General features: G+C 39.1%; 47 protein-coding genes and 1 pseudogene. 14 read left to right on the forward strand and 34 right to left on the reverse strand.

The annotated features are described in order from the left end of the window. Window positions 1–88 precede the first annotated feature (88 nt). From E0H94_RS12045 to E0H94_RS12065, 5 genes are all read right to left on the reverse strand, one after another. Window positions 89–1,042, reverse strand: coding sequence for a hypothetical protein (locus tag E0H94_RS12045; protein WP_131326743.1), 954 nt, complete (start codon window positions 1,040–1,042; stop codon window positions 89–91). Next, window positions 1,035–2,864, reverse strand: a complete 1,830-nt coding sequence (locus E0H94_RS12050; RefSeq protein WP_131326744.1) for a hypothetical protein — start codon at window positions 2,862–2,864, stop codon at window positions 1,035–1,037. Before E0H94_RS12050 ends, E0H94_RS12045 begins: the two co-directional genes overlap by 8 nt. Beyond that, window positions 2,857–3,924, reverse strand: coding sequence for a hypothetical protein (locus tag E0H94_RS12055; RefSeq protein WP_131326745.1), 1,068 nt, complete (start codon window positions 3,922–3,924; stop codon window positions 2,857–2,859). Before E0H94_RS12055 ends, E0H94_RS12050 begins: the two co-directional genes overlap by 8 nt. Next, window positions 3,924–4,988, reverse strand: a complete 1,065-nt coding sequence (locus E0H94_RS12060) for a DNA cytosine methyltransferase (RefSeq protein WP_131326746.1) — start codon at window positions 4,986–4,988, stop codon at window positions 3,924–3,926. The genes E0H94_RS12055 and E0H94_RS12060 overlap by 1 nt, the downstream gene beginning before the upstream one ends. A gap of 186 nt (window positions 4,989–5,174) precedes the next feature. Further along, window positions 5,175–5,399: a helix-turn-helix domain-containing protein gene (locus E0H94_RS12065; protein WP_131326747.1), complete on the reverse strand. Its 225-nt coding sequence runs from the start codon at window positions 5,397–5,399 to the stop codon at window positions 5,175–5,177. Between the two features lie 117 nt (window positions 5,400–5,516). Between E0H94_RS12065 and E0H94_RS12070 the strand changes: the two genes are divergently transcribed. Further along, window positions 5,517–5,759 carry a transposase gene (locus E0H94_RS12070; RefSeq protein ID WP_131326748.1) on the forward strand — a complete coding sequence of 81 codons (243 nt, stop codon included), beginning with the start codon at window positions 5,517–5,519 and terminating at the stop codon, window positions 5,757–5,759. Between the two features lie 54 nt (window positions 5,760–5,813). Here the strand turns inward: E0H94_RS12070 and E0H94_RS12075 are convergent, their stop codons facing one another. Then, window positions 5,814–6,671, reverse strand: coding sequence for a hypothetical protein (locus E0H94_RS12075; RefSeq protein WP_227548607.1), 858 nt, complete (start codon window positions 6,669–6,671; stop codon window positions 5,814–5,816). Between the two features lie 147 nt (window positions 6,672–6,818). Here E0H94_RS12075 and E0H94_RS12080 point away from each other — a divergent pair, with 147 nt between their 5' ends. From E0H94_RS12080 to E0H94_RS12100, 5 genes are all read left to right on the forward strand, one after another. Then, window positions 6,819–7,085 carry a hypothetical protein gene (locus E0H94_RS12080; protein WP_131326750.1) on the forward strand — a complete coding sequence of 89 codons (267 nt, stop codon included), beginning with the start codon at window positions 6,819–6,821 and terminating at the stop codon, window positions 7,083–7,085. Between the two features lie 237 nt (window positions 7,086–7,322). Beyond that, a complete protein-coding gene (locus tag E0H94_RS12085; protein WP_131326751.1) occupies window positions 7,323–8,027 on the forward strand; it encodes a hypothetical protein in 705 nt (234 codons plus the stop codon). A gap of 1 nt (window position 8,028) precedes the next feature. Beyond that, window positions 8,029–9,909 carry a Mu transposase C-terminal domain-containing protein gene (locus tag E0H94_RS12090; RefSeq protein WP_131326752.1) on the forward strand — a complete coding sequence of 627 codons (1,881 nt, stop codon included), beginning with the start codon at window positions 8,029–8,031 and terminating at the stop codon, window positions 9,907–9,909. Further along, window positions 9,896–10,840 (forward strand): TniB family NTP-binding protein, encoded by a 945-nt coding sequence (locus E0H94_RS12095; protein ID WP_131326753.1) that lies wholly within the window; start codon window positions 9,896–9,898, stop codon window positions 10,838–10,840. The genes E0H94_RS12090 and E0H94_RS12095 overlap by 14 nt, the downstream gene beginning before the upstream one ends. 8 nt (window positions 10,841–10,848) lie before the next feature. Beyond that, window positions 10,849–12,807: a TniQ family protein gene (locus E0H94_RS12100; RefSeq protein ID WP_131326754.1), complete on the forward strand. Its 1,959-nt coding sequence runs from the start codon at window positions 10,849–10,851 to the stop codon at window positions 12,805–12,807. A gap of 25 nt (window positions 12,808–12,832) precedes the next feature. On the opposite strand, the gene E0H94_RS12105 is transcribed toward E0H94_RS12100, so the two are convergent. The 15 genes from E0H94_RS12105 to E0H94_RS12175 form a co-directional block, all read right to left on the reverse strand. Beyond that, entirely contained in the window at window positions 12,833–13,726 is an 894-nt protein-coding gene (locus E0H94_RS12105) for a hypothetical protein (protein WP_227548608.1), read from the reverse strand. Between the two features lie 77 nt (window positions 13,727–13,803). Further along, window positions 13,804–14,466 carry a His-Xaa-Ser repeat protein HxsA gene (hxsA, locus tag E0H94_RS12110; RefSeq protein ID WP_131326756.1) on the reverse strand — a complete coding sequence of 221 codons (663 nt, stop codon included), beginning with the start codon at window positions 14,464–14,466 and terminating at the stop codon, window positions 13,804–13,806. Window positions 14,467–14,511: 45 nt separating this feature from the next. Beyond that, on the reverse strand, window positions 14,512–15,708 hold the full coding sequence (gene hxsC, locus E0H94_RS12115) for a His-Xaa-Ser system radical SAM maturase HxsC (protein WP_131326757.1): 1,197 nt from the start codon (window positions 15,706–15,708) through the stop codon (window positions 14,512–14,514). 5 nt (window positions 15,709–15,713) lie between these two features. Continuing rightward, entirely contained in the window at window positions 15,714–17,135 is a 1,422-nt protein-coding gene (gene hxsB, locus E0H94_RS12120; RefSeq protein ID WP_104489961.1) for a His-Xaa-Ser system radical SAM maturase HxsB, read from the reverse strand. 1 nt (window position 17,136) lies between these two features. Next, the gene (locus E0H94_RS12125) at window positions 17,137–17,409 is read right to left on the reverse strand and encodes a hypothetical protein (protein ID WP_131326758.1); all 273 of its coding nucleotides are present in this window, start codon (window positions 17,407–17,409) and stop codon (window positions 17,137–17,139) included. A gap of 413 nt (window positions 17,410–17,822) precedes the next feature. Then, window positions 17,823–24,950 (reverse strand): Ig-like domain-containing protein, encoded by a 7,128-nt coding sequence (locus E0H94_RS12130; RefSeq protein WP_131326759.1) that lies wholly within the window; start codon window positions 24,948–24,950, stop codon window positions 17,823–17,825. A 59-nt stretch (window positions 24,951–25,009) separates the two neighbouring features. Further along, entirely contained in the window at window positions 25,010–25,957 is a 948-nt protein-coding gene (locus E0H94_RS12135; protein ID WP_131326760.1) for an OmpA family protein, read from the reverse strand. A gap of 420 nt (window positions 25,958–26,377) precedes the next feature. Continuing rightward, the gene (locus E0H94_RS12140; RefSeq protein ID WP_131326761.1) at window positions 26,378–27,616 is read right to left on the reverse strand and encodes an HlyD family type I secretion periplasmic adaptor subunit; all 1,239 of its coding nucleotides are present in this window, start codon (window positions 27,614–27,616) and stop codon (window positions 26,378–26,380) included. Window positions 27,617–27,654: 38 nt separating this feature from the next. Then, the gene (locus E0H94_RS12145; RefSeq protein ID WP_131326762.1) at window positions 27,655–29,940 is read right to left on the reverse strand and encodes a type I secretion system permease/ATPase; all 2,286 of its coding nucleotides are present in this window, start codon (window positions 29,938–29,940) and stop codon (window positions 27,655–27,657) included. Window positions 29,941–30,027: 87 nt separating this feature from the next. Next, the gene (locus E0H94_RS12150) at window positions 30,028–31,290 is read right to left on the reverse strand and encodes a TolC family protein (protein WP_131326763.1); all 1,263 of its coding nucleotides are present in this window, start codon (window positions 31,288–31,290) and stop codon (window positions 30,028–30,030) included. A 623-nt stretch (window positions 31,291–31,913) separates the two neighbouring features. Then, window positions 31,914–32,150: an acyl carrier protein gene (gene acpP, locus E0H94_RS12155; RefSeq protein ID WP_016166057.1), complete on the reverse strand. Its 237-nt coding sequence runs from the start codon at window positions 32,148–32,150 to the stop codon at window positions 31,914–31,916. Window positions 32,151–32,237: 87 nt separating this feature from the next. Then, complete coding sequence (gene fabG / locus E0H94_RS12160) at window positions 32,238–32,972, reverse strand: 3-oxoacyl-ACP reductase FabG (RefSeq protein WP_131326764.1); 735 nt, start codon at window positions 32,970–32,972, stop codon at window positions 32,238–32,240. Further along, window positions 32,969–33,955, reverse strand: a complete 987-nt coding sequence (gene fabD / locus E0H94_RS12165; protein ID WP_131326765.1) for an ACP S-malonyltransferase — start codon at window positions 33,953–33,955, stop codon at window positions 32,969–32,971. Before fabD ends, fabG begins: the two co-directional genes overlap by 4 nt. A 161-nt stretch (window positions 33,956–34,116) precedes the next feature. Then, the gene (rpmF, locus tag E0H94_RS12170) at window positions 34,117–34,299 is read right to left on the reverse strand and encodes a 50S ribosomal protein L32 (protein WP_004279227.1); all 183 of its coding nucleotides are present in this window, start codon (window positions 34,297–34,299) and stop codon (window positions 34,117–34,119) included. A gap of 76 nt (window positions 34,300–34,375) precedes the next feature. Further along, a complete protein-coding gene (locus E0H94_RS12175; RefSeq protein ID WP_131326766.1) occupies window positions 34,376–34,933 on the reverse strand; it encodes a YceD family protein in 558 nt (185 codons plus the stop codon). A 97-nt stretch (window positions 34,934–35,030) separates the two neighbouring features. Here E0H94_RS12175 and E0H94_RS12180 point away from each other — a divergent pair, with 97 nt between their 5' ends. The 5 genes from E0H94_RS12180 (at window position 35,031) to rluB (ending at window position 39,239) form a co-directional block, all read left to right on the forward strand. Continuing rightward, complete coding sequence (locus tag E0H94_RS12180; RefSeq protein WP_131326767.1) at window positions 35,031–35,693, forward strand: elongation factor P hydroxylase; 663 nt, start codon at window positions 35,031–35,033, stop codon at window positions 35,691–35,693. Window positions 35,694–35,771: 78 nt separating this feature from the next. Further along, window positions 35,772–36,389, forward strand: a complete 618-nt coding sequence (locus E0H94_RS12185; protein ID WP_131326768.1) for an L-threonylcarbamoyladenylate synthase — start codon at window positions 35,772–35,774, stop codon at window positions 36,387–36,389. A gap of 329 nt (window positions 36,390–36,718) precedes the next feature. Then, window positions 36,719–37,510, forward strand: a complete 792-nt coding sequence (locus tag E0H94_RS12190) for a segregation and condensation protein A (RefSeq protein WP_131326769.1) — start codon at window positions 36,719–36,721, stop codon at window positions 37,508–37,510. Continuing rightward, a complete protein-coding gene (gene scpB / locus E0H94_RS12195) occupies window positions 37,507–38,091 on the forward strand; it encodes an SMC-Scp complex subunit ScpB (protein WP_131326770.1) in 585 nt (194 codons plus the stop codon). The genes E0H94_RS12190 and scpB overlap by 4 nt, the downstream gene beginning before the upstream one ends. A gap of 41 nt (window positions 38,092–38,132) precedes the next feature. Next, on the forward strand, window positions 38,133–39,239 hold the full coding sequence (gene rluB / locus E0H94_RS12200) for a 23S rRNA pseudouridine(2605) synthase RluB (protein WP_131326771.1): 1,107 nt from the start codon (window positions 38,133–38,135) through the stop codon (window positions 39,237–39,239). 161 nt (window positions 39,240–39,400) lie between these two features. On the opposite strand, the gene E0H94_RS12205 is transcribed toward rluB, so the two are convergent. The 7 genes and pseudogenes from E0H94_RS12205 to E0H94_RS18570 form a co-directional block, all read right to left on the reverse strand. Then, window positions 39,401–41,119 carry an ABC transporter ATP-binding protein gene (locus E0H94_RS12205; protein WP_131326772.1) on the reverse strand — a complete coding sequence of 573 codons (1,719 nt, stop codon included), beginning with the start codon at window positions 41,117–41,119 and terminating at the stop codon, window positions 39,401–39,403. 12 nt (window positions 41,120–41,131) lie between these two features. Further along, complete coding sequence (locus E0H94_RS12210) at window positions 41,132–42,274, reverse strand: ABC transporter permease (protein ID WP_131326773.1); 1,143 nt, start codon at window positions 42,272–42,274, stop codon at window positions 41,132–41,134. Window positions 42,275–42,281: 7 nt separating this feature from the next. Further along, complete coding sequence (locus E0H94_RS12215; protein WP_131326774.1) at window positions 42,282–43,220, reverse strand: ABC transporter permease; 939 nt, start codon at window positions 43,218–43,220, stop codon at window positions 42,282–42,284. Window positions 43,221–43,231: 11 nt separating this feature from the next. Continuing rightward, complete coding sequence (locus tag E0H94_RS12220; RefSeq protein WP_131326775.1) at window positions 43,232–45,247, reverse strand: M3 family metallopeptidase; 2,016 nt, start codon at window positions 45,245–45,247, stop codon at window positions 43,232–43,234. A 24-nt stretch (window positions 45,248–45,271) separates the two neighbouring features. Further along, entirely contained in the window at window positions 45,272–47,080 is a 1,809-nt protein-coding gene (locus E0H94_RS12225) for an ABC transporter substrate-binding protein (protein WP_131326776.1), read from the reverse strand. 13 nt (window positions 47,081–47,093) lie between these two features. After that, window positions 47,094–48,848, reverse strand: coding sequence for an ABC transporter substrate-binding protein (locus E0H94_RS12230; protein ID WP_131326777.1), 1,755 nt, complete (start codon window positions 48,846–48,848; stop codon window positions 47,094–47,096). Between the two features lie 161 nt (window positions 48,849–49,009). Next, window positions 49,010–49,389 (reverse strand): annotated as a pseudogene (locus tag E0H94_RS18570) (transposase); the annotation flags it as partial. Window positions 49,390–49,460: 71 nt separating this feature from the next. On the opposite strand from E0H94_RS18570, the gene E0H94_RS12240 reads away from it, so the two are divergent. Beyond that, window positions 49,461–49,688, forward strand: coding sequence for an ExbD/TolR family protein (locus E0H94_RS12240; protein WP_131326778.1), 228 nt, complete (start codon window positions 49,461–49,463; stop codon window positions 49,686–49,688). 192 nt (window positions 49,689–49,880) lie between these two features. Here E0H94_RS12240 and bioD read toward each other — a convergent pair whose 3' ends face one another. The 5 genes from bioD to E0H94_RS12265 form a co-directional block, all read right to left on the reverse strand. After that, a complete protein-coding gene (bioD, locus tag E0H94_RS12245; protein WP_131326779.1) occupies window positions 49,881–50,522 on the reverse strand; it encodes a dethiobiotin synthase in 642 nt (213 codons plus the stop codon). Beyond that, window positions 50,519–51,298, reverse strand: coding sequence for a malonyl-ACP O-methyltransferase BioC (gene bioC, locus E0H94_RS12250; protein ID WP_131326877.1), 780 nt, complete (start codon window positions 51,296–51,298; stop codon window positions 50,519–50,521). Before bioC ends, bioD begins: the two co-directional genes overlap by 4 nt. Before the next feature lie 9 nt (window positions 51,299–51,307). Beyond that, the gene (locus E0H94_RS12255; protein WP_131326780.1) at window positions 51,308–52,465 is read right to left on the reverse strand and encodes an 8-amino-7-oxononanoate synthase; all 1,158 of its coding nucleotides are present in this window, start codon (window positions 52,463–52,465) and stop codon (window positions 51,308–51,310) included. Then, entirely contained in the window at window positions 52,462–53,745 is a 1,284-nt protein-coding gene (gene bioA, locus E0H94_RS12260; RefSeq protein WP_131326781.1) for an adenosylmethionine--8-amino-7-oxononanoate transaminase, read from the reverse strand. The genes E0H94_RS12255 and bioA overlap by 4 nt, the downstream gene beginning before the upstream one ends. A 95-nt stretch (window positions 53,746–53,840) precedes the next feature. Beyond that, complete coding sequence (locus E0H94_RS12265; protein ID WP_131326782.1) at window positions 53,841–54,563, reverse strand: thioesterase domain-containing protein; 723 nt, start codon at window positions 54,561–54,563, stop codon at window positions 53,841–53,843. Window positions 54,564–54,846: 283 nt separating this feature from the next. Here E0H94_RS12265 and E0H94_RS12270 point away from each other — a divergent pair, with 283 nt between their 5' ends. Then, entirely contained in the window at window positions 54,847–55,380 is a 534-nt protein-coding gene (locus E0H94_RS12270; RefSeq protein WP_413773016.1) for a peroxiredoxin, read from the forward strand. 69 nt (window positions 55,381–55,449) lie between these two features. On the opposite strand, the gene ftn is transcribed toward E0H94_RS12270, so the two are convergent. Then, on the reverse strand, window positions 55,450–55,914 hold the full coding sequence (gene ftn, locus E0H94_RS12275) for a heteropolymeric bacterioferritin subunit Ftn (RefSeq protein WP_131323211.1): 465 nt from the start codon (window positions 55,912–55,914) through the stop codon (window positions 55,450–55,452). A 572-nt stretch (window positions 55,915–56,486) separates the two neighbouring features. On the opposite strand from ftn, the gene E0H94_RS12280 reads away from it, so the two are divergent. Continuing rightward, window positions 56,487–57,554, forward strand: a complete 1,068-nt coding sequence (locus tag E0H94_RS12280) for an SDR family oxidoreductase (protein ID WP_131326784.1) — start codon at window positions 56,487–56,489, stop codon at window positions 57,552–57,554. The last annotated feature ends 117 nt before the right edge of the window (window positions 57,555–57,671 follow it).

Consider the following 57,671-nt stretch of genomic DNA (forward strand, 5'->3'; position numbering starts at 1 on the left):
ATAAGTTGTCATTGAAAAACCGCCATTAATGGCGGTTTTTCATTTAGTCAATTAGCTTTAGATTCAAAAATATATAATTAGTATATTTTTAAATCAATTTAAAAAAAGAAATCAAATCGTTACTAACAGCATAATTTTCATAGTTATATTCTTCTGCTTCAGCATAAGAAATTTGTAAATCTTGATTTTTCAAACATGCTAAGGCTACACCTAACGTGGATATTTTATTATTTAAAGGTACAATAACAATATTATATTCATCACGATTATCTAACCTGTTTATATAATTTAGTAATCCATTCTCAGTTAAGTAAGGATCTAGACAAGAAAACTCCATATTATCAATATTTTCAATATCTAAACCTGATGAAAATATTAAATCTTCAATCTTATTCTTAGTTTTATTATTTATATTAAAAATCTCATTTGAAACAGATTGATCTTTTTTACCAATTCCTAAAGTTAATCTAGCAGGTTCGAAAGATTTAATTACTGATTCAGCTCTCTCCAACTCAAATCCAAGTAAGATAATTAAATGTAACTTTTTAGAAGGATACATTAAACCTGAAAATCCTAAAATGGACCGAATTTCGTTTACACCTTTACTAAGCCACTCTCCATATTGGTTGGCTTGGGTATAGAGAAAATTGGTATTTTTTAATAAATCCAATTCATTTAATAAACCAACTACTACGACTAAAATTTCATGTGAAAGAGAAGTAATATCAAAAAATATTTCCTTATCACTTAGATCTATTTGAGAAAATTGATCTGACAAATTATCAACTATATCAATTACATTTCTACTATTTTCACCGACTATTAGGGCTTTCTTGCCGGCAAGTTCCAAAAACTTAGATTCATGCTCTAATTTCTTTGATTTTGAATGTAAATTTTGAATACCAATGACTGTACTAAATTGAGAGATAGTAATATTTTGCAATATTGTGAGACAACGTTTATCGAAACCTATACCTTGTATAAATATGCCTTGATTAGTCTTTAATATATTTTGCAACTCATGCAATGGGATTTTATTCAAGATTATCACCTTCAAAAAAAGAAATTTGACCATTTTCTTCTAGCGCATCTATCCCTATCTTCCTAAGTTTAGATGTATATGTTTTAGGATTAACACATAACTCTAATAACTTATTTGCAGATAAGGACTTATCACCTGAAAATCCTATAGGATCTAGATTAAAAGCCGCTGCTAACCTTCTAGTTAAAACGTACTTAACTTCAGTACCCAAACCATCCCTAGAACCGCGGACGTCAGTATAAAAATATCCATGCTCTATACCTAACTTTAGAATTGGTTTTAAGCTAGTAGAATCCCCACTTATGGTAAAAGAAAATAATCTTCTTTGTGATGCATTAGGATCCATAATATGAGCTTTAAATATTTCTCCCAACCCCCAAATCAGATTTTGAAGTTTTTTCACCTTTACTAAATGATCTTCATTATCTGTTAATGAATGATTATCACTTGCAATCTCATCCATACTATCAAAAGCTAATTTTTTAGCCTCTTTTCTAATAACTTCATCTTGAATAGAAGGCTCAATAAAACTAACAAGTTTATTATCATTATTTTTTTCAATTTGTTCTGCAAACATGTATGCAGCTGGTTCTAGAAAAAATCTTACTATTCCAGATGATATATGTACAAGTTGCTCAAATCCAGAATAACTATATCTATGGCCCTGTTTTGAATTGCCAGATAATTGTCGAATATATTCAGGTCTAGCATATCTGTAAGCATCATCATTTGCCCTAAAACCTCGACCATCTGTAGCCCATTTTTCTTTTAATTCCTCACCAATCTGCTTGATAGCTTTCTCTTGCTTGTCATCAACAGGAAAAAATTCGTCAGCACTAATACTATTTAAGCCATACAAATCTAGTCTCTTTTCAACTATTTTTTTTATTAGATCCGGATAGCGTACTTTTTTCGATCCTGTAAGTATTGATGTAAATTGGATTTTTGAAAAATCATGTGGAGACTGAATAGATATTCCAGACACAGTTTTAAATGTTTTATAATTTAATTGCGTAGATATTTTTAGAGAAATATAGTCTGTTGATCTATAAGAAACCCATGTATTTAAAATTTGTGTCTGCTGTAAAGTTAAATTATCTGCATCATCAATTAGAAAATAAATTTTTTCGTTTGGTAATATATGATAATTTCTCAACAACTTAATTAAGGGAAGTAAAGTATCTTGAAAACCAAATAGAACTCCTGTATATGGAATATCATCTTTTATAAAAGCTCTTCTTTTTATATATTGCATTGTTTTAGCATAGATCAAATCTAAAACGCCAATAGCCTCACCATAAATTTCTTGCACAGATAGGCTATTATTGACTTTTATTTCCCCTTCCCAGCCTGACATAATTAATATTTGATAAAAATCTTTGTTTATAAAATTAATTAAATCTTCTTTTTTATTATCTTTTGAATTTTTTTGAGAAATAAAATTTTTTAAGCTTAAAAACAACTCAGAAATAAAAATTAAACTAAGCAAATGTTCAGATATGACTATTCCACCTAGTTCATTTTCAATTCTTACATATTCAGGATTATTAATATTTGTTTTTTTAATAGAAATATAAACCGAAAAATAAGGAATATTATCTATCCCATTATGAATAATGGCCTGACAATCTGGACACATCATTCGTAACATCATACTTTTTCCACTACCACGATGACCATCGAGGAATTGATGACCACTATTTTGTAATGTTTCGAACTCTGGATAAGCAACAAATAATCTTACAATTTCTTGAGCCGATAAATTTTCTGGAGTTGAAACTGAAAATGGATTTTTCTCAATTTCTGATATTTTCTTATTCATCTTTAATTAGTAACTCCTGAGAAATAGTTTGACCATTAAATCGTTCTCGGTAAGACTTTAATATTGCCTTTTCATCCGGATAACCCTGTTCTGTCAATTCAATAGGATTTAAAGTTTTAATAATATCTAAATGCTTATCTACTATTACAATTTTTGCCCTAATACCTTCAATATATACAACTTCTTTCATAAAACGATTACAGTATTTTCTTTCTCTATCCATTTTTTCCAATCTATCGAAAATTATATCCAATAAATACACTTCAATTATTTCTTCTTCTTTAATCTCGTTGCCTTCAGCATCTTTGATAATTTTAAATGAATATGAGTTTAAAGTTTCGGTTGCAAGTTTTTGTGGAATCATAAATTCAAGATTTACCCACTTTCCATCAAAACTATTTGCTGTAATTGTCCCAGCATATGCATGATAAATTTTACTTTGGTCTGGTATAGCACTTAGATCTGTGGCTCTACCGCTATTCTCACATATTTCATCAGCGAATCGGACTAAAGCAGCAAGTAAACGAGGCCTAATAGTGATAGTTCCTATAGAATTTTTTTCGTCCAATGCTCCAATAGTATCTTTATCACCTACTGCACTTCTACCACCATGAGCCTGTGCGATACTAGCAATTTTCTTCTTTTCAACATTATCGCTTCCTCCAGCATTACAATTTATTAAGACTTGAAAACATTTTTTTTCATGCTCTTCTCTCCCAAAAATATTACCTGCATCGTGTACTCTTATTGCAACTAATAACGCATATATTTCATAAGGCCGTAACTTAAAATCTTCAGGGGTATTACTTTTATATACAAGTTCACCAGCATATCTAACAACTTCATCAAAATGCTCAGAATTATGTGCAGTATAAAAACTATGATCTGGAGAATTTGCAGATAATCCTGCATCAATTTTAGGGTAATAGTTTAATCGTAACTGATTAACAAGTTCATTGTATTGAGTAAAGTAATTCCCAGGCATTCTCGGAAAAGCATCACTTTTGTTAGCTGCTAAATCTTGCAGCTCTTTCTCTAGAGGTAATAGGAAATTTGACATTATTGATACTCAGATTTCATCACTTGTTCAAAGATTGCTTTTGCTAATAAAGGAGGAACGGCATTGCCAACCTGTTGTTGTTGAGAGCCTATAGTTCCACTGAATATAAAATTATCAGGGAAAGATTGTAATCGCGCTGCTTCTCTAACTGATAATCCTCGATCATACCAAGGATGAATTAACATATTTTTTCTAAAATTCCCTATTACCACAGAGGGTTCTGAATCTTTTAGCCTTCTATAAATTCCTGTGTGGCACCGTGAAACATCTTTATAGTTATCCATTAATTTTTTGGGTATATCTTGCCAATTCCCACCTTGAGGAATATGAGTATAACGTTCAATTATATGAGGTGCATTACGGGTAACTAAATTATTGTAGCTTGCTTTACAATTACTTCTCATCAATGCCGCATATTTTGAACAAGGTGAACAAGAATAGTCCATTTGGAATGCTGAATTTCCATTTTCAACGAATGGAAGATCTTTCAATGCTTCCAAAACACTAATTTTTTCTACTCTTTTCTTAGGTATACTAAATTCTTTTCGACCATTTAAAGAAGCAACTACAAATAATCTATTCCTAACTTGAGGAACTCCATAATCTGCTGCATTTAGGACAAAAGTATGTGTTACATATCCTATTTTTTTAAAACCATTAGTAATAAAATCTAAAAAAATTCCCTTCTCAGTTTCTAGAATTCCTTTTACATTTTCAAAAATGATCCATTCTGGAAGCAATTCTTCTACTAATCTCAAATATTCTTTAAAAAGCCAATTTTTTCCATTCTCTCTATTTCTATTTCTTTGATTAGAGGTAGAAAAACCTTGGCATGGAGGACCACCAAAAATAATTAAAGGTTGAGTACGATTTGTTAAACCTCCTAAAATTTTAGTATCGACATCACAAATATCTTTAGTTACAACATTTACATTAGGATGATTATTTTGAAAAGTTAAAGCTATTTCTTTATCAATTTCTATAGCGTATTTAACATCAATCCCACACTGAATGGCACCTAGTGACATTCCACCAGCGCCTGAAAATAAGTCAAGCCCAATCATAAAAATTTAAATTTAATCTAGATTTTTCAATTTTAACATTTAACCATTACTTTAAATAGCAAATATAATTTCTCTTGTTCACTTGTAGTTTGAAGTTATATATTTGTTTTAAGATAGTAAAACTGTAATATATATGATTATTTATATTTCAATCATACTTGTTTAACGAAAAAAATTAATGCTTTTTTATAATTTTTCAATAAATTTTAAAAATTCTTGTTCCAGAGCTCTTAACCAATCCATTAACTCAATCACATCAAGTCTTCTTTCCAATATTTCAACTTTAGAAACATACGATTGGGGCTTTTCCAGACGACGAGCAAGCTCAACCTGAGTCACATTTTTAGACTCACGAAGTTCTATAAGTTTCTTAATTAGGTCTTGATACCTAGGATCGTGTATTGAGCGCATGGCTCAATATCAGTTACAATTAAAAATATCCCAAAATAGGATATTTTTAATTTAACCCTATCTGTTTACTGATTTTTTCATTTGGATAATCAATGGACGATAGTTTAGGAATTCACTGTGAAGCAAAAATTTTCTATAGCTCAAATCAACAGTATTGTTAAAAAGAATTTAGCAGGTGCAACTGTTGAACAGATTTGCGAAGAGTACAAAATCAGTGTTGCAACGTTCTATCGTTGGAAAGCAAACTATATGGATATCAATGAGCAAATTCTTATTCGCTTAGATAAATTGGAACAAGAAAATTTGGCTCTCAAACAAATGTATGCTGAAGAAAGATTGTCTAAGCGCCTGGAAATGTAAGGCGATCTCACCCAAATATCGAATGTCTACCAAGTATTTTACATTAGAAGTATCTTAGATAGTATCTGCTCTCATGAGAGTCAATTCTTCAAAAAGATTATGAAACCTGACCTTTTCTAAAAAATCAGATGAGATCCTAACGTCTTTTTTCCAAGTATTAGTAATCAATTTTTCACTGTCCATCTTTGAAAATTGAGTCATTAATATTTGTAGATCCATTAGAAAATCTTCTTTGAAGCTATCGCCTAATATTGATTCCTTAGGGTCCACTAAAGAAAACACTTGGGAATGCATCAATAAAATTAAGCTTTCACTAAAATTTGAATATGATTTTTTCATGCAAATAATAAGTAAGGTTCGATAAATAGCTCGACTGATATCGACAATGCTACTAGTGTCCTCGACTCCCATTCGATAAAAAATTACCAGTGCAGCTAAAGCATCCAAGCTAGCTAATCGCTCCAGCTGCATCAGTTTTTTAGACGATAAACTCTCAACTAACTTTCTATCACAATTATATTTACTGGATTTATAAAGTATCCTTTGAACTTCCCACGACAGTTTTCCAATACCATCTTTTAAAAGTAAATTTAAATTTATTGAATTTTTCATGGCTCGCCAAAGTACATGATTAATTATTAATGAGCTACCTTGTACGACTGCTTCAGCTTTATCTATAAGTTTTGGATGAGGAACATTTAAACCATTCTTATAGTTTCTCCATTTCCGATCATTATCAGTTACACACCCATTCACTACTCTAATTTTATCAGGCTCAATCATTTTTGCTATTTCAGATGGTAGTTGTGCATCTAAACCATGCTGTAAGTGCGAATACCATAGTGCAACCCGTATTTGATCAATTGCATCCCTTTTATTAACTCTAACTTTTCTAATATTTTCGTTTTTCAAAACACAATCCACAAAATTCAAATCAACTTGTTAAATATCAATTATTTAAAAAAATATTTCCGGAAAAAGTTTAGTAATTTATTCAACTTGTACACATATAGACCTAAGTATAAGCTTTTGTTGTGACAACGTACTACCAGGAACTCAATGGAAATCCATCCCATAGTCGATGCATCTACAATTGAAAAAGAGTTATTTGACCGTTACGGCCCTCTAATGAGAGATGATGTACTACGTATCGCATTAGGCTACAAATCTACAGAAGCCTTTCGACAAGCTTTAACACGTAAAACAGTCCCAGTTCCTGTTTTTAGTATCCTCAATCGTCGTGGCAAATATGCCTTAGTAAAGGATGTTGCTACATGGCTAGCAAATCAAAGAAACTCAATTATAGATTCTCAAGATAACCACTAAATTCTTAATACTCAAAATGACCTTGGAGTGATTATGAAAAGTTAGAAAAACTCAATAAAAAACGGACCCTAAATAGGATCCGTTCGTGACTTTATATAGAAGAATATAAAGACCTGAGAATCATAGTATCTTCTCTATATCGTCACCAGTCAAGTAAGTGCTATTCCATCGGAGTAGTACAGATTAACTCATTCTCAAATATTTATTGAGAATAGAATTACTTCTGGATGAACAGATATGTCTTATAAAACAGTTTTTTCAAAAACTGATACTCAAATAAATATCTTGGAACAAATTAGGATTGCCTTTGAATCAACAGCAAATGTAGCAGCTACAATTCATGGACAACGTAAAATCCACCAAGGAGCATTTGGTCGTCGAACCTCCCTATTCCCGAGTGAAAAATGTTGTGGAGCAATACCATTAGAAAGCCGACTTGAACTTGCTCATGCAATTTCATTAGAACAAGATCCAAATATCTTAAATTATCGCTCGCAAGCATTAAAAATTTTGCTGCTCAATGAACAATATTGTTTTCCAGATTTTTTGGTTCAAACGAAACAAGGTAATTATGAGATCCACGAAGTCAAACCATCTGTAGCATCATTATCAATAGATGACTTGAACCGCTTTGCAATACTTTCTGATCTACTGCATTCAATTGATATTATTTTTAAGATAATAGATCACACTGATTTACCCAATGAATCAGAGATTTCTCAGCTGCTTTTTTGGTATCAAAGAGGACATAGATTTAAGTGGAATAACGTTGAAATCAATTACGCAATAGACCAATTAACACTCAAAGAATTTAATAACTCAGCTCAAGTCTATAAAGCACTTGAATCAATAGGTCTCAGACAAGAACTAGCAGATTATTTATTTTTTCATCAAAGAATAAAGATTAGCCCAGTCAAACAAGAAATAAGTGAGGCCTATTAACATGGAAAATGCTCTTTTTATTCCACAGCCAGGTTTTCGTTTTTATTTTAAAGAACATCCCGATTATATTTTTGAAATCGGCTCTGTAACCCATAATGCTATACGATATGCAGCCATTGCAGGAGGAAAATCATTTTCAATACACTCTAACGAGTTTGAAAGCTGCTATATATCAGGTGAAATTCTATGTGTATTCGCACCAGATAAACTAATCATTAATCCCAAACATAGTGCTGAGATTCATCGAAGAGAACGCTATGTAATAAGTGCATTACAACTATTAGAATACCCAACAAGTGACCATTTACTTTCAGATTTAATTCCAAAAATTTCCGCTCAAATTAAAGATCCAAAGCCCCCTTCCAGCCGCACTGTTGCAAGATGGATAACTCAATATAAGTTTTCTTTGGATAATAAACTCAGCTTAAAGCATAAATCTAAAGGCAATTTTAATTTGCGGTTCAGTCCTGAAATTTATCAAATCCTAAATCAAGCTATTGATGAGGTATATCTGAAACCTGAATACAGAAGCAGCAAAGATGTTCAAGCTCATATGCTTGGTCAGTTCATGGAGCAAGGCATCCCATTAGACAATTTACCAACACGCAGGTGCATTCAGCGATATATCAAAAAGTTAGATCCATTTATTGAACTGAAAGTAAAGAAAGGCTCTCGAATAGCAAAGAAAAAATTTCAAGCAGCGGGTAAAAGTATTATTAGTCCTTTTGCTATGTACATGGTCGAAATTGATACGCACTACCTCGACATTATTGTTATCGACCCGAAAACAAAAACAGCTTTAGGGCGACCTTTTCTCGCATGTGCAATTGACGTTTATTCAAGAACAATTGTTGGAACTTATATCAATATGTACCCACCTAGTGCTGCAACAACATTAGAAGTCATAAAAGATATGATTACTCGGCCAAACCAAAAGCTACCAGGAGGAATTCCAAGCATAATCATTCCAGATAATGGTGTGGAGTTTAAAAATAATGCTCTCGAAAGAGTTTGTGAACAACTAAAAATCACTTTAACTCCGTCTCAAGTTGGTACGCCTAACAACAAACCACACATTGAACGTTTTTTTAGCACACTAACACATGGAATTCTTCAAAAACTGCCTGGCACAACCTTCTCAAATCCAACTGAAAGAGGTGAATATAATTCCAGTAAAAGTGCACAATTAACTTTGGAGCAACTAAGAGAATATATAAACAGATGGATTAATGAGGTCTATCACCAATCTATCCACCATACGACAGGACGCTCACCCATCATCATGTGGCAAGATGCTATTGAAGATATTCAGCCTAGTTTTCTAACAGAAATAGATGCCAAAATCCTCTGTCGTAGACCAGTCGAACGAAATATCAATCATGGTCAAGTCCGTGTAGATAATATTAGTTATTTTTCACATGCACTCACAACACTACAGGCACAAGGTATAAAGACTGTCATCGTGCTTATTGATGACTTAAACTTGAATGAAGTTTTTATCATTGATCCCAGCAATAAAGATGTCGTCATTCAAGCAGACTCAACCAATCAAGACTATACATTTGGATTAACCCGTGTAACACATTTAGAGGTTCAAAAACTTAAAAAAAATCAATCACAACTAGATAGAAAAAAAATCGGTCCATTGTCCGATTTATATTATCTATACAAACTTATGCACGAAATTCAAACCAATCTTGTGAGAAAAAAGCCAAGGTTAAAACCACTTACACTAGAACTTCCTAAGCAACTGCAAAGGGTCGAAGAACAACTGTTTTCAAAGGAAAAGGATATTTCTGAACAACCTATTTCCACTATAAATACAGCTACTCCAACTGATCAGTTTGGTTCTTTGGAGATATTTAAACATGGAAAAATTTGAAAATCGATTTGAACGAATCCGATTTATTAACAATATTGTCATTACTTCCAATGAATTTATGACAGCTTTTACGGGTATACAAGATTGTGTCACAAGAAGTATTTCCTATAGTGAACCTGTTGGAAGCATGCTGCTGGCAGAGGGAGGACTAGGAAAAACAACCTTGTGCAAAGCAATCTTAAGCTTGATGCCACGTTCAGAAAAAATAGAAAAGGATCATAAAAAATTTATTATCCCTGTATGTTATGTCGAAGTACCCTCACCTGCCACCGTGAAGTCATTAGCCATAATGATGCTCAAAGAACTGGGAGATATTACTTGTGAAAATGGATACGGCACTACCGAGTATCTAACAAGTAGGCTCATTCATTTACTAGCTCAATGCGAAACTAAGCTCATATTTTTAGATGAGTTCCATCATTTATTTGAGCGTAAACCGACGTCTACAAGAATGAATCGGACTACAGGCAATTGGCTTAAAACCTTAGTGAATAGAACTGGGATCAGTTTTTGTTTAGTAGGTTTACCAGAGTTCGTACCACTACTTCAAATTGATAGCCAAATTGCGCGTAGATTTCCATTCATCTACCAACTAAACCCATTAACTGTTGATCCATCACAGGGTGGAAGTATGTTTGCATTTCTCGCTGAGGTTTCAAGAACTCTCAATAGGCAAAATATCTCCTTCATGCCAGCACTAGATAGCCAACTTGTAGGCATGCAAATTCAATTAGCTACGAAAGGCTATCACTCATACATCATGAGCCTAATTAGAGAAAGTATTACGCATGCTTTAAACGATGGTCGGCAAGTCATTAACTCTAGTGACTTCAGTTATGCCTGGAAATTAGGAATCACTTTATACATAAGCAAGCAAAGTAAAAATCCTTTCGAAATGAATATTTCTCAAATCATATCATTCATGAAATAAACATAATTATGCAAAATTCTCTTTTAATACAAGCAATCCCTTATGAAGATGAATCACCCATCAGCTTCCTACTAAGAACCACTAAACTTAATGCGCATAGCTCAATTTTTAATTTAATCGGCAAAGAAAACTATCACTCCATCATTAAGGAATCACTCAATTATCATCTTGCAGACAAAGTGCGATTTAACTTAATTTTAAGTGCCTTGAATATAGATAGTGATTATGCTTGGCTAGCCTTTGAACGGTCAGGCCCCACAAATAGATCTCCTAGAACAATAGGTGCTATTGAAGTACCTCACGAGTTGTTTGAATTAGAGAGTATACGCTACTGCCCTATTTGTCTTGAAGAAAATGCGTATTTGAAAAAATTATGGATGCTCAAACCAATTTATGCATGCCCGATTCATTCATGCCTTTTAATTGACTCTTGTCCAAATTGTGAGAATTCAATTACATCAAAAACAGGTATTCAAAACTGTGCTTGTTGTGGTTTTAGATTGGATAAGGCACCAGTTAGAGATGCAAAATCTATTGAAACTATTTCTTGGTTTATCGATATTCTAAATTTCAACTCCAACAAATTATTCAAAGAGTTTTCAGCTTGCTGGAATGCTTTTAATGAATTCTTTAAGTTCGATGGATCTAACACTGATTTAAAAGTTTTCCTTTCTGTCTATGAATATTTTCATAATCCGGAACTTTCAGCACTCAAACTCAGTGCTCTTATTAACTCTAGAATCAATTACTCACATCCTAAAATACAGTTAATACCGTTTTTAAAGTATGAAAAATTTTTCAAGAAGCACATTAAAATCGTTGAAAGAAATACTGGTGAATACAAAATTAGCGAAAAAAGTATTTCTAAAAAACTTAAAAATTATCAGATAAAACGTATTTTGAAGGTTTCTCGTTTTGAACTTGAGAAATTGATTGAAAGCGACTATTTAAGGCTTGGGAAAAAAGAGTTTTATCATGGAAATATATCGAGCATAGATATCGAGCGCTTTCTTATGGGCTTAATAAACAAGGATAAACCTACACTAGATTCACCAAATACAATAACTCTCTGTAATGACTACATTGACCTAAAAGAGATTTCTAAAATTTTAGAAATCAATTATGAAACTGCTCGTAAACTTGCAAATTACGGTTGGTTTAATTCAAAAGAAGACTATCCAGATGCATATGATCCTAAAAAATACTCCAAGAAAAGACTTGATGAATTCAATAGAAAATACATGCTAGTTGCACCATTAACTAAACAGTTTAGAGTGAATCCTACAAATTTTGTGGAGAAATTAGAATCAATAGGCATAACTCCCATTCATGGACCTCATATTGATTCGACACCAATTAATATTTTTTTAAAAAAAGATGTTCAAGATATTAATCCAAATGACTTAGAGATGATTCAACACTATCAAACACGCACAGGGAGACGAAAAGATCAGTTAGAATCTAAAACTATCAGTTTGAATTATTACTCTCTAAGAGATGCAGCTACACTTTTAGAAATTAGCCCCAATAAAGTTGCGATACTTGTCCAAAAAGGAATTCTTAGCAAAGATAAGAACAATCCTCTATTAGTCCAAATCAAAGCTAATTCACTGTTAAATATTAAGAATAAACTCAATAGCGAAGATTATCTTCCCTATCTAGATGCAGCAAAGCTGTTAAATTGTCCCATTAACTGGATGAAAAAATATTGGTGTGAAACAGGATTCTTACATATTGAAGATTTAGTTTATTGGAAGCTAATCAGAAAAAATGAACTAGCTGAAGTATTGAAGCTTAAAGAGGATTTCGTTACTGGTGCAGAAGCTAGTGCACTACTAGGTTTACCTCACTCGCATATTACTAATTTACAAAATCAAGGACTTATAAAACCTTATTATTTAGGAGACACTGAAAAGAAAGTAAGGCTTTTCAAGAAAGTTGAAGTCTTAAAGTTTGTAATACAGTAATTTAATGATGTTCTTTAGATCCCATCTAATCCTTATGTTGGGATCTTCTTACAATAAGAAGCGCTTCATTAGGAACCTCAACTTTAACTTTTATTTTAACTTCATTTCCATTTCGATCTTTGATTTTAGTGATATATTGCATTAGGGCATTCTTTCCAACCCCTTTTAAAAGGATTTCACTTCCTTTTATCTCAATATATTCACCCTTTTCCTCACCATGTTTTGATTCAGGAAAAAAGTCTTTAAATCCCTTTTTAATAAAAATCAGGCTATTCTTTTCATCTTCCCTTACTGATTCTAAGGTTTGGCTTATGAAGAAATTTTTATTTTTATCCACATATATCAGGTAAACAATACTAGGTATTATAGCTATATAAAGTAACATAATCAGAAGCCTACGGTTTTTAGCTTCTATTTCATCAGGACTCGCACTCCCAATATTATCTCGATATTCCTTTAAAAACTTATCTATAGAGAACTTAACAATTAAACTCAATAGAATCATTATTAATAAATTTAGAATCTGATTCTTATAGAATGCTATAAGAAATAAAACACCGATCAGTGAAAGAAGAATTTCAAAAAAAAATCTACCTGATTTATTTAAAAAGTCCTTTAACTCAATTTTTTTAAAAAATAAATCAATTATTTTTTGTGAAAAATTTTTTCTTAACAATAAAATAAATCTAAATATTTTTTTTAAAAATCGAAAAACTCCTAACAGAAGACTGCCTAGAGCATAGTGTGAGCTTATGAAAACAAAATAAACAAATAGGAATTTTATAGTTATTAAAAAGAATAAAAGCCCATCGCCTAAAGATAAGTCTGTAGGAAAATACCCTATGTACATAAAGTACATGAGTATTAAAAAAACACCAAAACCTATAATAAATTTGGTTAATAGGCCACTAAACCCCATTAGCCACTCTAATTTCAAGAATAAAAACTTAATGAATTCTGACATTATTTATATTATCTGGACTTAAACTCAGACCCTTAATTTAAATCTTCAACAAAATTAATCGCAGGCATTCCTAGACTATTTAATAATTCTGTAGTCATTCGACCATTAACTGTCAATGCCTTATCAACTTGATAATTTGCAATAGCTTTTCTTGTGTTTTTACCTAAATCACCATCAATTTTTCCAGAATAATAACCGAGTCGTAGTAGAGACATTTGTACACGTTTCACCTGTAGCACACGAGCCAATACTGGGTCTTCAGTTGCTCCAGCATTAACTGAAGCAGAGTTACCATAAAAAGGGTTAGATGTGGTATCTGTTCGCGTAGGAACATTACTATACGTTTTTACCGTTATATTTGAGCTTTTTTTCGCTGTTGAAGTAGTCCCAGCATATGAACTACTTGTACTTGGTGCCTTATAAGTCGGTACCGAATAGGTGGGGAGTTTTGAGCTTGAATAACCCGAATAACCTGAACCAGAATAATGACTCGAATGACTTGAATGGCTACGATGACTGGAATGACTTCGATGGGCAGCAAACAGATTTTCGTACTCATAGTTGAGAGGACGAATTGATACTGGCTCTAAGTTATCATAAGAATCAACAGTCACATTCGCCATTGCTTCTGTTTTGTTATGAATGATAGGAGCTGATACAGCAAAAAGAGCCAGAGACTTTATGAATTTACTCAAGTTATTATCGCCCCAAAAACAATAAATTATTTATTAATAAATATATTATGCATTTTTAGTGTTCATAATTTCAACAAGTTTTATTGGAGATAATGTAGATGGCATCCATCCAGATTTATACCAGTTAAATAGCCCACAACAATCAGCTTTAATTTCACAACTATTACATACATCATCATATGTATTTTTCCAATCAGAGATACTTTTTGCTGCATATGGCCATAAGCTTTGAGGCAAACAACATAGTGGAATATTCATCAAAACCAATCGAGTTTTAGTGCTTAACAACAAATCTACCGCCACATTTAGTTGATCCCACCAATCTTTAATATCAACTTGACTAAGTTCCTTATTAGCAAGTGCAAAACCGATAGGTTCACACCCAATCAGAGCAACCTCATTTACAAACGGGAGATTAGTACGTATGTAGGTGCATAGATCAATTAAATTTTCTAATACAGGCTTAACCAAAACAATCCTTAACTGTATAGGTTGTTCATAATATTGAAGAACATAGAGACCTTCTAATGTTTCTTCAAAAGCTGAATGCTGCTGCACCACAAAATCATGTAAAAGATCTGCATGACCATATAGTGGGACAAGCCAATTCACTTTGGTTTTAAGATTAGATAACACTGATTCCGCTATCTGCGGGGTACTAAATAAACGACCATTCGTTAATACATCAATCTTGGTTGAAGGAAATTTATTATGAATGGTATCGATGATTAGTCTTAACTGTTCATCTAGTAGTAATGGCTCGCCACCCGTTAAACCAATATTCATCGGTTCATAGCTGAGATGATCAATAATTTCTAATGCTTGTTGTACTAACCATGAATCATCATGCTTGGTTGGTGGTTGAGAGCACATGATGCAGTAGTTATTGCATCTGTTGGTTAAGAATAAAGTATGGTGCGTATCACTTGCTCTCAAAAGTACACTTAAATTCTTTTTAAATGGGTCAATAGTAACTACATCATTTGATTTTAGTGCTTGTTGTTCTGGAATAAAAAGATTGTTTACACCAACCCTGTCGAGTAAGTCTGAGCTATAAATTGGGTAAAGATTATCTAGCCCGGCCTGAATATATCGATCAAAGATTTCAACTTCCTGGACATTAGTAACTGGCACTAGAATAGATTGATTAGGTAACCACTCTACATCCAAGTTATCAAGATTAAGTACCCTAAAGATTTGGGGGGTATGTTTTGTGACTGAGTCTAACTTTATTTTTCTCATCTTATCTACTTACTAAAGGCCCACTGGTTTGCTAACTTTCTAAACTTGTCAGAATTTTGGTATTTGTTAAATATCCAATCGAACAAACCCATATAACGCTTACAATGACTGGTTAAATGTGTTGGTGGAGTCATCGTTTTAAACTCGTTATAGGCACTGATAGGATCCGGCCCACAATACGGTAGATAAGCACATTGACTACAACTCGGATCAGCAAAATTTAAACTCGAAGTAATGATATTTCTTTGTAGATCAGAGTTTAACAATTGAGATAAAGGTTCACCAATTTTACCTAAGCGTAAAGAAGTATCCCCTGTTTCTTTTAGCATACGAGATTCATCACTAGGGTATACGTATCCATCATAGTTATAGACAATACACCCTAGTCCAGCACCGGATGGACTTTGGAGATCAATATAACCTTGATCAAATGGAGAAAGGATTTTGTTTAATAAAATTGCTGAATGAACTTCTATTAGTTCATATCCTCTATCATTCCAATGAATGACACGTTCCAATGCTTTCTCATAAAAATCTAAGAACTCAGCGTGAGTTGGGGCAAGTCGCTTTGAGTTCTTCTTAGCAAATCCATAATCACTCAAACCACGAATAAAAATATCCTTAAATCCTAATTGAACATATGCATCTACAATCTCACTAGGATAATTCAAGCTTTTACGTGTAGTCGTCATTAATGCAGAAACTGAGTCTTGGCCTAATTCTTGACGTGCTAGCTCTAAGCCTTCAATAGTTCTTTCATAAGCATCTCGATTAGCAATCGGTCTATTCTTATTATGTAAGTCTTCAAGACCATCAATACTTGTAGACAATACCACTTGATGTTCTTTGAAAAATAAACACATTTCAGAAGTTAACTGGTGCAATGTTGTAGTTACCACAAAACGAATAGATCTATTGTGCTCTTTGTTTTTTTCAGTAATGTATTCAATAGCAAATTTTACTAAATCATATTTGATTAGAGGATCCCCCCCTTGGAACTCAACTGTTAAAGTATCTGATGTACTTTCAAAGATAGTATCGCAGGCCAAGAGTAAATCTTTTCTGGAAATAGTGAACTCATCTCCTGCTTGTTGGCGACTGACTTGGCAGTAAGAACATGAGTGCATACATTGAATCGTCACAACAATAATATGGAGCGAAGTTCCTTCTAAAATTGTTGATTTTTTTGCATGTAACCTTGAAGTTAAAGCTCGCTTTGAACCAATAGCATTTTGACTCATCAGAAAAAATTTGGATTTCAATTTGAGATAGATATCCATATCTAATGATTCATCTTTAGCAATAATTTTTTTTAAATTATCCTGAGAAATAAACTCAAAATCGCCCGTAACACTTGTTATGAGATAATTCTCATCTGCCATTCGTTTAAAGTTAAATGGCATTAATTCCACATTTTTAAAAATCATTTTATTTACTTATACTTGCTAAAATAATTGCATCAACAAAAGACTTTTGTTGAGGACTAACTTGCTTATTTAACTCTTTACGTAATTTAAAATCATTTAAGAAATTAAGAATTAAATTTTTTTGATACGAATCTTCAACTTTAAAAAAGAAATGTTGAGAATCTAATCGTTCTACCTCGTATGTAATTGGGCAAAATCTCAATGCCTGTATGATTTCATCTAATGACATCTCAACATGAATATCAAAACCAAACTGAATTAATTTTTGACTCATTTCTCCCCCCCAAGAATGATAATTCTTATCTAATTTTCTAATAATACCTTATGTATTTGTATTTTGATGCAAGGTATAAAGAACATTTCATTATTGTGTAATTAAGGTCCGAATCAAAAACTGTTTTTTACGTAATGACAGCTTATGTGTCGCGAAATCCTAATAATGACAGCTTATGTGTCGCAAAAGTTGTCATTAAGTTTCACTGATGATGCCTAAGTATATGATTTTCTATTTTACCCAATGACAACTTATGTGTCGCATGACGCCTCAAAAATCCCGCCTTAATGGCGGGATTTTTTACATTAGATAGTTGTAACTTTAATCGTTCAAACTCAATAAAGAAAACCTCCCCGATAAATCGAAGAGGTTCATTATGTAATTTAAGTCAATCTAGATAAATTACTAATTAATTACAGGACGATCACACCCATTCCATTCACAATGTCATTATCCACAAATACTGTGTTTGCACCGAGCGTATATTGCGTCATCGTTACACCATTAATGGTAGATTCTATGCCTTTAATTGCACCGATCATTTGTACCTGATCATGCGAATCTCCAAAAATTTGCAGTGTATTTGATCCAGTAACTTCAAGAACATCAGCGGCAGTCAAGGTTAATTTCGAACCTTCTGCACCATTACCCAAATCGATACGTTCAATGTTGGTAATATTATTCGATGTCGTTAAATCTAAATCTATGCCACCCAATAGCGTTAAAGTATCTGTACCTACACCACCATCAATAGAAACAAAGCCAGTTCCTGAAATAACGATTACGTCATTGCCATTACCTGCATTGAAGGTATCCGCACCATTCCCATCAATCAGTAGGTCATTGCCGTCACCACCATTTAAGGTGTCATTTCCTGCCCCACCACGGATTAAGTCATTTCCAGAACTACCATTTAGCGTATCATCTCCATCGTAACCATAAAGACGCTCATGAATGGTGCCTGATGCACTATTATTTAATGTATCGTTTGCAGAAGTTCCTTGAATAATATCAGGATTACCTCCAGCCCCTAACAAGTTCTGTAGCACCTGAGCATTCAGCAATGACGAGAAACTGTCTGAATCTGTTGCACCGTAACTATCAGTTGCTGTCACAGTAAAACTACCCAAGGCACTCACATTCAAACCTGCAACCAAACTCAGTAAATTTACATCGGAATTGAGCTGAATCGTGGCTAATAATTCATTCACAGCTAAATTATCGATATTTCCACCATCTGCCGCTGTAATGGTTATTGTTGATGTTGCTCCTACAACACCCAATATCCCCGATGTATTGTTAATATGAATTTCGAGTCCCAAATCTGCTGCTAATTGAGCTGAAGCAGAGAAACTAAGACTTCCCAAATTCACTGTAAGTAGACCATTAAATTTTACTTCTACCGAACGCAAGTTTTGGTTTTGATCGACAGCAATAAAAGCCTGTTGATTCAAGTCAATGATGCCAAGCGCATCTACACCAATTAAGCCCAGTAAAGTCGCATCGGTAGCCTGTGCAATCGGTGCTACATTCGGTTGTGTTGAAGTCGATGGTGAAGTTGAGTCAAAGGTGATATTGGTTGAAGCAGTATCACCATCATTATCCACAATCACCACATCAAAAGATGAGGAACCATTTAAGTCCGTGTTCGTGGTTGCCTGATCTACCAAGAGGTTTCCATTTTTAAGTAAATTCGAAATAATCTCTTGTTGAGTGGTATAACTACCCACTAAATCTACATTGCTAAATGTAATGTGCTGATCGGAAGTTGTTGCAGGTGTTGCAGCCGAAAGCGTACCCGCAGTACTGATATAAAGAATTGTATTGGTGCCATCAAAGACAAAGTATAAATAATTTGCCAAGTTTCCAATACTTGTCCCCTTCGCCAATTCACCGACCAATAAGCCACGTAAATCCAGAATATCCCCTCCACCCGCAACAAGTTGCTTAGAAAAGTCAATAATGGTATCTACGGCTGGTGCTACAACAGTCCCCTGATCACCTTTCTCCCAAAGGAAGGTGTCATTGCCTGAGCCACCTGTCAGTGTGTCATTTCCTGTACCACCACTTAAAATATCGTTACCAGCACCGCCACTTAAAGTATCGTTACCAGCCCCACCACGAAGTAAATCATTCCCTTGGTTACCCGTTAAATTATCATTGCCTGCATAGCCGTATAAACGATCATCACCATTGGTGCCGTTGAGCGTATTTGTACCACTCGTACCCTCTACCACGCCTGCAGGGTCGTTACTCGGATCTAATAAACTTACACCAAGCAAATCAGTATAAGAGGTGGTTGATGTCACTGGTTGACTATCTGTTGCAGAAATAGAAATTGTCGGTGCTAGACCTAACGATACTAAATCCACACCATATTGATGAACGTAAACAGTTGCTAAAAACTCATTCAATTTAAAGTTATCAATTGGTCCACCATCTAGCGATGTAATGGTGAGTTTAGAATAGGACTGCGTCGTTACTAGCAGTAAATTGATAATATCATTCTCTTCTACAACCTTTATTCCAAACTCTGCCGCCATCTCAGCAGACCAATCTAATTTATAGTAATTTAAGACCCCAATACTAATGGCAGCACCCGCATTGACTACAACAGATTTAATATCGTTATTCGGATCAACCGCCGTTAAAAGTTGGTTGGTACCAATCCCAATCAAGTCTAAAGCCTCTGCATTTACCAGCCCTAACAGACTGGCTGATTTATTAATGCCCACAATTGGTGCTTGAGCTGCAGTTGTTATCGCTAATGAAGAATAACTGTAATGCCCCGTCAACATATCTACAACCAGAACTTCACCCGTACCTTTATTGATGGTTAACTCATCATTTACAGCATTAAAGCTATAGGTAATTGAACCCGCAGTTCCAGAAGCGGAAATTGAATCGGTTATAGATGAATAGGTTAGTGTATAACCATCAACCGAGATACTTTGTACATGACCATGATCTGCGCCATAACTTACAACTAAATCTCCTTCTATAGCCGCAGGTTGGACATCGACATTATGTATGGTATTAGGTGCGGCAATTGGTGAATCATCTTCAACATTAATGACTAAAGTTGAATTGGTTGTTCCAACAGCATCAGTAGAAGCAATGGTAAAACCAAGACCTAAAATGTTTTCAAGTGAACCGATTGAGTGGTCTAGCGGTTGTTTCAAGGTAAAGGTGTAAGCCCCAGAAGTTGAAAGTGTAAGTACCGCGACCTCTTTTCCTCCTGCTGTTCCTGTTAATGTATAAACGCCAGCCGTAATCGAACCATTCCAAGTCACTGGCTGCCCCTCAGACGTGATACCCGATGGACCAGTTACAGCCACATTAGTCAAATTACCAAGATTTAAAGTTCCAGTAATAGACGCCGAATTGGTTGTATCCACAGGATTACCCACTGCGTCGGCATTTGCACCTGCAAGCCCTTCTTCTGAGACAGTAATAGTGACTACATCTCCTTTGGCAGTATCACTATCGATTGCAAAATTGGAAGAAACATCAAAACCAGACGAAGTAACGATGCTTCCATCTTTAACAGCATCTTGTCCAATGGTAACCACACCAGTAATTGTATTTAAACTTACACCCGTTGGAGCTGGATCATCAAAGTACCATGTACCATCTGGTGCTTGTAATACTGTCACTATTTGTGAATTATTATTTTCATCTGTAAAAGTAATGTCTTGATGGACATTATCTGCGCCTGGAGTCACAGTGACTGAACCATCATCCAATGCAACCACATCGGGCTGATCTGCAGTACTTGGTGTCAAATCATCTGAGTATGCTGTACCACTGTCTTGAGCTGTATTACCCAACGAGTCTGTACCAATAGAAGTGACAAGACTACCATCTTTTACTGCATCACGGCCTAGACTGACGACACCAGTTGTACTGTTGATACTAACATTTGATGGGATTGTATCTAGAGTCCATGTCCCATCAGATGCTTTAGTCGCAGTTAAAGTTATATTGACATCGAGTTCATTGGTGTAAGTGATAACCTGCTGAATATTATCAGTACCAGGTACAATACCGACAGAACCACCCGACACTGCAATCACATCTGGTGCATCAGCTACAGTATCAATAACCACATCTTGATTACTACTAGCAGTATTCCCTGCTGTATCTGTGACCGTAGCCACCACCGCATAGGTCGCATCGGCCAAGGTGGTGCCTGTCAGGTCTAAGGTCCAGTTGCCTGAACCATCAACTGTGAGGCGTGAATCGGCGGTGGTGTAGGTGGTCGCACCTACCGTTACACTAAGGCTGTTGCCATCAGCCAGATCGACCGTGCCTTTAAACAACAAGGTATTGTCATTGGTGATGAAGTCACTGTTGGAACTGCCAGTGTCATTGGTGATTGAGTCGAAAGTAACGGTTTGACCGTCGTTGTCCGTGTCGATCTTGGTATCAATCACCACGTTCTGGCTGGTGCTGCTGGCGGTATTCCCTGCTGTATCTGTGACTGTAGCCACCACTGCATAGGTCGCATCGGCCAAGGTGGTGCCTGTCAGATCTAGCGTCCAGTTGCCTGAACCATCAACTGTGAGGCGTGGATCGGCTGTAGTATAGGTGGTCGCACCTACCGTTACACTAAGGCTGTTGCCATCCCCCAGATCGACCGTGCCTTTAAACAACAGGCTGTTGTCATTGGTGATGAAGTCGTCTGCGGTACCAGTATCATCGGTGATTGAGTCGAAAGTGACGGTTTGACCGTCGTTGTCCGTGTCGATCTGGGTATCAATCACCACGTTCTGGCTGGTGCTGCTGGCGGTATTCCCTGCTGTATCTGTGACCGTAGCCACCACTGCATAGGTCGCATCGGCCAAGGTGGTGCCTGTCAGATCTAGCGTCCAGTTGCCTGAACCATCAACTGTGAGGCGTGGGTCTGTAGCGAGGTAAGTGGTGCTGCCGACTTTTACACTGAGGCTATTACCATCAACCAGATCGACCGTGCCTTTAAACAGCAAGGTATTGTCATTGGTGATGAAGTCACTGTTGGAACTGCCAGTGTCATTGGTGATTGAGTCGAAAGTGACGGTTTGACCGTCGTTGTCCGTGTCGATCTGGGTATCAATCACCACGTTCTGGCTGGTGCTGCTGGCGGTATTCCCTGCTGTATCTGTGACCGTRGCCACCACTGCATAGGTCGCATCGGCCAAGGTCGTGCCTGTCAGGTCTAAGGTCCAGTTGCCTGAACCATCAACTGTGAGGCGTGGGTCTGTAGCGACGTAAGTGGTGCTGCCGACTTTTACACTGAGGCTGTTGCCATCCCCCAGATCGACCGTGCCTTTAAACAGCAGGCTGTTGTCATTGGTGATGAAGTCGTCTGCGGTACCAGTATCATCGGTGATCGAGTCGAAGCTCACGGTTTGACCGTCGTTATCCGTATCGATCTGGGTATCAATCACCAGATTTCTACTAATTGAATTACCAGTATTCCCCATTGTATTGGTCACTGTTGCCACTACCGTATAGCTACCATCGAGTAATGCTGAACCCGTTAAATCCAGCGTCCAGTTGCCTAAACCATCGATTGTGAGGCGTGGATCGGCGGTGGTGTAGGTGGTCGTACCTACCGTTACACTGAGGCTGTTGCCATCATCCAAATCGACCGTGCCTTTAAACAGCAAGGTATTGTCATTGGTGATGAAGTCACTGTTGGAACTGCCAGTGTCATTGGTGATCGAGTCGAAGGTTACAATATCCCCATCACCATCCTTATCCACTTTTGTATCAATCACCACGTTCTGGCTGGTGCTGCTGGCGATATTTCCTGCTGTATCGGTGACCATAGCCACCACTGCATAGGTTCCATCAAGCAAGGTGGTGTCAGTCAGGTCTAGGGTCCAGTTGCCTGAACCATCGATTGTGAGGCGTGGATCGGCAGTGGTGTAGGTGGTCGCACCTACCGTTACACTGAGGCTGTTGCCATCCCCCAGATCGACTGTGCCTTTAAACAGCAGGCTGTTGTCATTGGTGATGAAGTCGTCTGCGGTACCAGTATCATCGGTGATCGAGTCGAAGCTCACGGTTTGACCGTCGTTATCCGTATCGATCTGGGTATCAATCACTACATTCTGGGTGGTAGTACTTTTACTGTTGCCTGCACTATCGGTCACTGTTGCCACAACCGCATAGGTTCCATCAAGCAAGGTCGTGCCAGTCAGGTCTAAAGTCCAGTTGCCTGAACCATCAACCGTTAAACGTGGGTCTGTGGCAAGGTAAGTGCTGCTGCCGACTTTCACGCTTAAAGTATTGCCATCAGACAGATCGATGGTACCTTTAAACAACAAGGTATTGTCATTGGTGATGAAGTCACTGTTGGAGCTGCCAGTATCCGTGGTGATCGAATCAAAGGTCACGGTGTAGCTTGTAACATCTAAACGTGCGGTATCACTATCGCTCGCAGTATTGTCGAATTGATCTGAACCCACAGCAGTAACAACACTACCATCTTTTACAGCTTCTATTCCTATGGTCACAACACCCGTTGCAGGATTAATACTCACGCCAATTGGTGTGCTATCTAAACTCCAAGTTCCGCTTGCACCTTTGCTTGCTGTTAAAGTCACGGCGTTATTAGATTCATCCGTATAGCTAATCACCTCCTTGACATTATCTGCACCAGGCGTGACTGTAACTGCCCCCCCAACCAGCGCCACAACATCAGGTGCATCTGCTGAAGTTGGGGTGCTATCATCTATCTTCGCTGTATCGCTATCAGTAGCCGTATTATTGCTAGAGTTAGTGCCCGTAGAAGTCACTATACTGCCATCTTTCACGGCATCCATCCCGATCGTCACTAAGCCTGTTGATGAATCAATACTTACCCCTGTTGGTGTTGTGTCTAAGCTCCATTTACCATCCGAACCCTTTGATGCCGTTAAGGTCACGGCATTATTAGATTCATCAGTATAAGTAATCACTTGTTTAACATTATTTGAACCTGGTTTAACTGTAACTACACCACCATTTAAAGCCACCACATCTGGTTTATCCGCAGATGGGGAGGGTGTCCCGCCACCGCCACCTCCTCCTCCAGCCGCAGCTAAACCAACCAGAGGAATTAAAGCCAGTAACCAATACGGGTTAAACTCATAGGATGCCGAAGTTAAAGGCTCTCCGCCCAAGGCTTGCCCAACACTCACTTGATCAGCCAGCATACTGACCGCATGCTGCTGTGCACCTGTTTCAGGTACATAAGCGTAATAACTACCATTTTCATGCAGACCAATAAGCAGATTGGTCGTAGTCCCATCAGTTCCGTAATAACCTTGAATAATCAGATCAGGATCAAGTGCGTTAACACCATCATCTTCAAAACCGATATATAGATCATTACCTACACGTTGAATTTTGATATTTTCTGGCGCAAATTGAGTTGCATCATCAATCAACTCGTAATTAATGCCCTTTTGCGCCTGAATCGTCACAGGCTGATCGTGAGTTTTAGTAACTTGCAAAGCCGAAATAATGGTTTTCGCATCATGTAATTTTATAGTGACTGTTTGATTTGGCATTTTATTTGTCCTTTTCTTATAACTTGTTTTTTAAATTGTGAATAAATATAGAACAATGTTTATTCAGCTTTCATTCCATAGGTCACAATTTCTACCCGTCGGTTGGGCAAGTTACATTGCTCACGTGCTGCTTTATCCTTGGCATATTTCTGATCACAATCACTCACCACAAGCTCTTGCTCTCCACGCCCTTCAACCAAAATATTCTTTTTCACTGCTCCATCTTGAACTAACAGTGCTCGTACTGTTTCTGCTCTACGCTGTGCAAGTTGCTGATTTGAATGATCCGACCCAACAGGGTCTGTATATCCAATAACAGCAATATGGCTAATGGTTTCTTGATCCTGCGTAATTTCATTAGCGATTGCTGCAACTTCTTTGCGGCCTTGAGAAGGCAAATCATCTGGACCAGACTTTGCATAATCGAATAAAGTACTGGCTTGTAAGGTGTATTTTTTGAGTACTGGTTTAACAGGCACTTGAACATAAACAGGCTGTGCACATTCCTCAATCTCTTTTACACGAGACACTGTCCCAACCGCCTCTTTCAACTTTGGTAGCAGCGATTGGGCTTGTGCCTCAGTAAGCTCTTGGACTTGTATTGCCTGATTACTACCATCAACCAATCTGAAATATTGTGTCGCACCGTCTGTAAGTGATTGCGTAGAGTTCAATCGACGTGCATTGGTATAGTTCACAGCACTTTGCGTGTAAATTGCACTCATACGAATAGGACGTGCACATAATTGCATTGCTTTAAATGAATCAGGCAATAATGAAGTTAAATAATTCCCTTCAACGAATATATTCGCTGCTGGCCCTTTTAATCCATCTTTATCACGAATAAATACAACTTGCGTATGACCTTCTTTAATCATCTTGGGCTGTAAGTAAGGTTTTGAACCGAATTGATTCCAATGTTCAAAGGGGGGCTTTTTATTTGCAGTTGAACATCCAACCCAAAACAATGAACACCCAACCATTAATATTAATCTTTTAACACTCATAATACCCACCTCTTTTATTTCTATTTCATTTTCCCACCCCTTAAACCAAAGGGATTTATTTTTATTCCAAAAAACCCTTAAAAAAATTAAGAGTTTATGTGATAATTATTTATAATACATATTTAAAAGAATATAAAAAAAAGAAAAAAAAACAAGAGTATTAATTGTATTTTTAAAAATAATGTGAACTGTTTCACATATTTTTCAGATGAATAAATTATATTTTTATACTAATTATTTTTTGAATAAAGATTAGACAGTTTAACATTGTAAATATGATCTAAAAATCAATACCATATAATATATATTGCAAATATATATTAATTCATTAAAACGATAAGTGATTAAACCTATTATGGCCCATTTATTTTAATAACAAAAACCCTATTAAAATATAGAGTTTCTGCCAACAGAATATATTTATCTCTCTTGCAAAGCTTGCTTCATTCGAGTGATTGGTTTTATTAAATATTGAAATATAGTTTTTTCTCCCGTCTTTACATCCACACTGGCAATCATGCCGGGAATAATCGGCATGGTTTTACCATTTTTATCGGTTAGTGAGTTCTGGTTTGTTTCAACCAAAATACGGTAGTACGCCTCATCTGGATTTAAATTCAGTTCACTAGGTCGTGTTTTATCTCTTAATGTATCAGGGCTAATTAAAGTCACTTTGCCCTCTAAGCCACCATATAAGGCATAGTCATAAGCGGTCACTTTTACAATCGCGCCAAGCCCAGGGTGAACAAATGCAACATCTTGAGGGCGGATATAAGCTTCAACCAATAATTTGTCATTGAGCGGTACAATTTCCATAATGTCTTGTCCAGCCTGTACTACACCACCCACTGTATTAATCTTGATATTTTTAACAATCCCTCTTAAGGGTGCGCGAATAAGTGAACGATCTACAGGGTCTGCACGCATTGCCATATTTTCTTTGGCTTGAGCCAATTCGGACTCGACTCGAACCAACTCATTATTGGCATCTGCAGCATATTGATTTCGCTTTTCATTTATTTGCAAAGCCAAATCAGAAGATTGACGTCGCATACGTAGCAGCTCAACTTCGGACATCACACCCTCTGCCACCATGGGTGACGTAATTGAAATTTCACGATCCAACATGGCTTTACTGGTTTGCAACCCAGCAACAGCATCATCGACTGCACGACGACGTGCAACATACGCTGCGCGTTCACGATGTTTTAAAGATTCACGAATTCCATTGGGAAACTGGATTTCCGTTCCATAAGATTCCGCTCTTAAACGGGCAGACATTGCTTCCAGATTGGCAACTTTTGCCTCACTCTCTCTTAAAATGGCAGAACTTCGGGTATCATCGAGACGAAGTAAAATTTGTCCTTTTTCAACAATATCTCCTTCTTTCACCAGCATTTCCTTGATGGTTCCTGGGTCTAAACTTTGCAGAATTTGTTCGCGACTGGTTGGAATAACACTACCTTGACCACGTGTCACCTCTTCTACATGGCTGTGATACGCCCAAAAAACAAACACAATCAAAAACACAAAGAGCAACCCAATTGTCAAAAACAAACCCGTATGCCTTTCCGTTTGTAAGGCAGCATTCAAGTCATTTAACAATTTCAGGTCTTTCGACTGAACCCGATCTGCGGGTGGGTTTCGATATTCTTCCATATGCCTCACTTACGTTGATGCCGCTTTACTACACACGACTACTCAACATTTATTTTTTCTAATTGTGTAGTGTTAGGGTGATTCTGCACTGTCGATACATGATCTGGTTTGATCACAATGGTGCGACCTTCTTTTTGCCCCGCAGCCACAGCAGAACTTGTTTGCCCTGTTGCAACCGTAGAATTCTGTTGTGTTGTCGGTTTGGTCTGCTCATTTAAAGCAAGTTTTTTCAGCACTTCATCTCTGGGGCCATCCATGACCACCTGTCCTTGGTCAATGACAATAACCCGACTCACAATGCTCAGAACTTGGGTCCGATGCGTCACCACCAACAAAGTTTTGTCTTTACACCATTGATGCAATGCCGTTAGGGTTTGTCGTTCAGTTAACTGATCCAAACCATTGGTCGGCTCATCCAATAACACCACACGTGGAGAACGCAATGTTAATCGAGCCAACGCTATAATTTGCTTCTGTCCACCCGAAAGCCCCAAACCATCTTCACCTAAAGGCATGTCTAAACCACGCGGATGATTTTGAATTAAACTGTCCAGACCAAATCGTTTCAATGCCAATAACAACTCTTGATCTGTAGAAAAACCATCTTGTCGTGACAAATCCAAGTTTTCACGTAATGTCCCCAGAAAAAGACGTGGTGCTTGTCCTAATAAAGCAACCTGATTACGTAAATAATTAGGGTCCAACTGACGTAAATCCACACCATCCAGTGTGACATTTCCCTCCAGTGGTTCAAACATGCCACTGGCGAGCTTTAAAGTTGTCGTTTTACCGCTGCCGATTTTCCCGAGTATTCCCACCTTTTCACCGGGTGCGATATTCAAATTTAAGCCCTTAAGTACAGGAGGAATATCTTTTTGATATTTAAAACACACGTTTTGAAATTTAAGCTCGCCATTGACCCGATCTAAGCTGATATATTGCCGATCTGGATGACGTTCAATTTTACGCTCAATAATGCTTTGCAGCCCTTGTAGGCCAATTTTGGCTTGTTGAAAACGAATCGCTAAACTCGAAATTTGCGCCAATGGTGCCAATGCACGCCCAGATAAAATGACCGACGCAATCAAAGCCCCCATGGTAATTTTATGGTTTGGATCTGGACTGTGAATGAGATAAGTTCCAACAATCACCAAAATCACGGTATTTAATTGCTGTATGGCAACAGAAAAATTAACCACAAAGTTACTCAAATCACGAGTTTTGGTACTCGAGGCCGCATTTTTAGCAGTGTAATAATCCCACTTTTGCTGTGCCCAACTGGTTGCATTATTGGCTTTTAATGTTTCAATCCCTTCTATCGCCTCTACCGCCAAACCTTGGCGCTGCGAGGACTCTTTCATTGATTCACTGATATATCGCGCTAAAGGTCTTTGTGAAAGCAGACCAACCAACATCACGATTGGAATTAAAATTAAAGGAACCATTGCCAGCGTCCCGCCAATCATCCAAATTACAGTAATAAAAAGTAAAAGGAATGGTAAATCGACCAACACCAATAAACTGGCACTGGTCATGAACTCCCGCACAGATTCAAATTCACGCAGATTATTGGCATAAGAACCCGATGACACAGGGCGTTCTGCCAAATCCAAACTCATCACCCGACGAAAAATGGCCGAACTAATAATTAAATCGGCCTTTTTACCTGCAATATCAGTTAAATGCCCACGAATCATTTTTGCGGCGAACTCAAAGCTTATTGCCAAAATTACCCCAATACTGAGCACCCAAAGGGTTTCATAAGATTTATTCGGGATAACGCGATCATAGACATTCATGACATAAAGCGAGCTGACCAATGCCAAGAAATTAATGATAAATGTCGCTAAGATGACTTGCGAATAATAAGCCCGAAAACGCCAAATGACCTTCCAGAACCATGCTTTAGGTAAGTGATATTCTGGCAATTCAGAACGTAAGTCACTGGCTAATTTCGGTTTAATAAACCAACAGTATCCCAAGTACAATGCGGATAGTTGCGCATGATCAATTCTTTGCTTTAAACCATCAATTTGTTGCAACTCATAAACTCGATCTGCCCCACTACCATAAATTTGAGTAATGACAGCGGCTTCATTTTGCTGCAAAACAATGACCACAGGTACAGCCAATGCAGGAATTTCATGTAGTGCTTTTTTACTTAAGGTATTTTCAAAACCATGGCTTTTTAAGATTTCAACTAAAGAGGGATAATTGACATTTAAATTTTCGTCATGCGTCACCTGTGCCATCAAGGTCGCGACAGGTAAAGGGCTTCCCAACAGTCGGGTAGCCAAGGCAATATGCTCTATTATGGATTTCATTCTCTTTATGTCATCCTATTCTAATTACTTGACCTTCAAGTCATTACATATGATCCACATCCGCTTTTGGATCAGCAGTCTTTATTGTTACTGCCTCGCCCAATTGCTAATGTTGGCTTGAGCACGCAAATAAGCCAACGCTGCCATTCGATAATCATTCTGTGCCGTCACATAAGCCATTTCGACCCCAGCCAATTCGTTATAGGCATTCAGCACATCAATCAGACTTTTACGTGCAATTTTGAATTGCTTTTCGTTGTCACTGACCACTTTACGGGATGCTAAAATTTGCTCCTGCGAAATATTCATTTTTTGCTGACTTTGAAACATATCAATTTCTGCAGTACGTGCACGCTCCTCAATATCCCGCTGAATTTGATCAAGTCGTGCTTTAGCTGCCACCGCAGATTGCCCACTTTGTTCAACAGAATATTTCGCTCCGCGGTTCAACACATCCCACGACATATTCAAATACACTTCACGGTCTTCTGTGGTCACATTGCCTTCCAAGTTAATACTTGGATAACGCTTTGCTTTACGATATTTCACTTCAGAACGAATACTGTCTAACTCCGCTTCCTGAGCCAAATAAGAAGGATGTTGCTTAACTTCTTCCAGTTGATAACGTGATATAAATTGCGATGGTGCCAGACCGATAAATGGATCTCTTAGCGTGTCTTGATCAATCACTTCCGGTGAATATTTTTTTAGATGACTCAGTGCAAAGCCCAATTCACGCTGCAAACTAGTGATGGTATGCTCGACCTGCATTTGGCGAGCACGTGCTTGTGTAAGCTCTGAACGACGACCTGCATCATATTGCACAATCACACTAATATCTTGCGTAAACTTATTGTGACGCTCCAAACTTCGCATCTGTACAGCCAGTGCTTCATGTGCATTTAGAGCTTTTAAATATTCAGAACCAATGTTGTAACCTAGCTCTTCCGCGGTCTCATCAATTTTTTGTTCAAAATATTGAGATTTTTTTTCATCACGATCTACCTGAGCACTAATTGCACCAAAGGAATATAAATTCAGGCTGCCTCTCACCCCTGGTGTAAAATCTTCACTCGCATAGTCATATCGACTCTCGTGAGATTGATCCAGAATTTGATTAGCCGTCAAAGCTAAGGTTGGATAATGTAGCGATTTTGACTCTTTGACCTTACTTAACGCGGCTTCTTGATTGGCTTGTGCTTCCAACATCATTGGGTCTTGCTCCAAAGCTGTTTTTAACAACGTCTGTAACTGAACCGCATAAACCGAACTACTACATAATAATGTGATCAATAAAGTAATTCTTTTATGCCAAGTCATTTGTTGTACTTGTTTATTTCGTATTCTCATATTTTTACTTTAGATGTTTCTTATACACACAGAACACTGTCACTTGTATTTCAAAGTAATATTAGCAATTAAATTCAATAAGTTAATTAAAGTTTCACAAAGTAACACATGATAAAATTATTAAGTTATTATTAACAATAATAAAAATCAGACAGCTGTATTTCTTATTCGACAAACATATTAAAATAAATTTAATAAATATAGAGGAATTGATTTACACAAAAAATGAGAACCAGTTAGCTAAAAAAATAATATTTATATTTTTTATTCATATAAATATTAATTATACATTAATTAATATATTATTAGTTTTACTTATTTTTTAAACAAAACTTATCAATATGCAAAACCAAGTATCTTGGCACACATTATTTGTTACAAATAAACCAACTAAAACACTCAACTTTAACAATCAAATACATCACTTTTATAGTTTTAAGTCTTTTATTATGCTGCACTGAATACAATAAAATTGAATTTTAAGAAGCACCATCCCCTTTTCTTGGTATATGCACATAATTGAACTGTTCTCATATCAATACACCCAGCAGCTTAGCCCATATAGACATTAAAAAAGCCACCTAAAAGGTGGCTTTTCTTTCAGCAGCGCTGAACATCAACAATTAACCAAGTTTCTTAGAAACATAGTCAATTGCAGATTGAACTGTAGTGATTTCGTTAGAATCTTCATCAGGGATAGTGATGTCGAAATCATTTTCGAAAGACATTACAAGTTCAACTAGGTCTAGAGAGTCTGCACCCAAGTCATCCATAAAAGATGCTTCGTTTTTGATCTCTTCTACTTTAAGACCCAATTGTTCTGCAACCGCTTGTTTAACGCGTTGTTCGATATCGCTCACAGGAATTCTCCTCATTGCTTGTGGCGTTTTTAAATGCCATCAGTTTAATTGAAACTTTAATTTTTTGAAAGTTAATCCATGAGCTAATTAGCTCATGTATAAACCACCATTTACGTGTAAAACCGTACCTGTAATATAACTTGCCTTCTCAGAAGCCAAGAAACTTACAGCATTCGCGATATCTTGTGGTTCACCTAAACGTTGAAGCGCCACTTGATCACTCATTTTTTTACGAATTTCTTCGCTTAACTGTTCTGTCATTTCAGTTGCAATGAAACCTGGTGCAACTGAATTTACAGTAATTTGGCGGCTACCCATTTCTTTTGCAAGACTACGGCTAAATGCCTCAATCCCTGCTTTAGCAGCTGAATAGTTTGCCTGGCCTGGGTTTGCGAAATGTGCAACCACTGAACTAATATTAATGATTCGTCCAAAACGCGCTTTGGTCATGCCTTTAAGAACACGTTTTGATAAGCGGTATACCGCTTTTAGATGAATATTGAGAATGTCATCCCAATCATCTTCAGACATACGCAACAACAAATTATCTTTGGTAATCCCTGCATTATTTACAAGTGCAAGAACTGGACCATAATTTTGTTCGATATCTGTAACCAAAGCATCAATTGCAGTGCCATCACGGACATCTAGCACTTTACCTGCACCATTTTCACCAAATGCTGCTGATAATTTTTCTGCACCAGAGTCAGAAGTTGCTGTACCTACTACAAAATAACCGTCTTGAATGAGCTGTTGAGCGATGGCAGCGCCAATCCCTCGACTCGCGCCTGTCACTAATGCAACTTTACGTTCTTGTGTCATGCAATTTTCCCTTCCGCCACTAAAATGGCATTCAGCGCATCCTCCACACGACTTTTCGTATCGATTGGGAATGCTTTTTCTATATTCGGCAAACGTTTCGCAAGATTGGCAAGGACATTACCAGGACCACATTCAACAATATATTGTATGCCCTGATCTTGCACAGTCTGCATTGTCTTTGTCCACTGCACCGACTGGTACAGTTGCGCAGTCAATGCCTGACGTAATTGCGCTACATCCGTCGCGATTTCCGCGTTGACATTTTGTATTACAGGAATGCTAGGTAGCTCAATGGCAGTTTGTTCCAAAGCATGCGCGAATTGCTCAGCAGCAGGTTTCATCAGCGAACAATGTGATGGAACTGATACCGGAAGTGCAATTGCCTTGCCAGATTGTTCTTTTGCAATCGCCATTACTGCTTCTACTGCGGCCTTATCACCCGCAATCACTACCTGACCTTGTGCATTATAGTTCGCAGCTTCTACTGAACCCTGACCCTGCGCTGAAACTTCAGCACACAGCTCAAGAACTTTGGCATCTTCTAGACCCAAAATAGCCGCCATTGCACCCTGACCTTGCGGTACAGCACTTTGCATAAGTTTGCCACGTAAGTTGACTAACTTAACAGCATCGCCCAAGGACATTGCACCTGCAGCAACCAAAGCACTGTATTCACCTAATGAGTGACCAGCAAGATATTTAGGCACTACACCACCCAACTCTAACCAAACACGCCATAAAGCAATACTGGCTGTCAGTAATACAGGTTGAGTAAATTCAGTTTGGTTTAAGCCTTCACCGCTTTGGGCAATATGCCACAAATCAAAACCTAGGGCTTCAGAAGCTTCCGCGAAAGTATCACGAACACCACTAAACTGTTCAGCAAGTTCAGCCAGCATGCCGACTTTTTGCGAACCTTGACCTGGAAACACAAATGCAGTTTTTGTTGCTTGAGCTGCTTGTTCAAGTGGTCTAGCAGACATATAAAAAATCCTTTATGTAGTCACTGCTCATTCATGGATCGGAAATTTAACACTTAATTTTGTTTTTGGTAATTGCGAAATACAACAAAAATTAAAGACAAAAAAAAGGGAGCTTACGCTCCCAATTTTTTCACTAAGCTTATCACTTAATGCTTCATCAATTATTCAGCAGATGCTTTAGCGAATAATTGACGACCACGGTAGATACCATCTTTAGATACGTGGTGACGACGGTGAGTCTCGCCAGTAGCTTGGTCTACAGTTAATGCATTCTCGGTTAAAGCGTCATGTGAACGGCGCATGTCACGGCGAGAGCGACTTTTACGGTTTTGCTGAACGGCCATGATGGCTCCTTACAAATCGAAAAATATGGATCAGAACAAATTCAGTTGTCTTATACGGAAGAGTATAACACAAAAATTAGTTAAGTTTACCCTTCAAACTTGCCAAAACATCAAACGGGTTATCCCGCTTCTCTTCGACAAGCTCTTCAATGGCAGGTTGGTGCTTATGTTCACAAGCATCATGCTTAGCAGACAAAGGCATCAACAATAACAATTCATCTTCTATCAGAGACAGTAAATCAGCCGTCGCAGGTGCATCATAGCTACCTTTCGTCGTTGCTTCACTTTCACCTAAGACGATGAAATCAGCATCCTCATCCAAGCGCTCTATCAGTGACTCATCATCCACTAGAGCTAGATGAAAATCTGAAACGAGTTCAATGTTTACCGTGCCTAAACAGCGTTGGCATTCCATTGGAACCTGCGTTTCAACGTGACCATCTAGCCATACAATGCGATGATACGCATCCATTGATAGCTTACAGTCTATGTTAATCAATTGATCATCAATTGATCCAACAGCTTCACGAGCGATACGAGCAAAGCGAGACAATGGCAGGGTACCTGACCATGTAAAGCCTTGTTCAGCCCATTTAAACGGCTCAATCTGTGCCGGAAAGGTATTTGCTGACATAATTAAGGCGGCAATTCTACAAATTCATCAGTACTCTGTCAAAGATTAAGATACAATTTTGTACTTATTTAGACAGACCATTTTGGATAACACAGTCATGCATCTGTTGCAGCCGCAAACAGAAGTGAATAAAAAATCACTTATTAGCACACTTTCAACTGTTCATTTTGACATTTCACCAGACCAAGTGCAACGTTTGGAATGGGCGAATTTACAGACAGAAACTGAACAAGTTGACTGGCTCATCTTACACTTTAATTACTGGTTTTCCCACCTTAATGTGAATTTGATTCGCGGCGAACATGAACCTGAATATTTTCCAGCGACGCAGCAACAGCCTGCACGTATTCAATTTGCTCACGGTTTCTTTAATAGTGCATTACATGAAATTAGTCATTGGAGCATTGCGGGTGAACAACGTCGCCTACTCCCCGATTTAGGCTATTGGTATGCCCCTGATGGTCGCACACAAGAACAACAAGCTTTATTTGAGCAAGTGGAAATTAAACCTCAAGCCATTGAATGGATGTTTGCCAAAGCCTTTGGACGTAAATTTCGGGTTTCACTCGACAATTTGACAGGTGAAGGCGGTGATGGTTCAACTTTTAAAGATCATGTATATGCACAAGTTCAGCGTTATTGCTCTGGAGAAATGACTCTACCACGAGATGCAAAATACTTTATTGACTGTATCTGTGCTTGTACGAGAAGTGGCAAAAGATTACAAAGTGGCGAGTTTCAACGCGAAATGCTGGACTAATTACAGAAATTCATCAAAGTTACATGACAACATGTTGTAATTTCAGCAGATAATATCTAAAAAAATCAGGAGAAAAATATGTTGCACTTAAGAATACATCCTGATAATCCACAACCGCGCTTAATCAGCCAGGCAGTGGAGCGCATTCGTGCGGGTGATGTGGTGGTTTATCCAACGGATGCGGCTTATGCGATTGGATGTCAGATTGGAAATAAGAATGCCATGGAGCGTATTTCTCAGATCCGTGGCTTAGGACCCAAGCATCAGTACGCGATTATTTGTTCAGACTTATCCGACATTGCCACCTATGCCAAAGTCGATAATGCCATGTATCGTTTACTGAAAAATAATACCCCTGCCGTGACCACTTTCATTTTACCAGCCACCAGCGAAGTACCTAAACGCTTAATGCACCCGAAAAAGAAAACCATTGGTCTGCGCATTCCAAGTAATCCAATATGTCAATTATTACTCAAAGAATTAGGTGAGCCACTGCTGACCAGTACGCTGATTTTACCGGGTATTGACGATCCTTTAGATGACCCCTATGAAATTGAGATGCAACTTGAAAAACGCATAGATGTCTTTATTGATGGCGGTTTAGGTACTTTAAGCACCACCAGTATTGTAGATTTATCAGGAGAGAGTCCTGTTGTGATTCGTAAAGGCGTAGGTGATGTGAGTGCTTTTGAATAAATTCAACTCTCAGGGTTGGGGGGCTTAACCCCTCCCCCAATCCATTTATTAACGTTTATGCTCTTGTTTTATCTTAATTTTATAATTTTTCTATTCCTAATTTTTTTTACATGATGATTTCAACGTTCATCACAAAAATAAATACCCCATATTTATTTTCATACTTTTTTGTTATTTGAACCTCCAAGTAATTTATTCATCTCTTAATATGCATTACACTAAGGCCTATTAAAATTATGTATTTTTTAATCACCTCTACTTTCTCCCCTAAGTACTGATTCGAAAACACATAATCATGCCTTTGAAAATTCGCGTGGCCAATAACTGTAATGAATCAATCCGTCCCTAATGCTATGGAAGAAACGCCGCACATCCGTGTTCTAGATGAATGGCAAGACTCCATCCCTGAGGATTTATATATTCCTCCTGCCGCATTTGAAATTCTCTTGGAGCATTTCGAAGGACCACTCGACTTTTTAATTTACTTAATTCAAAAAAATGGCTTCGACTTATTACAGTTAGATATTGCCCCCATTGCGGCTCAATATCTTTCTTACATGGATGCCATGAAGTCACTAAATATTGAGCTAACTGCTGACTATATGGTGATGGCGGCCTTATTGGCTGATTTAAAATCCCGTTTATTACTGCCAAAGCCTACCAGTATTGCCGTTGAAAAGGACCCGAAACAAGAACTGATTGATCGGCTAGAAACTTATCTTCGCGTGAAACAAGCGGCTGAGCGTTTGGGCCAAATGAGTATTTTAGAACGAGATACTTTTCAGACCAATGTCAGTCTGGGCGATGTCGCAGTCCATCATGATGGCTTTTCCGTCAATCTATTGCATGATGCTTTGTTTTGCGTGTTTAATCGCCCAGAGCCAGTGACCCATAAAATTGAGCAAGAACCAGTATTGCTTGAAGAACGAATTGCATTTATTGAAGAAAAGCTGCAAGCCGGTGAAGTTCTCGATTTTATTGAATTACTCAAACCCAGTCAGGGTCGTATGGGCGTGGTCGTGACTTTCATGGCCGTGCTGGAACTGACACGTCAACAACGCATTCAAATTATTGGTTCAGGTATAGAGGCGCCACTTAGTGTCCAAGGAGCACACGTATGAGTGAAGCGGATCTGTTTTCTCAATCAGAAATTCAACATGAAATGCTGATGCAACTGGAAGCCATTATTTTTGCGAGTGATGCGCCTGTTTCTTTGGCACGTCTGAAAGAAGCCTTTCAAGATCAATATTCCAAATCTGAACTGCGCCAGCTGATACAACAACTCATGGTTTTACAACACGGTCGCTCGATCGAACTGGTAGAAACTGCACAAGGTTTCCGCTTTCAAGTACGCGCTAAGTATCGTCAGATTATTAGTCAAACGTGGCCTGAGCGTCCAACACGCTTATCGCCTTCTCTGCTCGAAATTCTAGCGGTGGTGGCTTACCATCAACCCGTGACTCGTGCAGACATTGAACAAATTCGCGGAGTCTCGAATAATAGTCAAATATTAAGAACTTTGTTCGACTGGAACTGGATTAAAGAATCTGGTTTTAGGGAACTCCCTGGAAGACCCGCGTTGTTAGTTACAACGCCACAGTTTTTAAATGCTTTTGGCCTAACATCCATTGGTCAATTGCCTCCCCTACAGGATGCCAAGGAAGCTTTTATGGCTCTCGATGCGCAAGCACCGAGGTCTTAAATAGGTGAACTGTTGATGATAATTTCTAAGGTTATGCTGTCATGAGTGAAAAATTGCAAAAGGTGCTCGCACGAGTTGGTCTCGGCTCTCGCCGTTATATGGAAGAAGTGATTGCTGCTGGTCGCGTGAGTGTCAACGGTCAAGTTGCCCAAGTAGGCGAACGTATTGAGCCAGGCGATGAGCTTCGCATCGATGGTCGTAAAGTGCAGTTCCAAATTGAAGACGAAATTCGCCGTCGTGTTTTAATTTACTACAAACCAGAAGGTGAAATTTGTTCACGTAACGATCCTGAACAACGCCCAACCGTGTTTGATAACTTGCCGAGCATTACCAATGATCGTTGGGTGATGGTGGGTCGTCTGGATATTAACTCTACAGGCTTGTTGCTGTTCACAAATGATGGTGAACTCGCAAACCGCTTAATGCACCCATCGAATGAAATTGAGCGTGAATACGCAGTGCGTGTTATGGGTGAAGTAACGCCACAAATTAAAAACAACATGTTGCGTGGTGTCGTGTTAGACGATGGTCCTGCAAAATTTGAATCATTCTCTGAAATTGGCGGTGAAGGAATTAACCGTTGGTTCCAAGTGGTGGTAAAAGAAGGCCGTAACCGTGAAGTGCGTCGTATTTTTGAATCTCAAGGTTTGAAAGTGAGTCGCCTATTACGTACCCGTTATGGCACCGTGATTTTACCGCGCGAACTTCGTACTGGCCGTTGGATGGAGTTAGATAAAAACGACATCGACAATTTAACCAAATCGGTTGAACTTAAACCACGTCAAGGTACAGGTTTATTCGGCATGGCAAAACGCCGCACTGAACGTATGCAAGAAAAACCACTGGTAGCACGTCGTGGCGGTTTCTTACGTCAACAACGTCGTGACAATGAAGATGAAGGTCAACAACAAGCGAAGCCAGCCTTCAACCGTGAACGCCGTGAAAACCCAAATGGTCATAGCCAACGTCGTCAGGACAACGCGCAAACAGGTTATGGTCAACGTGAATCACGCCAAAACTCTGGCTATGCACAACGTGATAACCGCTCAGAAAACTTTGGCAACAAAGGTACTTATGGTCAACGCGATGCGCGTGATGAAAATGCACCACGTAAACCTTTTGGAAATAAAAGCTTTAAGAAGTTTTAATCATTAAAGTTAAAATTTGAGCCACTTTCGAGTGGCTCTTTTTATATAAGATGTATGCAGTGCAATAAGACTGCTTTCAGTTATGGCGCACGAAGCATCGCCCATAAAAAACACCTAATCTGGTGAGCGTTTTGGTTCTCCGACCAATAGCAGCCGATTGATTACACACCCAGTGGAATGGCACTGAGTAAGCGTTTGGTATATTCATGCTGTGGCGACTGATACAAATCATCTGAATTGGCTATTTCGACAATATCCCCATGATTCATCACCATAATCTGATCTGACATATATTTCACCACCGATAAATCATGCGAGATAAAAATATAGCTGAGTCCGAATTCATCCTGTAAATCTTGCAGAAGATTGAGCACTTGTGCCTGTACAGAAACATCCAGTGCCGACACCGATTCATCACAGATCAAAATTTCAGGCTTTAAGGTTAGGCAGCGTGCAATCGCAATGCGCTGTCGCTGTCCACCTGAAAATTCATGTGGGTAACGATGATAGGCAGATGCAGACAGACTCACTCGTTCTAACAGATCCAAGGCAATTTTTTTCCGTTCTGCATCATTGGCACCTATGCCATGTATCTGCATCGGTTCTAACAAAATCTGTCCCACAGTAAACCGCGGGTTGAGCGATGCATAAGGATTTTGAAAAATAATCTGAATTTTACGTTGAAACTGGGCAAACTGCTTGTCTGTCATGGCCAAGATATCTTGCCCATAAATCCGAGCCGTTCCACCTGTTGCTTGTTGTAAGCGCATGAGTAGTAGACCAATCGTGGTTTTACCTGAACCCGACTCACCGACTAGCCCTAAAGTTTTGCCTTTTGCCAGTTGGAAGCTGACGCCTTTTACCGCTTGAAACTCATCTTTTCCAAACAGTCCTTTACGACTATAAAATGATTTTTTTAAATCACGGACATCCAGAATAATTTCTTCATTACCGTTCAAGCCTCGTTGTCGCTGTGCACGAGGCTGTTCAGTCACCACTTTTTCTACCCAATCCTGACCTTGTTGCTGCATAAAGTCACTGATCATCGGCAAGCGAAACGGGCGTTGTGACAGTTGCGGACGACATTGTAATAAGGCACGGGTATAAATATCTTGAGGGTGTTCAAGCACTGAATTAACTGCACCCTGCTCACGAATTTCCCCATGCCGCATCACAATCACGCGATCCGCAATTTCACTCACTAATGCCAAGTCATGGGTAATAAACAGCATCGACATATTACGGCGTCGCTGTAAGTCCTGTAATAAATCCAGAATTTGCCTTTGAATCGTGACATCCAACGCCGTCGTCGGTTCATCCGCAATTAACAACTTTGGTTCACAGGCAATTGCCATGGCAATCATCACCCGCTGCTGCTGCCCACCCGAAAGCCGACTGGGATAAGCATCAATTTTAGTCTCAGGAATAGGAATGCCCACTTCTTTGAGTAACTCCAAAGCACGTGCTCTGGCTTGCTTGCGCCCCATTGCCAAATGTAACCTGAGCACTTCTGCAATCTGATCCCCCACAGTAAATACTGGATTCAATGAAGACATCGGTTCCTGAAAAATCATGGCGATGTCTTTGCCACAAATTTTTCGCATCTCTGCACGTGATAAGGTCAGTAAATTCACGCCTTCAAACATGATTTTACTTTCCGTCGCAATTCGCGCTTGTTCTGTTGGCAACAACCCCATGGTTGCCAAAGAGGTCACTGATTTACCACAGCCCGATTCACCAACCAAAGCCACTGTGGTATTTGCTGGAATCGAGAACGAAATGCCTTTAACTGTTTCAATATATTGCTTGTTTTCGTCTTTAAAACTGACTTTAAGATTTTCAACTTTCAACAATATTGGATCACCATGCTGTTCAGTCATGTCATATACCTCTTATTTTAGTTTTGGGTCTAATGCATCACGTAATGCATCGGTAAACATGGAAAATGCCGTGACCAAGACCGCCATCGCGACGGAAGCTGCCGCCAATTGCCACCATTTACCTAAAATCAATTCGCTTTGTGCCTCATTCAACATACTGCCCCATGACACCACACCCACGGGCACACCAAAACCCAAGAAGCTGAGAATAACTTCGGACTTAATAAACGCCACCACAAGAATCGAGATTTGCACCAAAGCGATATGACTGACATTCGGGAAAATATGGACAAACATGCGTCTAAAATGACTGACCCCAATGGCTTTGGCAGCCAGTACATACTCACGCGAGGTATGTTTCATATATTCGGCACGAATGAGTCGATAGACACCCGTCCAACCCGTTAAACCAAGAATCAATACAATCGAGACGATGCCTTTTTGCTGTAGTACCGCTGCAATCGCTAAAATCAGCAACAAATAGGGAATAGAAGTGAAGATGTTATAAAACCAGTTAAAGATATCATCGACCCAACCACCAAAGTAACCCGAAATTGCCCCGAGTACCGTGCCAATCACCACCGCCAATAAGGCAGCAACCACACCGACAATAATGGATGTTTCTGCCCCTTTAATGGTTTTTTGCAAGATATCCTGTCCCCATTTGTCCGCGCCAAAAGGAAGGGTGTGTTTTAATTCAGCCTGTTGATCGAGCAAATGCCCATCCAATTGCTGATCTATCGCTTTCATGTCCTCCGCCAATGGATCAACCACGCCGTAATAATCTATCGCGCCACCAGTACTTTGTTCTTTGGCAATTTCGGCATTCAGTTCATGAATCACATCTTTTAAAGGATCAACGGGATTTTCAGGCAAAGCCTGCGGTTGAGTAACGACTTTTTCGGTTGTATCAAGGACAGAATCTGCCCCCATAAAGGTGGGTGGCGCATAGCTGACAGCGACTTCTTTATTCCAGTTCGAAGCAATTACCCCTGTCATGGACAGCAATAACATCACGAAATAACCCAGCACCACAAACAACGAGATCATGGCAATACGATCTGCCTTTAAGCGACGCATAGCCAGTTGCCAAAGTCCAGAAGATACGGTGTCTGTGTTATCCAGTGCTTTTCTTTTAAATATCACACTTAACATAGTTCACCTACTTCAACTGTACGCGAGGATCGACCAATTTATACACCAGATCGGCAATCAGGTTAAAAATCATGGTGGCTGCTGCCACATAAACCGTGATGGCTTTAATCACAGGAAAATCACTGCGTTCGACCGCAATAATGACTTCCCGCCCAATGCCCGGAATACCAAAAAAGCGCTCAATCAAAAATGCCCCAATCAACAATGCAGGTAAGGTCGCCATAACATCGGTAATAATCGGGATAGAGGCATTCCGTAGTACATGCACGCCAAGAATACGACGTTCTCCGACCCCTTTGGCACGTGCTGTGCGCACATAGTCCTGATTCACTTCATCGAGAACAAAACTGCGGTAGAGTCTTAAGGTCGGTGCAATACTGACCACCAGCATGATTAAAATCGGCAGTAAGGCGTATTTAAATAGGTTTTCACTAAAACGATCACTCCAACCTTGCACGGGGAACCAACTCAGTTGATAAGAAAATACATACTGAAAAACAATGATATACACCAAAATACTGATCGACATGCCAATGGTACACATCATCATGACCATACGATCCGTTAGAGTGCCACGCACCGCAGAAACCGCCAATGCCAAAATAATCGAGATCACAGTTTGTAAAATCGTGAGTGGAATGAGTAAGGTCAGCGATGGACCTAAACGTGTGGTAATAATTTGTGAAACAGACTCCCCCGTACTCCAGCTGAGTCCATAATCAAAGGTTAAAATCTGTTTGATGAAAATCCACAACTGTACATAGTAGGGTTGATCGACTCCCAACTGTTGGCGAATATTTTCAATCTGTTCTGGATTGGACATTTTGCTTGCCAGAATATAAGCAGGATCTCCCCCCACCCAGTTAAACAGAAAGAAAATTAGCAGTACAACTCCGAGCATGGTCGGAATCATTTGCCATAGGCGACGTATGATATATGCCAGCATCTTGGTGCCCCCTATTTAACCCGTTGACCTGTAATTTCATCGAAAAAGGCTTTGTTATCGGGTTTACGCCCCAAGAAATCTTTCACCAAGTCTTCCGCGGGTTTCTGGCCGCCTTGAGATAAAATGGTTTGGCGATAACGTTGTCCCACTTCTGGATTATTCAAATTCTTGCCAAAAGCCGAAAGCATGTCTAAAGCAAGTACTTCAGACCACATATAGCCGTAATAACCCACTTGATAGCCGCCCATGATGTGCCCAAATTGCCCAGGGAATTCTGTGTTGGGTACATAGCCCAATGCCGTTGCACCTTCCATTTTCTTCCAGACATCTAAGGGCTGCACCTTCAAAGCATTATTGCCATGTAGTGCCATATCATATTGGGCATACAAAGTTTGACGGGCATAATGCAAGCCACGACCATAACTGTGTACTGCATTCAGTTTGGCAATCAACTTATCATCGACTCGTGGACATGCAGGTTGGCAATAATCTGCCACTTTCGATAATGTTTCTTTACGTCTTGCCCATTCCTCATACATTTGCGAAGGGGCTTCAACAAAATCACGTTCTACCGATGTGCCTGATTGGGCTGAATAGCGGGTAGTCGACAAAATGCCATGCAATGCATGTCCAAACTCGTGCACAAAGGTTTCCAGTTCATCACTATTTAAGCCTTTGCGGTTAAAGTTAGTAACTAATGCTGAAATCGGTTTACGTCCCGTTAAGCTGCTACCCCCATATACCCCCCATACCGCGGCATGTCCGTATTTGCCTTCACGTGGGAATTTATCGACATATAGCCCACCCAAAAGCTGTCCTGTTTTCTGATCGGTCACATCGTAATATTCAACTTCGTTTTGCCAGACATCGACTTTGGCAGGTTTAAATTCAATACCATAGAGATTGGATGAAATGGCAAATAACCAGTCCTGTGCTGCTTGAGTTGGGAAATACTCGCGCATTTTTTCTTGGTCGATCTGATACTTGGCTTTACGCAGCTTTTCACTCCAATATGCCTCACTCCAACGCTCTATTTTGGCTTGCGCTAAGGGGATATTTAAGGTTTTGGCTTGAAACTCACGCAGTGTGTCCACTTCTTTTTGCTCTAACGGCGCAACCGTTGCATGCACCTCTGACAGAAACTTGTTTACCGTTTCAGGCGTTTCTGCCATACGTTTATGTAGCGCCCACTCTGCATAACTGGATTTACCAAACAATTGTGCCAATTCATAACGCAAGTCCATGGCTTGTTTCAGCAAGATCAAATTACGCTCACCCCCACGGCGAGTATAGGCAATTTGATAACGCTTGCGTGCCGCATCGTTGTCTGCCAATTCCATGAAAGGACGATATTCGGGATATTCAAAACCGAGTAAATAATTGCCTTGGTCATTTTTCTTTAAGGCATCGATATAGCTTTGCGGTAATCCTGTTAATTCGGCAGGTGTAAACTCTAGCTTTTGCGGATTATCACGCACATTACGCGCATATTCCTGCTCAATCTTGGCCAGTTCTGCCAAAATCACTTTTAAACGTACTTGCTTTTCGGCACTTAACTGAATCCCTGTTTTTTCAAAATCATTGAGTAAATCTTGCCGAAACTTGCTATCAATCGCATCCTTGGCTTGAGTGTTTTTAATTTGTTGATACAGTTTTGGATTTTGATAAATATCGGTTTGGAACTGACTAATCTTGATTTCACAATCTTCTGCCGCTTTACGCAGTGCCGCATCTGGAGAAACATTGCTATATAAGCCAATGGGGCCATAAAAATCTTCAAACGAGGCAAAAATACGATCCCATTCCGCCAATACAGGCGCAGCATTGTTCTGTGCCGTCATCGGCTTGGCTTCAAAATGCTTGAGCTGCTGTTGAATGTCCTGAATTTTGGCATCACACAAGGCAGGAATATCTTGGGCTTGAAATTGCGGCAAGGTCTGACGCGTGGAAGAGTCTGCAAAAGTGAACTGCTGTACCGCAAAAGTCAAAACACTGAGTGCGGTCAATTTGAAGGTTGGGTGATTCATCATTACTCCAGTTTTATTTAATTTCTATTTCTTCATGTCAATATCGATGTACATCCATTCCGCAGGCAAAATCGGATGCTTTTTAAAACCAATCACGCGGGGCTGTGCCAAGACATTGCGATAACGCGCACCAATAATTTGTACGGGCATATACACTTCGAGCAAGCGTGACATTTTCCGATACAATGCATCTCGTTCTGCACTGGGTGGCATTCTCTGGCTTTGCTCATATAAGCGGTCATATTCAGGAATTTTCACGCAAGCATTGTTGGTCACGTTGATATTTTTGCCATAGAACAACTGCATAAAGTTGTCGGCATCTGGATAATCGGCAATCCAAGCCGAACTTTTAAACATGGTTTTACATTGCTTTTCCAACTTGAGTGCTTCGGCAAATGGCAAGGACTGGGTACTCATTTTAATTTTGATACTATCCAGCGTTTTCTTCCAAAATTCTGCCTGTTGTTGACTTCGTGCACTATTACCCGAGATGGTCATATTAATTTGCAAAGGTTTACCATTCGGCAAAGTGCGCCAACCATCTGCACCGACTTTATAGTGATAGCGGTCTAACAGTAGATTGGCGGCTTTAACCGAATAAGGAATACTGCTTTTATAGTTAGGATCATAGCCCACCACGCCATTTGGGATCGGGGCTTGTAGGCGTTGTGCATCGCCTTTTTGTAAAATAGTAATGTAGTTATCGGCCGAAAAGGCCATCGCCATGGCACGACGTAAGGCGATTTTGTCTTTACTCATGCCGCCCACCACAGGGTTTTGCATGTTCCAATAATGGTAATCAATCGAAGGGTCAATAATCCGCGACAGGTGTACGCCTTTTTTTGCCAATTCTGGTTTGAGTTTGCCATTTTGCAAAGCTTGAACGGTTAATTCTCCATCCAAAGCAAATAAATCAATCTCATCTTTTATAAAAGATAACCAACGTGATTGCCCTTCTTCCATCACCTGAATATCAATCACGCCAATTTGTGGCATTTTTTTGCCTTGCATGGCTTTGACGATTTTCTGGTCTTCTGCCGTAGAAGCCTTAAAGTTCCAGACAAAACTACGAAAATCAGGATTGGCTTTCAAAATAATGCGGGAACCAGGCGTCCAGCGAGTCAGCAGATACGGCCCCGTCCCGACAGGATGCCCCATCACAAAACCTGCTTTATCTCGATACTTTTCAATCACTTCACGTGCCACAGCTCCCGCAGGTTGATGTGCCAGCAACATCGGAAAGTTTTGATCAGGACTGGTTAAACGTATCACCAAGGTATATCGGTCAGGCGTTTGCAAACCTGCAACAGCTTGATCGTAGTTAAACTTGCCTGTTTTAGCCACCTGCTTCAACACGGCATCCATCCCTAAAATACGTCCATCCAATAACCAACTGTTCGGAGAACGTAAGTTCGGATCAAGTAGGCGTTTAAAGGTATACACATAATCTGCCGAGGTCAGTTCACGCTTTTTGCCCTTAAAGATCGGATCTGCGGCAAAATAAATGCCCTTTTGAATGTGGATGGTATAGGTCAAACCATCGGCACTGACTTCGGGTAAGGCTGCTGCGGTACGCGGTACTAGCTTTGCTGGTGATGCCAAATAATCGTAGGTAAATAAAGTTTCAAAGATTGAACCGTTGACATGTGCCGAATACAAATCATGTACGCCTGCGGGGTCAAAACCCGTTTCAGCCACAGGGAACACATAACGTAAGATTTTGTGTGGGTCGGCAGGGCTTTGTGCCAATAAACTCATAGAGCTTGTGATTAAAAGACCAACCGCCAATACCCCTTTGAGCCAATACTGATTTTTTTTATTCAACTGTTTCATTCTTCGTCCAAACTTATTTATTTTTTACAGGCTGTATATCCAGATATTGCCAGTTGCTATTCATCATCGGATGGGCTTTAAAACCCTGAACCTGTGGATGCAGCAGCCAGTTGCGAATACGGCTACTATGAATAATCCATGGATTATCCGCTTCGATTTGACGGCTTAATTTTTCATAATACGGTAAGCGTTGCTGTGGTGGTAAACCTAACATTTGCTGATACAACGCATCATAACTTTTGGATTGATAACAACTTAAATTGCCCTGTGCTGAATTCGGCCCATACAACAACTGCGCAAAATTTTCCCCTTCTGGATAATCGGCAATCCACGCTCCTCCCCACAGCATATATTTACATTGCGTTGCTGCTTTTAAGTTATCGGCAAAATTACTCACTTGAAAATCAACGCGAATGCCTATTGCATCCAGATTCTTTTTCCACAGTTCAGATTGCACCACGGAACTGGAACTGTTTTCCGTCATAAACTTTAAAGTGAGTGCTTTGCCACTGGGTAAAGTCCGATAACCATCTGTACCTTTTTTATAGCCAAAACGATCCAGTAGTTTGTTGGCCAAGACAGGGTTATAGCCGAGGCTGCTGCGGTATTTTGGATTAAAGCCCTGCACACCGTCTGGAACCAACATTTCCGATCTTACCGCCTGTCCCTTATAGAGTTGTTTAATCGCTTCGTCTTGGTTAAACGACAAAGTGATGGCACGACGTAAGGCAATTTTATCTAGACTGAATCCACCAACAATGGGGTCTTTCATATTGAACATGGTGTAGGTAATTTCGGGGTCTTTATTGGGGTAGTGCTGAATCCCTTGCTTGACCAATTCAGGTTTGAGTCTCTGACCATCCAGTGCTTGCGGCACAGCATTTGAGGTTAATTTGTCGAAATCGAGCTGTCCTGTTTTAAATGCCAGCCAGCGCGATTGTTCTTCTTCAATAATACTGACCTCGACTTTACCAATTTGCGGCATCTGTTTGCCTGACATTTCGTGTACCAATCGGTTATCCCAAGCACTACCTGTCGATTTGAAATTCCAGACAAAACCACGGTAATACGGGTTGGCGGTCAATTCAATTCTGCTACGCGGAACATACTTGCTCAGTTGATATGGCCCAGTCCCAACCGGATGCTGTGCAATACGATCAGCATAATATTCAACCACTTCGCGTGCTGTGGCGCCAAAAGTGACATATGCCAAAATGTATTGAAAATTATAATCAGGACGGGTCAGGGTAATTTGCAAAGTATAGGGATCAAGCGCTTTTAAACCTGCAATTGGAGCATCATAATTAAACTTTCCCGTTTTCTTGGCCAGAGCATTGGCTTGATTGCCCCCCACAATTTTTCCATCAATGAATGAATAGGTGGTCGAACGGTTTTTCGGGTCTAAAATACGCTGAATGCTGTAAATATAATCTTGTGCTTTGAGTTCACGACGCTGCACCTTAAACGCGGGATCGGGAGAAAAATAAATTCCTGGCTTAATCTTAAAGGTATAAACCTTGCCATTTTGCTCAATACGCGGCAAAGTCTGTACCGTATTCGGCACCAACTGTACAGGACGGGCTAAATAATCGTATTTCAACAAAGGTTCAAAAATAACCTCAGCGATTTTTCCACTGTAAAAATTGTAGGTTTTGACCATATCAAAACCATCATCAGGCGCTTCTATCGCCACGTGTAAAATCTTGTTGGACTGTGCCGCAGCATTGGCTTGCAGCATACAGCCCGATGAAATCAACAGGGTTAACATGGCTATTCTTAATTTTTTGGCTTCCAATTTTTACCTTTCCTGTGCTACTCGCTTAAGCGCTGCGTCATGCATTGTTTTTAAACTGATGTGTTTATTGTTATTCATGTTCCATTTAAGCAAATTCTTTGTCATTCGTCCTCAGCTTAAATCATGAATCTACAAAATTGAATTGGGTTCCCATTCAAATCTACGGCCAAATGAATTTTAGAACTGTTCCACCAATACTTTTAGACATGGCCTGATCCTTGAGCCCTGTGGCTTGTTGATGAGCATGAGTAGCATCAATAAATACGTATTTTAGGTCTGTACATTCTAATAATAACTTAAATATTTTGAATAGCTTACTATCTTTAAACCAACGAGTGAATCGTTTAAAGGTCGTTTTAGATTTACCAAAAGATGCGGGTAAATCTCGCTAAGGACAGCTCGTTCTAATACTATAAAAAATTGCTTCGATAAAACGTCTCAGATTATGTTTAAGATAGATACCAAAATTGTGGACAGTAGATTTCAGCTTTAACCCATATTGATCGGTCAGCATGGGTTGATGCGTAGCGAGAAGTAAATTTGGTTTATCGATTGAATTTTACTTTCTCACTTTTTGCACTGTAAATGTCAACAGCACCTAGATTTTTAGCTCACTCTTCTTCATACAACATTAATTTGCCAAATGCTGCGCTACCACCACAGAACGATGAAAAACCACCTGAAATCATCAATTTCAAGTTAGATGCACAAGGTCAGATTTTCTGGAATGATCAGCCTATAGCAAATAAGCAGGCTTTAGAAAGCTTATTTATGACAGTGGCTAAAAAGTCTGAACAACAAACTACAGCCTGACCGCATGACTAAATACAAACAAGTGGCTATGGGTCATGGCGATGGTACAACGCCTGAATATCAGCAAAATTGGCATTGAAAGCAACGCTTCACTTTAATCTTGTCGAAAAAAAATCCGCATTTTGTGCTATGTGAAATACGGATTTTTTATCTTTGAGCGATGACATCCTAAAACGGAGTAATTGCAATCGTTTACAACACAGGAATATCAATCCATAACGCATCAGGGAAATGCTTGGCTAAATAAGCTTTCAGATATTCAGAAGTATCTTTGGAAATTAATGGATCTTGTGATTCATCATTTAAGTTATAGGCCAAAGCATATAAAGACAAACCACGTGCTTTTAATGCTTCCAAGCTCAATAAAGTATGGTTAATACTGCCCAAACGTCCAGAACTGACCAAAATTACCGGGAACTTTTTCTGTTCTAGATAATCAATTGTCAGTAATTCTGTGGTGAGCGGTACCATTAAACCACCTGCTCCTTCTAGTAGTACCACCTCAAATTTTTCTGCCAATTGCTGGGTTGCAGCTTCAATTTTGGCAAAATCAATGTCACGACCATCCAGTTTGGTGGCTAAATGTGGTGACGCAGGATAGGTAAAAATTTCAGGCATGGTCAGTTTACTTTCATCTTCTGGCAACCAGCCTGTAGCCATAATTTCACGGTGTTGTTGAATATCTTCAGAGACATCGACATTACCCGTTTGAATCAGTTTTTGGGTAATGACATGCTGACCTTGTTCATTCCATAACTTCGCCAGATATCCTGTGGTATAGGTCTTGCCAATGCCTGTATCAATCCCACTGATAAAATAGATGTCTGCGCTCATGTTGTTCTCCGTGCAATACAATAAATCGGGTGATAGCTGAGTGTGTACTGCACGTGCCCTTGCTGATCCATCTCCGAAAATTGCTGATAATTTTGATAAAACTGTTGTAACGAATGCTTGGTCCAACGATGCGCTGCATTGGTCGCAGTGACACCCGTAGCTTTTAAATGTTGTAACACCTGCTTGGGATGGGTAAAGTGCAGCGTCGTCAGTTGTTCACTTAAGTGTAAAACTTCGAAACCCGCTTGGATTAACGCTCGCTCAAGTTCAGGCATGCTGTGATATTCCAGTCCCTGCCCGGTTAAAGCTTTAATTTCTTTTAGATTCTGCTGTCCAAAAATGGAAAAACAGAAGAAACCTTGTTGCACCAAAGCATGGGCGACTTGACTAAAAATCGCCTGTAAATCTGTCATCCACTGCAATGCAGAACTGGAAGTCACCACGTTTAATTGTGTTGGGAACTCAAGTTGTTCAATATCCCCAATTCGCCATTCAATTTGTTGCAGTTGCGGAAAATGGCGTTCAACCTCAGCATATAGATCGTTCAGAATCAGGCGATCCATTTGCAAATTTTGCAATAAAAGGTGACTCAAATTGCCAGAACCACAGCCAATTTCAAAAACCCGTGCCTGATGAGGTGTAGGCAGAAAATCGAGCATCAATTGCATTAAATGTTGGCAAATTTGCTTTTGCACAATGGCATGTTCAGTATAGCTTTGTCCCGCTTGTGCAAAACGCTGAGCAACGCGAGATTTATCTATTTGAGATGGATTCAACACTAAAACTCATAACAAAACGACAAACTGATCCAGTTCATCTTGCTGAAATTGGGTATTTAAACAAATACGTAAACGCGAACTTTGTACCGGAACCGTCGGTGGACGAACAGGCATGATATAAAAGCCTGCTTGCTGTAATTGTGCCGCAGTATCGACTGTTTTTTGTGATTCGCCAATAATCACTGGCACAATATGACTGGTCGATGGACAAGCATAGCCTTTTGCTTGTATCGCTTGTTGTAAATAACTGCTTAATTGTTGTAAATGCTGACGACTGGCATTCATGCTCAACACTTTTTGGAAAATGAAATTAGTCCACGCCATACAGATGGGCGGCTGTGCGGTACTAAAAATCAAGGAACGCATTCGATTAATCAGAAATTCACGAATAATCGGATGGCAAATTAAGTAACCACCGACTGATGCCATCGCCTTACCAAATGTCCCCACCAAGAAGTCAATTTGCTCAATCACTTGATATTGTTCGGCACAGCCTAAACCTTGTTCACCACGCACGCCTATCGCATGCGCTTCATCCACATACAGCATCACTTTGGTAAATTGGGACTTAATGCGAGCTAATTCCGCCAAATCAGTTTCATCGCCATCCATACTAAAAATGGATTCAGTCACCACAATAATGCGCTCAAAAGCCTCATCATCATGATATTTCTGCAACAATTGCGACAAATGCTGTAAGTCATTGTGGCGATAACGTACATATTTGGCAGAGGAAAGACGAATCCCGTCAATCATACTGGCATGCACTAACTTATCCGCAAGAATAAGCGTCTTGGCATCACTGACCGCAGGTAAAATTCCAATATTCATGTGGTAACCACTGTTAAATAACAGCGCGGCACGTCCAGCGAAAGCCTGACTTAAACTGGCTTCGAGCTGCTCATATTCAGGAAAATTCCCTGTCAATAAACGCGAAGAAGATGAGCTCATCAGACGATGTGCATTCGGGTTTTCATCAAAAAACTGTTCGCGTAAGCTCAGATCAGAAGCCAAGCCCAAATAGTCGTTGGAAGCTAAATTCAACATACGGCGTTGCTGAATTTCAATCCACTTCCCCTGTTGGGAGTTTGAAGTAAATTGACGTAAATTGCCCTGCTGTTTTAGCTCATCCAACTGTGCAGCGTAATGGTCTAACAAATTCATGCCGCTTCCTCTTGCATATGGCAAACCACATCTACCAGTTCAGTCAATAAAGTATTCAACTGCGTTTCTGAAATGACATACGGCGGCATCACATAGACCAACTTACCAAAGGGACGAATCCAGATGCCACGTTTTACAAATTCTTGTTGTAAGGTTTTCATATCAACATTAAATTTCAACTCAACCACCCCGATCGCACCCAACACACGCACATCCTGCACATAATTGAGTTGCGCCAATGGCACGAGATGTTGCTGCAATTGATTGCCAATGCGCTGGATGGTACTTTGCCAGTCTTGAGACATCAAAAGTTGCGTGCTGCGTAATGCCACTGCACAGGCGAGTGGATTGGCCATAAATGTCGGACCATGCATAAATACGCCCGCTTCACCTTTAGAAATCGTTTCTGCCACATGCTTCGAGGTTAAGGTTGCAGACAGCGTCATATAACCGCCTGTTAAGCCTTTACCGATACACATAATATCGGGTTCAACTTGCGCATGTTCCCAAGCAAAGAGTTTGCCTGTACGCCCAAAACCTGTCGCAATCTCATCAAAAATCAACAGAACTTGGTATTTTTCACAGAGCAGTTTGGCTTGGCGCAAATACTCAGGGTGATAGAAACGCATACCACCCGCACCCTGCACAATTGGCTCAATAATCAGACCTGCAATGCTGTGGTGATGCTGTTCTAAGGTTTGTGCGAGTTCAGCAATATCCGCTGGGTCCCATGCCTGATCAAATCCCACTTGCGGTGCAGGAACAAAAATACGATTCGGTAAACTGCTGCCAAAAATCTGATGCATGCCCGTTACTGGATCACACACCGACATGGCATTCCATGTATCCCCGTGATAGCCCGAGCGTGGTGTGACAAAATTGGTCTTTTCTGTATTGCCCTGTGCCGCCCAATATTGCACTGCCATTTTTAAAGCGACTTCTACGGCAACCGATCCTGAATCGGCATAAAAGATTTTGTCTAAACTCGGCGGAGTAATCTTTAATAACAGTTTGCCCAGTTCAATGGCTGGGTCATGGGTAAAACCACCGAACATAATATGTGACATATTTTGTAATTGATCGGTCACAGCCTGATTCAAATCCGGATGGTTATAACCGTGAATCGCACACCACCATGAAGACATACCATCAATCAATTGACGTCCATCATCTAACTCAATCACGGCGCCATAGGCTTTCTTTACTTTAAAAGTCGGCAGTGGATTGGTCATAGAGGTATAAGGATGCCAGATATGTTCAAGGTCAAATAAATCGGTCATCCATAACTCCTGTGGCGTACTCTTTTTACAATGTGGGCTATCTTAAACCCGCAAGTTTCTAAAAAACATTGCGAGAATGGTCATTCCTAGACAGCTTAAAATGTTGTATTGATAAAATCTTCTATAATTTGCACACTCTGCTCAACTTGGAAGCAAGGAAAACCATGCGAGGCATGTTCAATACATACAACTTTTACATTCTCTGCAAGCAATTGTGGCATATTTTGAATAATTTCGCTGGGAACCAGTGCATCACGCTGTGCAAACACATACAATTGCTGTCCTGTATAATGCGCCAAAGTTTCGGTTAAATTCAACTGCTCTAATAACACTAAACCCTGTTGTAACAGTGAAATTGGTTGTGGCTTAATCAGTTTTTGCATTTGAATAAAATCTTTCTTGGCAGAATCTGCACCCTGACAGACCAGAAAGCCAAAACGCTTTAAAGTCGTAATCGCATCCTGTTGAAAGGACAGTTTAAATTGCTCAAATGTTTCTTGTGGCATAGCAGTTGACCAGTTCGCTTGTGCAACAAAACATGGATTCGATGCCAAAGTAATCAAGGTTTTTTGTTCCGCATATTGTTGTTGTAATTGCTGCGTCAATAGCATTGCCAGTTGTCCCCCCAATGACCACCCTATAATTATGTTAAAGCGACGCGCAAGTTCTACATGTTGTTGCAGAATATCCGTATCCAAGGCATTAAAAATATTGATCAGTTCAACATGATGTCCTTGTTGTTGTAGTTTGTGCTGTAAAGGTTCCAACAACTGTGTTCCACCACCCCAACCCGTAATCAGTAAAATACTCGCGTTCAACGTTTTGCTCTAAAAATGAAACTTTGTACAGCAGTATAACGGCTTTTATTTTACGACTGAGCTGCATTTCCTATCATTCTCAAACTGCAAAGTCACACGATTTCCCTGATAAATAAACCCCACATGAAGGTCAAATTTTAGTCAGAGCATCTAGAACCATACACAGCCATGCTATGATTTTGTTGCACTGATGACAGTCATAGTTTGCTAAGATAAGGCTTCCATAGCATCGAAAAAGAAGAAAATGACTTTGAATCAATTGCTCCGTATGGGTTTAATGGGCATGACCTGTACTTTCGGAACTTATCATTTCACTCATGCCGAAACTTCGATTTTTTCTTCTTCCGCCTCAAGCCAAAAACAATGGGTTGGACAGGCAGCGCCTAGCTTTAAGTTACAAGATCAAAATGGCAATTGGCATGAGTCCAAACAATATCGTGGACAATGGGTGGTACTCTACTTTTACCCAAAAGATGATTCACCAGGTTGTACTCAAGAAGCCAATCAATTTAAAGCACTTTATCCAAAATTCTTAAAGTCAAATGCGGTGGTGTTGGGCGTGAGCCTAGATGATGTCAAATCCCATCAAAAATTTTCCAGTAAATTAGGATTACCTTTTCCAATTTTGGCCGATAAAAAACAACAACTTGCAGGTCAGTTTGGCATAGTCCGTAATTTTGGTGTAGCTCAAATTGCCAAGCGTGAAACTTTCTTGATTGATCCCAAGGGTACTATTGTCTATCACTATAGCAGTGTAAACACACAAACCCATGCCAATCAGGTGCTTACAGATATTCAAAACTTTTCAAAAAAGTAAATTTTTTTAAGCATAAAAAAAGGTTTTCAAACTGGGGGTTTGAAAACCTTTTTAAATGACCAACAACGCTTACATTTGCGACTGAATATAGTTTTGTAAGCCAATCAACTCAATTAAGCGAATTTGCTTTTCTAACCAATAAGTATGGTCTTCTTCAGTATCTGACATTTGCTGACGCAACATATCACGCGTGACATAATCCCCTTTTTCTTCCGCCAGTTTCACGCCTTGCGCCAATTTCTCACGTACATGATATTCCAGTGCCAAGTCTGCCTTTAAACAGGTCACCACATCTTGTCCCACATCAATATCATCACGGTTCATATTCGGTGTGCCTTCTAGAAAGAGTACACGACGAATCAAGGCATCTGCATGAGATGCTTCTTCTTGCATTTCATGATCAATACGCTCAAAGATTTTACTTAAGCCCCAATCTTCATACATACGTGAATGAATGAGATACTGATCGCGAGCTGCAAGTTCCCCACCGATCAACATATTTAAATAGTCTACTACTTCTGGATTGCCACGCATCTCGTTATACCCCATACCTTTTTAAAATATTATGGCGACATTTGAAAAGGATTGCAAAAGTTAAATTTTGTAAGTTTATGATTTTTATAAAATTAAAATGAGAAACATACGCATTTGCAGTTTAATTTAAGTCATTTTCCGCATATAAAATAAGCCTTTGCAGTATTTTGCAGCTTGGAGCAAAGGCTATTTCATTCAAAATTTTGCTTATTTTAAAATTTGTAACTATTTAAAATGGCCCTTATTTCACCACGTCTTTAAAACATCACGAAGTGAAAACTATCACACCATCATTTTTTTATTATTAAAAATAAAAAGTTACTCTCAATTTAGAACTGCGAGTCCCCACTGTTGCAGAGTAAGCGTTAAACACACCTCCTAATATTTTTATTGATAACGTTGTCTATAATTGGCTAATAAAGTCGTATTTACCTCGACCAATTTGGTTTTATAACGTGCATCAGTATCTACTTAAATGACGCATAAGTTAGATACCTGTTTCCCATAAGCAAAGACTTTCATCACATTCGCGCTTACACTATGCCAATACTTAAAACAACAACGGTTGATCTATGACAAACTTAGCAACACAAGCCCCTGTACTGGTCACAGGTGCCTCGGGTTATATTGCCAGTTGGGTAATTCAAAAATTATTGACCCAAGGCTATACCGTACATGCCACTGTTCGTGACCTGAACAAAACTCAAAGCTTCGCGCATTTATCTAAAATTGCACAAAGCAGCACAGGAACACTCAAACTATTTAAAGCCAATTTGCTCGAACCAAATTCATTTAGAGAAGCAATGCAGGGCTGTGAAATTGTGTTTCATATGGCGTCACCTTTCGTTGTTACCAACTATAAAGATGCGGTGAAAGACATCATTGAACCTGCTGTTTTGGGTACAGAAAATGTTTTAAACACCGTGAATGAAACTGAGTCAGTCAAACGCGTCATTCTCACTTCGAGTATTGCATCGACCTATGGCGATGCCGTAGATATTTTAAAAACCGATCATAATACTTTTGATGAAAGTCACTGGAATACCAGCAGCTCAGAGACCCATCAGCCTTATCCATATTCTAAAGTGATGGCTGAGCGTAAAGCTTGGGAAATGGCAGATGCACAAAACCGTTGGCAATTGGTTTGTATTAACCCAGCATTGGTCTTTGGTCGTTCATTAACGCCAAATACGCAGTCAGGTTCAATTGAGGTCTTACAACAATTTACCAATGGCTTAACTCTCGCTGGTGTTCCACCCATGTGGAATGGTGTGGTCGATGTTCAAGATGTCGCCGAAGCACACCTACAGGCTGCATTTAACCCCAAAGCAACAGGCCGTTACATCGTCAGTGGTGATACTTTGAGTTTGCTTGAAATTGGTCAATTACTTAAAGCGCATTTTGGTTGGAAGTTTCCCTTTCCACGCAATGAACTGCCAAAAGCGGCCTTTAAAGTGATTGGTCCACTCATTGGTTTTAGGCGTGAGTTTGTTGAACTGAATATGGGTTACCCTATTTATTTTGATGCGAGCAAGAGCCAAAAAGAATTAGGTTTACAGTATCGCAATGTCAAAGAAAGCTTGATTGAGCACTTTCAACAATTGCTCAACGATGGTGTGATCAAACAATATATTCCTTGAAAATAAATAAAAAGCATAATACTAGTCAATTTCATAGCTGACGAGCATTATGCTTTTTCTAAATTGATGAGGGCATATGAGACACGAAATGTCATCAGCAACTGTTCGAGACAACAC

Origin of the sequence: Acinetobacter sp. ANC 4173 (assembly GCF_004331255.1) — a bacterium.
GTDB lineage: Bacteria > Pseudomonadota > Gammaproteobacteria > Pseudomonadales > Moraxellaceae > Acinetobacter.

What these genes read in the sequence shown, in the direction of transcription:
- E0H94_RS12050 (WP_131326744.1), bottom strand. Translation starts at nt 2,864, where the DNA reads ATGAATAAGAAAATATCAGAAATTGAGAAAAATCCATTTTCAGTTTCA.
- E0H94_RS12055 (WP_131326745.1), bottom strand. Translation starts at nt 3,924, where the DNA reads ATGTCAAATTTCCTATTACCTCTAGAGAAAGAGCTGCAAGATTTAGCA.
- E0H94_RS12060 (WP_131326746.1), bottom strand. Translation starts at nt 4,988, where the DNA reads ATGATTGGGCTTGACTTATTTTCAGGCGCTGGTGGAATGTCACTAGGT.
- E0H94_RS12065 (WP_131326747.1), bottom strand. Translation starts at nt 5,399, where the DNA reads ATGCGCTCAATACACGATCCTAGGTATCAAGACCTAATTAAGAAACTT.
- E0H94_RS12080 (WP_131326750.1), top strand. Translation starts at nt 6,819, where the DNA reads ATGGAAATCCATCCCATAGTCGATGCATCTACAATTGAAAAAGAGTTA.
- E0H94_RS12085 (WP_131326751.1), top strand. Translation starts at nt 7,323, where the DNA reads ATGTCTTATAAAACAGTTTTTTCAAAAACTGATACTCAAATAAATATC.
- E0H94_RS12090 (WP_131326752.1), top strand. Translation starts at nt 8,029, where the DNA reads ATGGAAAATGCTCTTTTTATTCCACAGCCAGGTTTTCGTTTTTATTTT.
- E0H94_RS12095 (WP_131326753.1), top strand. Translation starts at nt 9,896, where the DNA reads ATGGAAAAATTTGAAAATCGATTTGAACGAATCCGATTTATTAACAAT.
- E0H94_RS12100 (WP_131326754.1), top strand. Translation starts at nt 10,849, where the DNA reads ATGCAAAATTCTCTTTTAATACAAGCAATCCCTTATGAAGATGAATCA.
- E0H94_RS12105 (WP_227548608.1), bottom strand. Translation starts at nt 13,726, where the DNA reads ATGGGGTTTAGTGGCCTATTAACCAAATTTATTATAGGTTTTGGTGTT.
- hxsC (WP_131326757.1), bottom strand. Translation starts at nt 15,708, where the DNA reads ATGAGAAAAATAAAGTTAGACTCAGTCACAAAACATACCCCCCAAATC.
- hxsB (WP_104489961.1), bottom strand. Translation starts at nt 17,135, where the DNA reads ATGATTTTTAAAAATGTGGAATTAATGCCATTTAACTTTAAACGAATG.
- E0H94_RS12125 (WP_131326758.1), bottom strand. Translation starts at nt 17,409, where the DNA reads ATGAGTCAAAAATTAATTCAGTTTGGTTTTGATATTCATGTTGAGATG.
- E0H94_RS12135 (WP_131326760.1), bottom strand. Translation starts at nt 25,957, where the DNA reads ATGAGTGTTAAAAGATTAATATTAATGGTTGGGTGTTCATTGTTTTGG.
- E0H94_RS12140 (WP_131326761.1), bottom strand. Translation starts at nt 27,616, where the DNA reads ATGGAAGAATATCGAAACCCACCCGCAGATCGGGTTCAGTCGAAAGAC.
- E0H94_RS12145 (WP_131326762.1), bottom strand. Translation starts at nt 29,940, where the DNA reads ATGAAATCCATAATAGAGCATATTGCCTTGGCTACCCGACTGTTGGGA.
- E0H94_RS12150 (WP_131326763.1), bottom strand. Translation starts at nt 31,290, where the DNA reads ATGAGAATACGAAATAAACAAGTACAACAAATGACTTGGCATAAAAGA.
- fabG (WP_131326764.1), bottom strand. Translation starts at nt 32,972, where the DNA reads ATGACACAAGAACGTAAAGTTGCATTAGTGACAGGCGCGAGTCGAGGG.
- fabD (WP_131326765.1), bottom strand. Translation starts at nt 33,955, where the DNA reads ATGTCTGCTAGACCACTTGAACAAGCAGCTCAAGCAACAAAAACTGCA.
- rpmF (WP_004279227.1), bottom strand. Translation starts at nt 34,299, where the DNA reads ATGGCCGTTCAGCAAAACCGTAAAAGTCGCTCTCGCCGTGACATGCGC.
- E0H94_RS12175 (WP_131326766.1), bottom strand. Translation starts at nt 34,933, where the DNA reads ATGTCAGCAAATACCTTTCCGGCACAGATTGAGCCGTTTAAATGGGCT.
- E0H94_RS12180 (WP_131326767.1), top strand. Translation starts at nt 35,031, where the DNA reads ATGCATCTGTTGCAGCCGCAAACAGAAGTGAATAAAAAATCACTTATT.
- E0H94_RS12185 (WP_131326768.1), top strand. Translation starts at nt 35,772, where the DNA reads ATGTTGCACTTAAGAATACATCCTGATAATCCACAACCGCGCTTAATC.
- E0H94_RS12190 (WP_131326769.1), top strand. Translation starts at nt 36,719, where the DNA reads ATGAATCAATCCGTCCCTAATGCTATGGAAGAAACGCCGCACATCCGT.
- scpB (WP_131326770.1), top strand. Translation starts at nt 37,507, where the DNA reads ATGAGTGAAGCGGATCTGTTTTCTCAATCAGAAATTCAACATGAAATG.
- rluB (WP_131326771.1), top strand. Translation starts at nt 38,133, where the DNA reads ATGAGTGAAAAATTGCAAAAGGTGCTCGCACGAGTTGGTCTCGGCTCT.
- E0H94_RS12205 (WP_131326772.1), bottom strand. Translation starts at nt 41,119, where the DNA reads ATGACTGAACAGCATGGTGATCCAATATTGTTGAAAGTTGAAAATCTT.
- E0H94_RS12210 (WP_131326773.1), bottom strand. Translation starts at nt 42,274, where the DNA reads ATGTTAAGTGTGATATTTAAAAGAAAAGCACTGGATAACACAGACACC.
- E0H94_RS12215 (WP_131326774.1), bottom strand. Translation starts at nt 43,220, where the DNA reads ATGCTGGCATATATCATACGTCGCCTATGGCAAATGATTCCGACCATG.
- E0H94_RS12220 (WP_131326775.1), bottom strand. Translation starts at nt 45,247, where the DNA reads ATGAATCACCCAACCTTCAAATTGACCGCACTCAGTGTTTTGACTTTT.
- E0H94_RS12225 (WP_131326776.1), bottom strand. Translation starts at nt 47,080, where the DNA reads ATGAAACAGTTGAATAAAAAAAATCAGTATTGGCTCAAAGGGGTATTG.
- E0H94_RS12230 (WP_131326777.1), bottom strand. Translation starts at nt 48,848, where the DNA reads ATGTTAACCCTGTTGATTTCATCGGGCTGTATGCTGCAAGCCAATGCT.
- E0H94_RS12240 (WP_131326778.1), top strand. Translation starts at nt 49,461, where the DNA reads ATGTCAACAGCACCTAGATTTTTAGCTCACTCTTCTTCATACAACATT.
- bioD (WP_131326779.1), bottom strand. Translation starts at nt 50,522, where the DNA reads ATGAGCGCAGACATCTATTTTATCAGTGGGATTGATACAGGCATTGGC.
- E0H94_RS12255 (WP_131326780.1), bottom strand. Translation starts at nt 52,465, where the DNA reads ATGAATTTGTTAGACCATTACGCTGCACAGTTGGATGAGCTAAAACAG.
- bioA (WP_131326781.1), bottom strand. Translation starts at nt 53,745, where the DNA reads ATGACCGATTTATTTGACCTTGAACATATCTGGCATCCTTATACCTCT.
- E0H94_RS12270 (WP_413773016.1), top strand. Translation starts at nt 54,847, where the DNA reads ATGACCTGTACTTTCGGAACTTATCATTTCACTCATGCCGAAACTTCG.
- ftn (WP_131323211.1), bottom strand. Translation starts at nt 55,914, where the DNA reads ATGCGTGGCAATCCAGAAGTAGTAGACTATTTAAATATGTTGATCGGT.
- E0H94_RS12280 (WP_131326784.1), top strand. Translation starts at nt 56,487, where the DNA reads ATGACAAACTTAGCAACACAAGCCCCTGTACTGGTCACAGGTGCCTCG.